Genomic DNA, 57,406 nt, shown 5'->3' with positions numbered 1-57,406 from the left:
TCAACAGGAAATCGCTGCCGGCAAACATGCGGCGTGCGTCAGTTTCGTTGAAGCCGATGCGCACACCGATCTGGCCCGGGAAGCGCAGCGCCAGCTCACGCATGGCCTGTTCTTCTTCCGGTTCGCCACGTCCGATGATCGCGATCTGCCCTCCGTTCTGCACGATGTACTCGGAGACAGCCTCGGTCAGGTCCAGGCCTTTCTGATAAACAAGGCGCGAAACCACGGCGAACAGCGGGCCAGTGGAGTCTTTAAGGCCAAACAATTGGCGAACGTGCTCGGCATTGACCGCTTTGCCTTCCCAGTCGCCGATGGCGAACGGTGCGAACAGGTGCGGGTCGGTTGCGGCGTCCCAGCTTTCATCGATGCCGTTGGGGATGCCACTGAGCAAACCTTGCTGGGTCTTGGCGGCGAGGAAACCGTCGAGACCGCAGCCGAAATCCGGGGTAGTGATTTCCTGCGCGTAGGTCGCACTGACCGTGGTGATGTGGCTCGAATAAGCCATGCCGGCCTTGAGGAACGACATCTTGCCGTAGAACTCCATGCCTTCCTGTTGCAGGGCATGGTTCGGGATGCCGAGTTCAGGGCACGAGCCCAGGCTGGTCACGCCTTGGTAAGCCAGGTTGTGGATGGTGAACAGGGTTGGCGTACGCTGACCGCGCCAGTGCATGTAAGCAGGCGCCAGGCCAGCCGGCCAATCGTGGGCGTGCACCAGGTCCGGGCACCAGTGAATTTGTGCGAGGTTGGCGGCGATGTCGGCAGCGGCCAGGCCCAGACGTGCGAAGCGGATGTGGTTGTCCGGCCAGTCGCGGCCGTTGTTGGCGCCGTAGGGCGAGCCTTCACGCTCGTAGAGTTCAGGGCAGATCAACACGTAGATCACCAGCCCGTCGGGCATGTCCATGCGCCCGATCTTGCACGGCGGCAGTGCTGCATGGCCGCCGAGTTCGCCGATGATATGGATAGGGTTTTCGCTGTGCATCACCTGCGGGTAACCGGGGATCAACACCCGGACGTCGTGCAGATGCGCCATGGCGCGGGGCAGGGCGGCGGACACGTCACCCAGGCCGCCGGTCTTCACCAGATCGGCGATTTCCGATGTCACGAACAATACTTTTTTCTTGTTGGGATTCTGACTGGCTACCGGTGTCAGTGTTTTGCTGCTCGGGACGTTGATCGACCGGCTGCCGGGAATGCTGACGGTGCTCGCTTCGCCTATCGACTGCTGAGCACGTTCTCCCTGAATGTCCAATGCCGCACTGATCATATGAATCTCCCGTGTTTTTGATCTGATTCTTGTCTCAAACAAACGATGTTCATGGCCAAATCCTGTGGCCGGGCGCAAACGCACCGCGCAGTGGGGAGCAAACGCTACCCAACACGCGCAAAGCAGAATGGGTGGAGAGGCCATTGCAAGGATTGCACCACTCGCTTCAGCCCTACCTTTGAGATGACCCGCCGGGCTCTGCAAAAGTTTCGACTTTTTTCCGAGTTTGTGACCGACAGTTTTTACCTCGCGAAAATGAGTCTAGGCCAGATCCTAGAGCGGGCCAGAGCAAATGGGTAAATTGTTCGACAATCGGTTACGCGGTGTTGCGAGGGGAGGTATGCGGAGGGAAACGCACCGACGAAGGGCAGGTTTTTTTGCCTGGAGGGGTCAAAACGGTGACCAGTCGGTCACGATTTCGTGCTAGCGAGGGAGACGAGCGCACTGTTGTGGTGCGCGCGGTTTGTTAACGTGTTGCCTTCAATGGCCTTATCGCTGGCAAGCCAGCTCCCACAGGACTGGCGGCGTACACAAATCCTGTGGGAGCTGGCTTGCCAGCGATGGCGGCGCAGAGGGCGCAGCAATGTCGAGAGGTTGATATCAATTCAGCAAGCGCACCGCACTGCCCGCCGTCCAAGCCTGAATATCCTCGATCATTTGTGAAAAGAACTGCTGATAATTCTGCCGACTCACATACCCCACATGCGGGGTTGCCAGCACATTGTCGAGTGTGCGAAACGGGTGCAGCGCTGGCAGCGGTTCCTGATCGAACACATCCAGTGCCGCGCCGCCGAGCTGTTGTTTCTGCAAGGCCTTGATCAGCGCTGCTTCATCGACAATCGGGCCGCGGGCGGTGTTCACCAACAGCGCAGTCGACTTCATCCAGGCCAATGCCTGAGCATTGACCAGCCCACGACTGCGGTCGCTGAGCACCAGATGCACGGACAGCACGTCCGCCTGTTCAAACAATTGCTGCTTGCTGACATAGGTCACGCCGGCTTGTTGCGCGCGCTCGGCCGTGAGGTTTTCGCTCCAGGCGATAACACGCATGCCAAATACCTGCCCGAACTGCGCCACCCGTTGGCCGATGCTGCCCAAACCGAGGATGCCCAGCGTCTTGCCATGCAAATCGCCGCCAAGACCTTGTTGCCACCCACCTGCGCGTAATGCATTGGCTTCATTGAGCAGGTTGCGCGTGGCGGCCATGATCAGCGCCCAGGTCAGTTCCGGCGCGGCGTGTTTGTAGCTGTCGGTGCCGCAGATCCTGATGCCCAGCGCCGCTGCGGCTTGCATGTCCAGCGCTGCGTTGCGCATACCGCCGGTCACCAACAACTTGAGATTGGGCAAACGATTGAGCAGATCTTCGTCAAAACGCGTGCGCTCGCGCATCACGCAGATCACCGAGTACTTGCCCAGGCGTTTGGCCAGCGTGGCATTGTCCGCCGGGTAATCATGTTCGAACGTCACCTCACCGACGCCATCGAGGACAGACCAGTCGACCACGTCACGCGCCACGTCCTGCCAGTCATCGATCACCGCAATCTGCAACGCCATCAGCCTTACCTCATCAATCAACGGGATTGGTTTTGTTCAGCCAGCCGAGCAGGGCCTGGTGAAACTTCGCCGGCTCTTCCATCTGCGGCGCGTGGCCCATGCCAGGGAATTCAACCAGAGTCGACTGCGGGATCAGTTTGGCGACCTGTTTACCAAGCACCTCATAGTGACCGATTTTCGCTTTCACCTCAGGTGGCGCGAGATCCTTGCCGATGGCCGTGGTGTCGGAGGTGCCGATCAGCAACAGTGTCGGCATCTTCAAGTCCTTGAACTCGTAGTACACCGGCTGGGTGAAAATCATGTCGTAGATCAGCGCCGAGTTCCACGCCACCTGGGTCTTGCCCGGGCCTTTGCTCAGGCCGGCGAGCATGTCGACCCAGCGGTCGAACTCCGGTTTCCAGCGGCCATCGTAGTAAGTCGTGCGCTCGTAGTCGCGAATGCCTTGGGCGGTAACTTTCAACTCCCGTTGGTACCACTGATCCACCGTCCGATACGGCACGCCGAGGGCTTTCCAGTCTTCCAGACCAATCGGGTTGACCAGTGCCAATTGGTCGACCTGCTCCGGGAACAGCAGCGCGTAACGCGTGGCGAGCATGCCGCCAGTGGAATGACCAAGCAGGGTGGCTTTCTGAATGCCGAGCGCTTTGAGCAATTGCTGGGTATTGGTTGCCAGTTGCTGGAAGCTGTATTGATAGTTGTCCGGTTTGCTGGAGGTGCAGAAGCCGATCTGATCTGGCGCGATCACCCGGTAACCGGCTTCGCTCAGGGCCTGGATCGAACTGTCCCAGGTGGCTGCGCAAAAATTCTTGCCGTGCATCAGCACCACGGTGCGACCGTTGGCCTTGCCGAGGGCGGCGACATCCATGTAACCCATCTGCAGGGTTTTGCCCTGAGACTGGAAATCGAAGTGTTTAAGCGTGTAGGGGTATTCGAAGCCTTGCAGCTGTGGCCCATAGGCCGGACCTTCGGCGGGGGCTGTTGCGGTTTGCGTGGCGCCATGGGCAAACAGCGGCAGGGCGGCAGTCAGGAAGAGGCCGGGCAGCCAACGGGATAACGTGACAGACATAAGGGCTAACTCCATTGAAATCGGTCGATGCTGGGACGGCAGGATTAGGGCGACATTAAACACAGGCAATGTGCGGCGATGATGGTTCAACCGATCCAGCCCAGCGTCAGCATGGCCAGCACGCCATACCGCGCGCCTTTGGCGAGGGTGACGATCAACAGGAAACGCCCGAGCGGCTCGCGCATCACCCCGGCAACCAACGTCAGCGGATCGCCAATAATCGGCAACCAGCTGAACAGCAGTGACCAATGGCCGTATCGTTCATAGTGCTTGCGTGCGGTTTCCATGTGCCTGGCGCTGACCGGAAACCAGCGTCGATCCTGAAATCGCTCAAGCCTGCAACCCAGCCACCAGTTGACCAGCGAGCCAAGCACATTGCCCACCGTCGCCACCGCCAACAATCCCCAGAGCCAGTAATGGTCGCTGACGATCAACCCGACCAGCAAGGCTTCGGATTGCAGTGGCAGCAACGTCGCGGCGCCGAAGGCGGCAAAGAACAGTCCTGTGTAAGCCGCGCCCATCAACGGGCCGGGTAGTCCGCCACTACGACGTCAGCGCCGTCCTTTTTCAGACCAATCACTTGATAAGCATCGCTCATGCCGTCCATTTCCATGCCCGGTGAGCCCATCGGCATGCCCGGTGCGGCAACACCCAGCAGATCGTCACGCTTGCTCAGGGCCAGCACTTGCTCCGCCGGGACATGGCCTTCGACAAATTTGCCGTTGATGATTGCGGTGTGGCATGAGGCAAGCCGTGGCGGCACGCCGTGTTGTTGCTTGAAGCTGCTCATGTCGGTTTCAACGTGATCTTCGACTTTGAAACCGTTGGCTTCGAGATGGCTGATCCATTTCTTGCAGCAGCCGCAATTGGCGTCGCGATGGACTTCGATGGGAATCAGGTCGGCAGCCTGGGCCAGGGAGGAGATGAACAGGGCGCTCAGGGCGACCAGACGCAGGTGGGTTCGCATGACGGACTCTCGACTCGGGTGGCGGTCAAAAAGAACGTATTTTGACCGGTTTTTCCTGCCAGGCATCAACTCAGTGTTTCAAGTTGCTACAAGGCAGGCTGGCAGGATAATCGTAGATCAACCCTGACAGCCCCATGAGCGAGAGATGACAAATCCGTAAGGTTGCACGCGATCCTGTGTAGGAGCTGCCGCAGGCTGCGATCTTTTGATCTTTTAAAAGCAACATCAAAAGATCGCAGCCTGCCGCAGCTCCTACATGAGATAGAGGTGAATCAACTGACCTTGAAGCGCCCCATGATCGCACTCACCCGGCTGTTGGCTTCCAGCAACTGGCGGGTGTTGAGTTCACTGGCCTGGCCGCTTTGAACCAGTTCATCAACCATGTGGCGAATTTGCACCATGCTGCGGTTGATCTCTTCGGTCACCGCACTTTGCTGCTCGGCGGCGGTGGCGATTTGCGTGCTGAGGCTGTTGATATGGCTGACGGAACCGGCCATTTCATCCAGCCCCGAGTTGACCCGTGCCGTGGCATCGGCCGCCGACTGGCAACTGGCCTGAGTGTTTTCCATGGCGCTGACCGACGAACTGACACCTTGGGTCAGGCGCTTCAACATCTCGTTGATTTCCGAAGTGCTGGCCTGGGTCCGGGCCGCGAGGGCGCGCACTTCATCGGCCACCACGGCGAAGCCGCGACCCTGTTCACCGGCGCGGGCCGCTTCGATGGCGGCGTTGAGGGCCAGCAGGTTGGTCTGACCGGCAATCGCACCGATCACCCCGAGAATCTCGGTGATGCGTTGAGCGTCCTGTTGCATGTTTTCGACTTTATGGGTGGCGCTGGCCACTTCATCGATCAGCGCAACCACGCTGTTGGTCGCCTCGCCCACCACCACCCGCGAACGGTCGGCGTTTTCGTTGGCGCGCTGGGTGAACGCCGCGGTTTCTGCAGCGTTCTGCGCCACGCTTTCGGCGGTCGAGCTCATCTCGGTGATGGCGGTGACGGTCTGATCGGTTTCCGAAGCATGACGCAGCAGAATCTGGCTGGTATGCGTCGACGTGCGTTGCAGGTTGTCGAGGCTCGACGCCATGGCGCCGGTGGCCTGGGTGACTTCACTGATCATGTTTTGCAGATAGGCAATAAAGGTGTTGACCGAATGACCGATGGCGCCGAGTTCGTCCTCGGCGCGGATGGTGATGCGTCGGGTCAGGTCGGCATCGCCGCTGGACAGCAGGTCGATGTTGGCTTTCAGCGCTTTCATGCGCGAAACCAGCTGACGGATCGCGTAGACCTGCAACAGCACCAACAGAATCACCAGCGGAATCTGCAACAGGCTCAGGGTGCTGAGCACGTCGTCACGCTGGGCGGTGAGCATTTTGGTCGGCAGGGCAGTGGCGAGGAACCACGGCGTGCCCTCGATCGGGCGCATGAAGAAGGTGCTGGCTTCACCGTTGTTGTCGAATTCGACGCGCTGCGCCTGATCGCGGCTTTGCAGACCCGCCTTGACCTGGCTGGCGAAGGTCGAGCTGGCAGCCAGTTCGCTGATGTTCTTCAGCACGATCGGTCCGCTGATGCGCGAACTGTTGCTGATGATTTTGCCATCGGCCTCGACGATGAGCATTTCGGCGTTGAGGTCTTTTTCCTTGCGGGCCACCAGGTCGTTGAAGAAACCCAGGGTGACGTCGATGGTCGACACGCCCCAGGCATTGCCGTTTTTCTGGATGGCCATGGCGCAGTTGGTGCGCGGCTCGGCGCTGGCGTCGTCCTTGTAGGCCGCCGCCCAGGCGCACTGCCCGCGCGGGGTGGCCATGCCGCCCTTGTACCAGGTCTGGTCGTAGTAGTTGGGTGCCGCGTCACTGTTCCAGAACGTGTTGACAGCCAGTTTGCCCGAGGCATCGCGATGCCAGAAGGTGCTGAACTTGTTGCGCCCGGCTTCACGCTGGCCGGGTAGCGGCCAGATACCACCGCCAAACACTTTCAATTCGCCGTATTGATCCACCAGGCCCGGCAATACCGTGTCGATGGCCGCGCTGTCGAGCAGCGGGATGGTCTGGGTGATGCTGCGTTGTTGCGCCTGAACCTTGTTCAACTCGCCCTGAATCTGCTCCGCGACTTCGGCAATGCGGTTGAGCACCACCTGTTCTTCGGTTTGACGCAGTTTGGGTGCGACCAGTTGGCTGATACCGACCACGGTCAGCACTGACAACAGCAGCATGAATAGAACCAGAAACAGCGTGTAGCGAGCCTGAATAGTGCGGAATGCGGGCATGGAAACCGGTCCTTGAGCTGCGATTCTTATTAGGGGCGGGAGGCGTAAACAGTGCGGGTATCACTAGGTATCGTCGTTGCCGTGAGAAGCTTTAGGTACCGGCGTGCTAAAAAGCTGAATGCCGATGACTGGTCGGTATCGAACCTGATACACAGGAATTAGCCAGCCATGGCACCGGAGTGAATTTCTACCGGTCGCGCTTCGAGGGAGGGCTTGAAAGCCAGCATCCACGGAGGTCTGCTGATTTGTATCGAGAATGTACGAGAATTGTAAGTGAGTGCACAAAAAGGGTTGGTGCCATCAGTTAGCCGGTGGATACTCCCCGGCATTCGAGTGGTTCAACAAGGATATTTCATGTTCACTTCACAGGGAGTTTTCTCATGACGATTGGCATTGTCGGCGGCTGGGAAAGCAAGGCTGGCGTCATGGTGCGTAATACTGGCGCGAAGAAACAGGTGGCACAGAGCGTCAAGGTGCAGCAGATGCTGACCATGGTCGGTAACGATCCCAACGCTTTGAATACAGCCGAGATGGACAAGCAAGGCCTGCGCAAAAACATCAAGGGCTTTGATCCCGCGAACGTCTCGGTAAAACAGATGGGTAATCTGGCCGCGATGCTGCGTAGCCGAGGGCTGATCTCCGAAATCACGTCCTTCACCTTGCTGAATGCTGGTGACAAGTTCGATCGTTTCGGCGTGACCAAAGACATTGATGTCAAATTCAACGCACTGGAGTATTTCGCGACTCAGCTTGATGCGATCCAGAGCAATGGTCTCAATGGCAATGCCTACGGCAAAAATCTGATCCCCGAATTCAAGAAAGCCATTTACGTCCTGCAAAACCTGAAAACCTATGGGGAAGGCAACGCGCCGCTTCCCGATAAAGACGGCATCAAAGCCAGGGCTTGAGCCGCCAGACAATGACCCGCTCAAGGTGAACGGGTCATTCGCAAGATCGCGGTACGCTCAAGTCACAGCGCTATCTTGCTCAGGTGAGGTGCGACTTGCTGTTGTGCCTGATCGTGTAACTGCTGCATCTGCGGGCAGTGCAACTCAAGTTTTCCCAGCCGGTAACCCCGGTGAAACAGCGCCAGCCATCCTCCCTCCTTACCCTCGACGGGGGCCAGCCCGGTAAAGACAAATCCGATTGCAGCCAGTCTGTTCAGGTCGCAGGTAAATTGCCGTGACAATCCGAGCCGGATCGACACCAGCCATTGCTGCGGCAATCCCCTTAGCTGCTCGAGCAGATCGGGCCGCAGGGCCTTGAGCAGGATGTCGTAACGATTGGTGTGTTGTTCCAGCTGAATCGCGGGACCACGCCAGTGAAATCGTTGCTCTTGCGTGCCGAATACATCACATAAATGTTCCATGAAACTGCGGTAAGCAGACGGCCAGGCCTGCCTTGGCAACGGGCGTTGATACCCGTCGATGATGCGACATCCCAGGACAATCGATTCCGGCGTTGAGCTACCAAACGGCGAGGGCACGTAGTCCGGCAACAGCGCGGTGTTATGAAAACCGAGGTTGGCGGCCATACGTTGCGTGTACGTGTGGTGAGTGACCTGTTTGATGGACACGTCGTGGCAGCCCAGTGCTTGCGCGTGAGTCAGCAGTTGCTGGCTCAGACGTGTGGCAATGTTTTGTCCCCGGGCATCAGGATGGACGGCGCTCAATGCCAGTTCGGCCGTGCGGGCGCCTGTGTGGCGAAACAGGGTGGCGTGTCCGCGTATCTGCCCGTCGACCTCGGCGACCAGCGAGTGCCAGCGCTGGTGGGCGTGGTTCTGGTTGATCATCTGCGGCAGATAAACGTGCGGTTGCACATAAAGATCGCCGTACACCTCGCGGAACAACTGGCTGACCGCCGTGGCATCGCTGGCGCGATAATTACGCAGAATCGGCGGTTCCATCCGGACCCTCCTGATCCTTGTGTTCATAACGACGCAGGTCCAGCACGCGCAGGCATTTGCCCGAACGGGGATGTCGTGGCAGATCCTCATGCGTGCAGCACTGGATGTGCAGTTCCAGCAAATGATTCGTCCGTAATTGCGTGATCAACGGATAAAGCTCAAACATTGAGGTTTCCAGTTGCCGATTGACGTCGGCGCGGTCGGGAGACTGTGCAGTTGGCACCCATTTGAGCGTCAGCACGTCCTTGAGCGCGACCTGTTCAATCACCAGTTGCCAGTCGTCACAGGCAGCGTCGCGGCGTATCAGCTCGGCGATTTCCTTGGGGACCAGCGACAAAATGCCCACTCGGACTCGTTGGCTGCTGGCGCTGCGGCCCTTGATCGCGAATTTTCGCTGCGCAGTGCCGAGCGGTTCTCGCCAACAGGCGCGGTCGCCTACCGGGTATCGAATCAGCGGCATCAAACGCCGGTGGGGACTGGTCAGAACGAGCAAACCCACTTCATCGCAAGACTCGATCACCTCTCCCGTGTATTCGTCGATGATCTCCAGGATGGCGTGACTTTCATGCATTCGATGCTCGCCCTCGGCGCAGTCGCGCTGACTGCTGCCGATGAAACCGGCGTCGACGCTGGCGTAGCCGATGGAGGCGATGCGCGCGTTGGGAAACGTCAGTTTGAGAAGCTGGCGCTGTGAATCAAACAGACTTTCGCCGCCGTAGAGCAGCGTGTCGACAACCGGCAAGGTTTGCTTGCGACGTTCAAGCCAGGCGGCAAAGGTCAACAGATGTGCCGGCAAGCCTGCAAGCACGTTGATCCGATGCTGCTGGATGGACTGCGCCAATACCTGCGAATCGATGTCGCCGGTGAACGGGAACTCGGTGATGTCCACACGCACATGTGCCAATGAATCGTGAATGAACAGGAAGCTGGCATACAGGTCGCCAGCAAAAAACAGATTGGCGACCCGGTCTCCCGGGTTGAATTGCGCGCTGAGGGCGTTGCCGAAATCGCCGACCAGGCGCCGCCATTCATCCCGATTGTAAATAGAGAGTTTCGCGGCACTGGTGGAACCGCCGGTTCTGAATACCAGTGCCCCCTGCGCTGAGGCGGTCAATACCGGCCACAGGTCGAGGGTTTCGCTGTGACGCCAGAATTCGTCGGGATCAACGATCGGAAGCTCGGTGAGCAACGCGACTTGTCCAGGGACTTCGGCAAAGTGTTCGCGGTAATAGGGCGAGTGCTGACGAGCGAAGTTGATCAATTCGCCCACTGAGTCAGTGATGTTCACAAGGTTGACCTTTTATGGTTTCTGGCTTGACTCACGGGAAGTATCAGTTGCGCGAATCAATCATTAACGGCGTCTTGCCGCTGTGCTTGTTTCGGGCGAAGTCTTTGATGGCACAGACTTCAACTTCGAGATTCAGTAACCCGCCGTGAATAATCGTTGCCAGGGTCGGGTAACTCGACAGTCGGGCCTGCACGTCAACAGGTTCGAGTTCGCTGCGCAAATGGATGCGCTCGACACCGTCGGGTGCATGATCCAGCAGCAGTTGAAACGGCACTTGCAGATGCACCGCCAGTTCACTCAATGAAATGAAGTCGGTGCCGATGCGGATCAATTTGCCGTGACGTTGCAGCAGTTCGAAGCGTGGTGTGGCCAGTCCGCAAGCACAGGCGCCGGATACCCAGCGGCCGGTGTCGCCGACGTCATAGCGCTGAACGTTTTGCGCCTCCCGGGCGATGGAGGTGAACAACAGACGGCCGACTTGATTGCCGACCACAGGCTCATCCGCGTCGAGCGCGACAATTTCCAGATGTTGGGTGTCGTTCATCAGATGAAAAATGCCATCTCCCGTACCCTGGCAGGCATGGCCGAGGGGACCGGCGTCGACACTTCCGTAAATCGCCGAGCGGATGCTGGTCACGCCGCAATTGCGCAGAAGAGCACGACTCGGTTCACTGAGATGTTCGCCACCGAGAAACACCTTGGTGATGCCGCCGTAGGCTTGCAAGCGCTCCCGTTCGTTGAGAAACAAGCGGTGCAGAGTGCTTGGCATGCCCATCAGCACCGTCACGCGCTGACTGATGATCAGCTCGGCGATGTCGCGGTAATCGTCATCGGCCGGAGCGCCCATCGGCAGGTGGGTGATGTCCAGCAACTCAAGCGCTTTGGCGAAACTCAGGAAACCGCCGTACAACCCGCCGCAGAAGAACAGGTTCATTACCCGATCCCGCGCCGGATCCAGGCCCGCCGCGAACAAGCCGTCCGCTGTTGCGCGCATCTGTCGATGGAAATCACCATAGCTATAACCGGACAGCGCGGGTGTCCCGCTGCTGCCACCGGAGCGGAAATACAACTGCGCCGCCGCGTTGAACGGCTGGCCCTTGAAACGCTCCTTGTCCATGATCGGCTGCCCGCAAAGCGTTACGGGTACAGGCGCGGGATCAAGGGTGGCGTGGCTTGGCAACAGGTTGGCGGCGACGCTCACCGACACACGTCGACTAAGCCGTTGCAACGCGTAAACGCCATCATGGGGCTCACCGTCATAGCCATCGTGAATGCCGGCCACCGGTGTGATGCGCGTCACACCGGCACGGATCAGCATTAGCGCCAATTCGCCAATCTGTGCTTCGCCGCACAGCAGCGCGCAACTTTGCAGGACATTGCGCCATGGCAGCAGAGTGTCGGTAATCAGCGAACGGGGTACCGGATGCAGCAGCAAGCTGCGAAACAGCGGGGAGGGGGCGAGCTGACGCTCGTGCGCCCAGATCACCCGCCAGCCCGGCGCGCTCCAGACATGGCCGGTTTGTTGCGCGAAACTCTGCGCCAGGCGTGCCATGTGCGTGTGCGTGGTGATTTGCGCGCCTTCCTGTGGCGTTGGCAGCAGCGCCGGCCAATTCCCGGCGCGGCGTTCGAAAGCTGCCGCCAGGCGTTCACCGATCTCGCGCAATACGAGCGGGTCGTCACTGTCCACCAGCAGCCATTGCGGGCTGGAGCAGGCCTGCTGATCCAGTCGACAGACTTCATCGGCGACGGCATCGAGGTTCTGCGCTGTGGCGGCTTCGGTCGTCAGATAGACGAAGCTGATGCGATGTCCCCAGTCGATCCACCGGCAACCCGGCGGGAGCTGCTTGCGAATGGCTTGTAAGGCGGGTTCACCCCCCCACGCCGCGACGCCATTGGCGCGTTTACACAGTTGCCCGATCTGCCCCGTGCTCACTGGCAATACCGCCACGTAACCCGCGAGTTGGCCACTCGAATCGCATTGCAACAACGCGTGCAGTAACCGTGCGGTCAGGCCTTGGTCGCTGCTGCTGGGGCGTAACCAGTTGACGTTGCCTGCCAACAGACTTTCCAGTACCGCGCAGAACGCCAGCAACGGCGCGTTGCCCGGCGTGATGTGCACCACCAGCCCGAGTGGACTCCAGCATTCGAAGCGCGATTGTCGATAGTCGATGCGACGCAATGAGCCCGGTTGGGCGCCGAGTTCGCGTTGCAATTTGATCTGCAATGCCTCGGCCGTGCAGAACTCGATCAGGGCCTGTCGATGTTCGCGATCAAGCGCGAGCGCTTGATTGTCGCCGCTCAGTTGCTCGGCAAAGCAGGTCGCGGCGCTGATCACCATGCTGCTTTGCAGCGGCGTGCTCAGATGATCCGCAAGATCTGCCTGAAGGCATTCAAGCGCAGCGTCAAGGTCGCAGGCGTCGCGTAATTGTCCGTCGATCAAGTACATATCAATAGCTCCCCAGCAGGTCGGCCGCTGCCATCGCGCAACTTCTGCCTGCGGTAGTGCCGGCGCGGCCGTGCAGTTCAAACCAGTCTGCTCAGCCCGCAGCCGCAACTTTGGCCAGGGTGCAACGTCGCCAGATCGCTCATCACCACCGCGTGCGCGGGACTGGACGAGATGTAGGGCGAGACGAATCCCAGCAGGCCTTGCTGGCCATAGGGTTGAATAGAAAAATCAGCTGGATGGCGCACGTACACCTTCGAATAGACCGGGACATGAAAACGGTGATGGGCGCATTCGATGTAAGGCACGGCATGCTCGACAGCACCGTAACCATCTCGACAACGCGAGGTTTCAATGCCCAGTTGGCGGTGGGTGCAGGCATAAAGTTGTTGCCTGGGAATCTCATGCGGGGCCTGGGTTTTCCAGCCGCCGCCGAAAAATGCCAGGGAGCCGGCCGGCAGTTTCAGATCTGGCATGCCGAGGGCCTGCATCTGTTGCAAGGTCTGCCAGAGAAACGCCGGGAAGCCGAGAATGCGCACCGGCAGACCTTCTTCGGCAAACGCCTTCAAGGCCTGGATGACGCCAAACACATCAAACCGATGACCGTCACCGGTGCTGCGCAAGGCATAGATCACACGGTTGGCGGGGGCGAAGCGGCACAGAAACTGATCGGTGAACGAGGTGCCAAGCGTGATCAGCCCTTGCGGTTCGTAACTCAGCAGCAAGTAGTTGCAGGGCGTGTCCGGGGTGTCCCAGCCGTAATGGCGGAAGATCTGCGCGACCATGAATTGCGCCGCGCCAAGGCTGCGCTCGTCATAGCGCATGCGGCTGCGCTGACCGCTGGTGCCGGAAGATGTCAGTTCCAGGGCGTCGGCGCCGGTGCTGCTGAGCAGCAGCCGTTGTTTGAAAAAATTGGCGAAGATCGGTGGCAAGCGCGACCAGTCATCAAGTGTGCCCAGGTCATGCGCACCGAGCCCGTGGGCGTTCAACCAATGTTCGTAGCCCGGTGTGTGTTGGCAATGAAAACGGCTGATCTCGGCCATGGCCCGTTCGAACAGGCCCGTGGGCACGGAATGCGGGCAATAGGGATGGGGCAACGCGCATAACGCATCGCTCGCGGGTAAATGGATCATCGATATTCCCTTATTCAGGTGCGGCGAACGCGGTCTTGGCGTCTTGCAGAAACCAGAGCAGCAACGGCAGGCACATCAAGCCTCCGAGCGCGGCCCACAGCGCGAAAAACTCAAGCCGGGTTCCGCCGCCAATGGCCGCGATTATTGAGCCGCCGATGCCCATCACGGCAATCGAAATCATGCCGACCATGGCCGAAACAAGGCCTTTGCTGTCATCCGAACAAAACAGCGCCAGCCGATACAGCGCCGCATTGCTGATGCCCAATCCAACGGCGTAAAGCGCCAGGCTGGCGACTGTCGCTGTCAGTCCCAGACCCTGCATCGCGCAGCCGATCAGCGCCAGCAGGCCCAGGCAGAAGGGCCAAAGCCCCAGTTGTATAAGGCGTGATAACGAATGCGTCACCAGCAGACGGTTGAGAATCAGATTGCCGACGATGACGGCAGAGAAAATCGGAATTTGCCACAGGCCGTACGTCAGCGGTGTCAGGCCCAGGCCCTGGATCAGCAGCAACGGCGCCAGACCGATCCAGGCAATCAGTGGCAGGCTCATCAGCCCCAGGGCCAGGCTCGCGCCGAGGAACCGCGGGTTACCGAGCAGGGCGAGGTAGCGCTGGCGAATCTGACGCATGGAAAAATCCACGCGGGCTTGCTGCTGCCCATCGCGACGGACAACCCCCACGGTCTCCGGCATACAGGCGTAAAGCCCCAGCCAGACCAGCACAGCAGCAATGCCGAGTGCCAGAAACAGCTCGCGCCATGTCAGCCATTCCAGCAGTACGCTGCCGAGCATGGGACCGAGCAGCGGCGATAGCAGCGCAATGTTGCCGAGCAGGGCCATCAGGCGCACGGCATCCGCTTCGCAGAACACCTCTTGCAGGGCCGGATAACTGACGGCCACGACAAACCCCAGCCCCATGCCCTGTATCAGGCGCAGCGCATTGAACGCTTCAATGCTGCGGGTAGCGAAAGCGGCGGCACAGGCAGCAGCGAATGCGGCGCAGCCGATCAACAGCAGTCGGCGCCGCCCCCAATGATCGGACATGGGTCCCAGCAGCCATTGCAGGCAGACGCCGCCCAGCAGATAAAGATTGAAGGCATTGGGAACATGGCGAACATCGGCCTGGAACTCTTCAGTAACGCCCAACATCGCTGGCATGATCAAGTCACTGGCCATATAGGTCAGGAGTTCAAAAGCGCTAAGCGCCAGGCAGAATCCCACCACTTGGCGTGGACCGATTCTTATCAATGTTCTCTGCATAAACATCCTTGTCAGGTAAGGCGAAGGTTGCAGAGCCTAGGTCCAGACATTGGCGTGACCTACTGGTTAGCTGAAACATCAGATTTCGAATCTTTGCGGGATATGGACTGGATCCAAAACGCTCGTAAAACCACAAGTTGCCGGGCAGGCATCCCTTGCCAAAAAAATGCCCGCGAAGGGCGCGGGCATTGTTTGTCAGTTAATTCAGCGTGTATTTTTCATGCCCGAAATCTGACACTGGCGGGGAGGCGGGGTGAAATATCCTGTCAACGATGTTGATGGTAGCCAGGGCCTCCACGGTCGTAACGATGATGGTCGTCGTGCCAGCCGCCGTGGGGAAAGATGATGCAGCCACTCAGGGTCAGCAGGGCGAGAACAGGAAGCAGCCAGGTGATTCGACGCAGCATTTGAATAATCCTCATGTTAAAGCCGTCATGAAGCCAAAAGCCTTCATCGGCTGTAACATGAGACCCCGTTTGCTGCGGCGCATCCCCGTAAGACGGTAAGTGCATGGCATGCAAGTGGACACAAACCGGATACATTCCAAAGTTTCAGGAAGCCGCAATGACCCAGAAGCAACGTTTGATTTATTCGATTCTGATCGCCGTCTCCGTACTGGCGATCATGCTCGGCCTGTCCTGGCTGCAGAACACCGGGAAGATCGATGAAAAGACCTTCCAGTACATCGCCATCGGTGTGGCGGTGATCGTCGTGGTGATCAACGGCGTAATGCGCCGCAAGGTCAAACCCTGACGGCGATCGCAGTACGTTTCACTCGGTGTCGAGAACTGCAGCAGCCTCCGGATGCAGGCTGTAGCTCTTGTCCGCGTTGAAGGTGATCACGCCTTCGGCGCTCAGGCGCTTTAGGACTTCGCGCACACTGAGGAAGGACAGCGGAATATCCAGATCCAGCAATTGGCTATGGACGCCGCGAACGCCCAGGCGACGGTCGTTTTGTGCCGCGACCAGCAGGGCGTCGATGACCTTCAGGCGAATCAGGCTGGTGCGCAGACCGAAGCTTTTAAGCAGCAGCCGGATGCGTTCGTTGCCGTGACGCTCGATGCGTTGTCCGAAGTCGCTCGCGTGGGGGCTGATGGATGCTCCTTGTGACGCCTGGCTACCGTCCGTTGGTAGTTGCGGGTTGTACATGCAATTACTCCTTTTCAGAGCCCGATCGGGAAAGGTTTTTTTGCGCTCTCTAAACAAGACGTTTCAGCTCGCCAAATCATGAAAGAAAAAATGTAGAAAATTTGTCGGGATTTCGTCTTCTGCGCGTAATCACTGCGCAAAACTGCCGCGCACCGCGCTAAATTTTTTTCGTCGACGTTCGTTTTCAGATCAGGCTCATTGCGCGTGGACGCGTGGGCGTTACCAACAGCGGATCCGTTGCCCGTCACATGTTTCGCGCGGCAAGGCAGGTCCGCTTTTCGGCATTTCGATCAGGAGCGAGCGTGATTATTTCCAGGCAGTTAACCGGACTGGCCGTTGCCGGTATGCTTTTCGGGCTGAGCCTTTCGGCCCATGCATTCAGCCCCTCCATTGATACCAGTGCCGAGATCCGTCGTACCGGTTTCGGTGTGCCGCATATCCGCGCACAAGACGAGCGAGGCCTGGGTTTCGGCATCGGTTACGCCTATGCGCAGGACAACCTGTGCCTGCTGGCCAACGAGATCGTCACGGTCAATGGTCAGCGTTCGCGTTATTTCGGGCCGGATCAGCTCACTGTCGAAGAACGTGAAAACCGTGTCAGCGATGTCTTTTTCAATTGGCTTAATACGCCGGAAGCGGTCAGCACCTTCTGGCAGGCGCAAACGGCACAGGTGCGTGATCTGGTCCAGGGTTATGCCGCGGGCTACAACCGCTATCTCGCCGAACGCCGTCAGCAGGGCCTGCCGCAACAATGTCAGGGCGAATGGGTTCGCGATATTGCCCCAGAGGATCTGGTCAAACTGACCCGTCGTCTGTTGGTCGAGGGCGGGGTTGGACAATTCGCCGAAGCCCTTGCCGGTGCCACGCCGCCACAGGCCACGGCCCGGATCGCCAACGATACGCACGCCTACCAAATGGCAGATGTCCGTCAGCAGCGCTTCGCGCTTGATCGTGGCAGCAATGCCGTGGCGGTGGGAGGCGAGCGGTCATTCAACGGTCGCGGCATGCTGTTGGCCAACCCGCACTTTCCCTGGGTTGGCGGTATGCGTTTCTATCAAATGCACCTGACCATTCCCGGCAAACTTGACGTCATGGGTGCCGCGTTACCGGGCCTGCCGATGATCAACATCGGTTTCAACCAGCATCTGGCCTGGACCCACACGGTCGATTCCTCCAAACACTTCACCCTGTATCGCCTGCAACTCGATCCGAAAGACCCGACGCGCTATCTGCTCGATGGCCAATCATTGCCGATGAGCAAGCAGACAGTGACCGTGCAGGTCAAACAGGCCGACGGGCAAGTGCTGCCGGTGGCACGCGACATCTACAGCTCGAAGTTCGGCCCGATTGTGCAGTGGCCGGGCAAGCTCGATTGGGACAATCAGTTCGCTTACAGCCTGCGTGATGCCAACCTCGACAATGATCGCGTGCTCAAGCAGTGGTATGCGATGAATCAGGCTTCCACGCTCGAGGATTTGCAGGATTCGGTGCACAAGATTCAGGGTATTCCCTGGGTCAATACGCTCGCCGCAGATGACAAGGGGCAGACGCTGTACATGAACCTGTCGGTGGTGCCGAACGTCAGCGGCGAAAAACTCGCAAAGTGCAGTGACCCGCGAATCGGCACCCAGATGATCGTGCTCGACGGCTCAAACAGCGCCTGCGCCTGGGACGTCGACCCGCAAGCCGCGCAGAAGGGCATTTTTGCTGCCAGCCAATTGCCGCAACTGCTGCGCAAGGACTTCGTCCAGCACTCCAACGATTCCGCATGGCTGGCCAACCCGGCGCAACCGCTCACCGGTTTCTCGCCGTTGATCAGTCAGGACGGCCAACCGCTGGGCTTGCGTTCGCGCTTTGCCCTCGATCGTCTGGCGAGCCTGAACAAAAAAGGCGCGCTGGGGGTCAAGGATCTGCAGCAGATGGTGATGGACGATCAAGTGTATCTGGCGACCCAGGTGGTGCCGGATCTGCTGAAGTTCTGCGCCGCTGACCTTGGCGCCGATGCGCAAGCACTGAAACCGGTGTGTGCCAGCCTGAAGGCGTGGGACGGGCGGGCCAATCTGGATTCGGGCCTGGGCCTGGTGCATTTCCAGAACATCATGCAAGCCCTGCAGCAGTCGGTGGACATCTGGCGTGTCGCCTTCGATCCGCAAGACGCGCAACACACGCCGCGTGGTCTGGCGATCGAGCAACCAGCGATGGCCAAGGCGCTTCGCGAAGCAATGCTGGCGTCGATCGATACCGTGGCCAAAATGGGCCTGAAACCGCAAACCCGTTGGGGCGACATTCAGGTGGTCAGCAGCGGCGGGCGGCAGACGCCGATCCATGGCGGGCCGGGTACGCTGGGGATCTACAACGCGATCCAGAGCGTGCCACGCGAGGATGGCAAGCTTGAGGTGGTCAGTGGCACCAGTTATCTGCAAGTCGTGACGTTCGATGAAAAGGGCCCGCACGCGCAGGGGCTCTTGGCGTTCTCGCTGTCCAGCGATCCGGCATCGAAATACTCGCGCGATCAGACTGAGGCATTCTCGAAGAAACAGTGGAGTGTGCTGCCGTTTACCGAACAGCAGATCCAGGCGGACCCGCAGTATCAGGTGCAGACCATTCACGGGACGTTGAACAAAACGGGGAAAGTCGCCGCCCAGTAAACACGGCGTTACTGGAAGCACAATTGAAGGCCGCATCCCGCAAGGGGCGCGGCCTTCAGCTTTTTGGCGGCTGTTGCGGCATCGGGTTGATCACCGGATTGCCTTCCTTGTTGCGCGTCAGGTAAACGGGCAAGACCTTGGGCAAGGAGTTGGCGAGGTTGTTCAGCTCTTTGATGTTGTAGATACCGCCCACCCGAATCGCTCCGGTGCTGTTGTCGGCGAGCATCAACGGTTTTTCCAGGTAGCGGTTGATCAGCGGCAGGGCTTCACTGAGCGGCAGATTGTCCAGCACCAGTTTGCCGCTGCGCCAGGCCAGCGAAGCATCGTCAGGGTAGGTCTGGCTGATTTGCGGCATGTAGTCGCCCGGTTTGTAACGCGCTTGCATGGAGGGCTCGAGACGCAAGCCATCGCCCGGCAATTGACGATTACTGCTGACCAGCACCGAACCTGCGATCAGGTTCACCCGCACTTGATCCTCGTACATCCAGACATTGAACCGCGTGCCGGTCACCCGAATCCTGCCTTCGCCTGCCCGCACGACAAACGGGTGCGACGTGTCGTGACTGACGGTAAAGAATGCCTCGCCTTTTTTCAGCGTGACGCGGCGTTCGTCCTTGTAGTTGCTGAAGGTCAGGTCAGTGTTGAGGTTCAGTTCGAGTTGGCTGCCGTCACTCAGCGTCACCTGACGCACATTGTCAGTGGCGGCAAAATGCTCATAACTGTTGGGCAGCAAGCCGAGATGCCAACCGGTGTAAGCCGTCAAGGGCAACGCCAGTGCGCAGACCCCGGCCGCTATCGCGTATCGGCGCCATGGGCGGGCAGGCTGAGCAACCGGCACGACAAATGCTGTATCCGGGCGCGGCAGGTGTCCGGCAACGTCCCAGATTTCCAGCATGGCTTCGTACTCGAATGCATGCAGAGGATGAGCATCGTGCCATTGCTGGAATGCGCGACGCTCTTCGTCCGTGCAGTCGGCGGCGTGCAAACGCATGCACCAATGCGCGGCGGCATCGGTGATCGCATCGTATTCGGCTTCCGAGAGAGTGTCTTGGGTCATTGACTCATCCTGATTTCGCACATTCTAACCTTGACGGGAAGTTGCCGAGAACATAAGTCATGGCATTTACCCATCAAAGTGGAACTTATTTTTCGCTCAGGCGCCCAAAAAACAGGACGCCAATGACCACTATCCATAAATGGAGTGAAAAAATGATCAAGAAGACCTTTGCTGCCCTGATTGCCACTGCAAGCCTGCTCAGCGCCGGTGCCGCGCTGGCAGACAAGCCAGGCGCAGGCTGGATCACCATCGAAAAAGCCATCGAGACCGCGAAGACCAAGGCCGGTTATGTCGAGGTCTACAAGATCGAGGCCGATAACGATGGCTATTGGGAAGGGGAAGGGCGCAAGTCTGACGGTGTCGTCTATGAGTTCCGCATCGATGGCGCATCGGGCAACATTCTGCGCGATCAGAAAGACTGATCCCGACCGTCTGAGCCAGGGCGCAGGTTTCGACCTGCGCCTTTTTTTATGTTTTTTTCAGGGTGCCGGTACCGGGTCCAGTTGCCGGCCCATCTCGCAGATCAACAGGGCAAGCGAATCGGCATTGTGCAAAATGATGTCGATCCGTGCGTCGGCTGAGATCCGGTTGTAAAAAGCGTTGCGTGCCTCATCCATGGTCGGGCTGCTGGTCAGCCTGAGTATTTCTTTGCCGATGTGTTTGCCATCGGGGCTCTTGTCCAGATCGACAAACTCCCCGGGGCGGTGGCTTTCACGCGCAAAGAGTGCCTGACGCGGCGTTTGCAGGGACAGCGCGGTGCTTCGAAAGTCTTCCAGCGCATCCCTCAGGTCTCGCCCGAAGACCGTGATGGTGTTGATCAGATCGGGAAACGGTCGCCGCGCTTCCAGTAAGGCGAAGTCTTCGGTGCCAGAGTATTGATGGGAAAATTCGTGGATCAGGGTGGCAGCCTGGGCGTGGCCTTCGATGTTGAAGGGCTCACTCAGATGCTCCTGGTAGTAGGCCAGGTTCGGGTCGAAGAAATGCTCGGTGAAATGCACCATTTTGCGCTCGTCCTTGATCAGTACAAACGCACTGACAGAGGACTTGTAGATATTGGAGCCCACCACAAACCGCTCGGTGTTCATCAGGTCATCGCTGGGGTCTACCAGCGCTTCACAGATCGGCACGATCGCCTTGTGCACCTTGCTTAACAGGTTTTTATCGACCGCAGTCACCCCGAAAAAAACCTTGAGAAAGCCATCCAGCCGGCTGCCGGGAACGTTGGCTTTAAGCTGGGCCAGATTGTGCAAACTGTTGAAAGCGTAAAAGCGGGCAATGTCGATGGCCTGCTGAATCTGCCGTGCTTTATACGGATGAAGGCGCTGAATCTCCTTCATGCCAATCGCTTCAATGTTCAACAACGCCCTGCGGTTGGCTTCAACATCATCCGCGCGCGACAGGATCGACATGACTTTGCCGTAATGCGCGGCGTTCTGATCAGGCGCCAGCAACAGGCGCGAGCCGCTCTGGACCAGGCACGGACCGGGTGCCAGATCGTTGACCATCTGCCAGACGGGTCCTGGTTGTTCTACACGGTTTACCTTGCCAGCGATCGGCGCATAGGTGCGCTTGCTGAGCAGATCCTCGTAGAGGCCGGTTTGTGGGACATGCCGCAGATCCTGCAGCGCGACATCCGTGGCTTCGAAGGGCTGCAACTCGGTGCGCAGCGGCGAGGTGGTTCTGATCTGCGACCAGCTCGGTGCAGCCTGCGCGCTGAGCGGTGCGGGGATGTCGGTGACGGGCGCGGCGCCTTCCAGCTTGAGACGCCCCAGCGAGATCATTTGCGCCGCCCCTGAAATAAAGCTTTTCAGGGCTTGCGGCCAGTGATGATCCTGCAAGCCTTCGGCGGAGTGCTTGAAGTCTTTGTAGGCCTGCCAGAGAAAAGTGAGGTAGGACACTTTACCCGGTAGCAGGCTCGCGCTCAGGCTGATACCTCGGTTGAACAGCGCTTTGGCCGTGTCCCAGTCAGCCTGGGCGTCGCGTTGCAATTGGCAGCTCAGCAATTGCGGCAGCAGTTTGAGGTTGTCAGTGAAAAACCTGTGCAGCACGTTGCCGGTGATGGGCGTGCTGGACAGGGTGAACTCACTGGTCGTGCCAGCACTTGATTGTAGAAGCGTAGCGAAGACCGACTGTTGCGCCTGGGGCAAACGGCGAATCAGCAGGTCCTGGAAACTGCCCGGTGTGTTGATGGCGGCGATGACGCTCGCCGAATCCGCGAACTCGCGCAACACCTCTTCGCCATACGGCGAATACAGGACCAATGGGCCGGTGTGGCCGCCGCCCGGACCGATCAGGTACATCCCCAACGCTTCGACAGCGACTGCGCCTGCGGTCTTGAACAATGACAGCGGAGAAACAATCGCGTGGGCGCCGTCGACGGTTTTGCGGGCGAGGCCATCCGGCATGTCGAGCACCTGACACAGATGATCGAACGCGCTGGCGGACAGCTGTTGCTGCATCTTCAGACCCTGCGCATGTTGCAGCAATTGCCAGGGTAGCTGGCGATAAAAGCGCTGTCTGCGCGCCGTGGCTTGCGCATTGCCCGGCGACAACGCGGCGGTGATCTTTGCTGCGAATATCGTGGGAATGTCCAGCGACAACAGCAATTGTCTGACAGCGCTTTGATCCAGGCCGGCCGGTAGACGCCGGGTGGTTTTCGAGGCGACCTTGAACCCGGTGCCCTGGCCGATGTTGAAATGATTCAACGCAAATTCCGTCAGCGGGCGCGCAGGGCCGGCCAATGCCAGGTTGGGGGTGATCTCGATATTCTGCGGGTCGAGCGCGCTACCCGGGAAACGGCTGTTGAGCAACGACTGCAAGCGCTGGCTGACGTACTCGGGCAGTGAAGGCAGATCGCTGAGGTAATCCTGCTGGTCAACCACGCTGTGGCGCCATTGCTCCAGCAGTTCGAGATAAAGCTGTTGCTCCTGCACCGGCGCCATGCCCATCCAGGCCGGCAGCGATTGTTGCTGGCAGATGGCGTTGGCCAGGTAGACGCTGCGCTCCAAATTGGCGTCAATCGGGGTTTTCACCACAACGTCAAAGGCAGCCTTGAGTTTCGACGCCGTCTTGATGCGCTGGCGAAGCTGATTGCAACGCGCAAGGAAATGCTCGATGCCGGACTGCACACGTTCCAGCAGCACGTTGTCCTCGATCAACCGCAGGGCACCCAGCGTGTACTCGTTGTGAAACCGACGTTGCTGGGGCAGCAGGTTTTCCAGCAGGGTCAGGCGCTCAAGCTTGTCCTTGAGCCGATGTTCCAGGGCGAGGCGGGCGGCACCGATGCTGGCGAAGACTTCCAGGCCCTGCGCGGGTGTCCACAAAACGGCGCGACCGGAGTACAGGTCATCCAGGCCGCCACGCTCGGTCAGTAAAAAGCAGTGGGCCAATGCCAACGACTGAGACACCCCGGCGCTCCTGAGGGTGATTGACCAGGCATCGGGCCGGAAACCATTGAGCGAGCGACGATCATCGCGGCTGGGCTGAGCGTTGTTGAGCACGGTGTCGACAATCGCCTGCTCCGGCGCCGTCAGCGAACCACTCATCACGCGTAGCTGCGCCTCATGGGTCACGCCGCTGACCAACACGTTGCTGAGCCTGCCTTTGAGAGTGTCGAGGTAACGGCGCTGTTCGGCTTCGGTCGCCGTCGGCTGCCCTCTGAACGTGCCCGTCAGCACGATGTTTTCCAGATCACAGGTGTCGGCAATCCTCGTCGCCTTGTGCGCCAGCACTTCGGAAGGTTGTTGCACGCCGGTCAATACCGGCCGTGTCGACCAACGCTCGCCGGCGTCGAGAGTCAACAGCCGTTCATGCAGCATGGTGCGGATATCCAGGGCCTTGTCGAACAATGAATGAATGTCGACGCCGCCATCGCTTTGGCGGAACACTTGCAAGGCGTAGGCGATGTTCTGCCGTTGCTTGGTGATAATCGCCTCGCACAGCACTTTGAAGGGCTCGCCGCCGAGGCTTTCTCCCGTCACGTTCGGGCGATTGAAACCGATGAACCGATTGCGCTCCTGCATGCTCAGCAAGCCATAGAATTCGTCCTGATGACCGCGTGCGCCGAACTTGCTCAACACGGTGTCTCGCAGGTCAGGGTAGTCCTTGAGCACCTGCAAACCGTGCGTGGGCGTGTACAGACAGGCATCGATGTGGCTGATCATCAGCGAACCGGCCAACTCGACATACTCGGGTTGGTACTCCCAGATCCGCACGTTTTCGATGGTCGGGCGACCGGCCGGTAATGCGTCGGGCTGAATCATCTGATGCAGGACGGCGAACTTGTCAGCGCTGAGGATGGCGCCTTCGCGTTTGATCATCAGGTCGGCGCGCGCCTGCTCTTGGAGCACGGCACTGAAGAACGCGTTACGCGGCGAACCTGTTTCGGCGGGCGCCTGCCAGTAGTGTTGCAATTGTTGAAAGAGCAACACCTGCAGCTTGCCCGCGACCGCATCAAGCGCCTCTTCCCATACGGCCTGGTCGCGATCGAACGGTGCACGCCCGGGATGGGAAAACTCATGCATCTGGTCAGTTGGCCAACCCTGATTACGGTAGACCATCAAGACTGCGTCACTCAGGCTGACGGAGTCGTGCCAGTGCCTGACGGACTGCGTTGGCGATGCGGCGTTAGCGCTGCCCAGCGCGGCATCGAGGTAGAAGTTGACCCGGGTCAGCGCCTGATTGATGTGAGGCAAACGGATGTTCAACAAACCGTTGAAGAGCGTTTCCAGCATCGATGTCAGCGAGGGCAGGCGTTTCAACTCGTCGAGCGTGGCCTGGGCATTGCGTTGCTGGCTCGCGAGAATCTGCGCCTTCTGATGATCGAAAATGTCGCCTTCGATGGTTTCGAACGTCAGCGTGCGTTGCCGCTGTTCGACAATGTCCCTGCGTTGGCCGAGCGCGATGAAGGCCAGAAGCAGGTCGTCCTCTTCGGCATCCTTCAGACGTTTTTCGAGCTGTTTTTTCAGCGTGGCCAGGTTTTCGTATTTTTTGATGCCGTCATAGGGCGTGTACAGGATCGCGCCCCGGTCATCAGGCGTTTCGCTGAGAATGAAACAGCCTGCCAACGTCACCGAGGGCGCCGTGCCTGCGTGAATGTGAATGCTTTGCGCGAGCATCGGCGGGGTTTGCCGGCTGCGCAGTGCCTGGGTGGCGAGTTTTACATGGCCCAGCCAGATGAAATCCTTGGCATTGAGGTTGTGCGTTTTACCCAGTTGCCTCCACTGCTCGGGAAAATTCAGGGTTTCGGGGAACAGCAGCGGGGATGCCGGCTCAGTCATCATCAGGTCTCGAAATGGCGCGTGCGGCGCGAAGAATGAAGTCCGAGACTAGGGGCGATGAAGGCGGCGCAGGTGGTAGATAGTTATCGCATGGCCAGGCGCTGAAGCTTTTGGCGGCAGGCGTCGAAGGCTTGACAGGGTACCGTTGTGGCGTGGTTAATCGGTGCGCAAGTTGTCCGTACGCTGGTGTTCCCTCCAATAACTATTCTGGAGCTTCAGATGTCTGCGCCAAACGATTGTGCAATACCTGCGGCCGCTTCCTCGATTACCGTTGAGGCGCTGACCCGGTTGCTTGAAAGCGTGTTTCTGCGCAATGGCACCAGTGCCGAAGTAGCGCGGGTGCTGGCCGCCAACTGCGCCAATGCCGAGCGTGATGGTGCTCACAGCCACGGCGTGTTCCGCATTCCCGGCTATGTTTCGACCCTGAGCAGTGGCTGGGTCAACGGCCAGGCAGTGCCCCAGGTTGAAGACGTCGCCTCGGGTTTTGTCCGGGTCGATGCCGGCAATGGCTTTGCCCAGCCTGCACTGGCGGCAGCACGAGCGCTGCTGGTGGAGAAGGCGCGTCACGCCGGAATCGCCGTGTTGGCCATTCGCAACTCTCACCATTTCGCCGCTCTGTGGCCGGATGTCGAGCCTTTCGCCGAGGAAGGGCTGGTGGCATTGAGCGTGGTCAACAGCATGACTTGCGTGGTGCCACACGGCGCTGACCGGCCCTTGTTCGGCACCAATCCGATTGCTTTTGCCGCCCCGCGCGCCGGCGCCGCACCCATCGTTTTCGACCTGGCCACCAGTGCCATCGCCCATGGCGACGTGCAGATCGCCGCGCGCAAAGGTGAAAAACTACCGCCGGGGATGGGCGTCGACAGCCTCGGCCAGCCGACTCAGGACCCCAAGGCGATTCTGGAAGGCGGGGCATTGTTGCCATTTGGCGGGCACAAGGGCTCGGCGCTATCGATGATGGTCGAATTGCTCGCAGCGGCGCTGACGGGGGGGAATTTTTCTTTCGAGTTCGACTGGTCCAACCATCCAGGGGCGAAAACACCGTGGACCGGCCAGCTATTGATCGTCATCGACCCAAGCAAGGCAGCGGGGCAGAGCTTTGCCGAGCGCAGCGAAGAACTGGTGCGTCAGATGCATGGGGCAGGGCTCAAGCGCTTGCCGGGGGACCGTCGGCATTTGCAGAGGGCGAGGTCACTGGCGCAGGGGATTGTGCTGGATGAGGCGACTTTGCTGCAGCTCAGAACGCTGGCTGGATACTGAGGTGTGGTGAGGGGACGAGTTCCCTCACCACAGGAGATTGCTTAGCGACGACCGAGCAGCAGACCCACCACCAGGCCAAAGCCGGCCGAGATGGCCACGGTTTGCCAAGGGTGGCCGCCGATGTAGCTTTCGGTGGCGTCGACCGCAGGTTTGGTGCGATCACGCACACTGGATACCGAGTCCAGCGCCTGCTGCAGCTTCACCGAGATTTGTCCGCGCAGGGTCTCCGCTTCTTCACCTACCATCGAGGCACTGCTCTTGAGTAGTTTTTCGGACTCTTCGATCAGCGCCTGGAGTTCGCTGAAGGCTTGATCCTTGATTTGATCCTGGGCGGCTTGCACGGCGGATTTGCGGGCCATTGGGTGACTCCTTGCAGTTGAATGGACAGTGATCAATGGAGTGTGACGCGGGGGCAAAAGTTGCACTGAATTTAGTCCGGAATCAAAAACCTGCGCGGGAGATTTCCGTCGAGCGTGTAAGATGTCGGCATTTTACGCCGCAGGATAAATCCCCATGAGTTTCAATCTGGCCGACAAACCCCTCGCAGAGCGCGCCGCGCTGGAAGACGAGAAATCCCGTCTGTTCGACCTCTGGCAAAGTAATCTGGGCAAGGCCAAAGGCGAAGCTGCACGGTTGTTCGGCGAGCGGGCCAAGCGCAAAGGCAAATGGGCCGAGTGGGTCCGTGCGGAACTGGACGGCATGTCACCGCCGGAGTTCGCCAACATGGTGCGCAGTGAGGTCAACCGCTTGATGGCGGCGAAGTAACGCCGCTTCAGTCGCGGTTGAAGCACGCAACAATGGCTTCGCGGACTTTCACCACCACAGGGTCGATCTGGGTACTGGTGCGCCAGCCCAGCTCGATCGGGTAACGCGGCAAGGCCAGCGGGCAGGGCAACAGCGCCAGGCCGCTGAGGGCGGCGATGCTCGCGGCAGCATGCGCCGGAATCGTCGCCACCGCCTGACTGCCCTTGAGCAGAAAAGGCAGCGCGGCAAAATGCGTGGTCGACGCACATACTCGTCGAGTCAACCCTGATGCCGCCAGCCCTTCATCGGTGATGCCGATAAAACCACCCGACGACACCAGAAGATGCTCGCGGGCAACAAACTCCTGCAGATCGATTTGTTGCTGGCCGGGCGCAAGGCTCACCGGGTCCACCAGGCACGCATAACCCCCTTCGCCCAACACCTGACGGCTGAGCAAGCGTTCGGCAAAGCCGCCGGCAGTGATCGCCAAGTCGATGCTGCGTTCCATCAGCGCGCGGGCGACGATCTGGCTGTGGGTCTGGCGGAAGATCAGCCGCAGTTTCGGTGCACTGCGGGCGATTTCCTCAATCAAGCGACGGCCGTAAGCAATTTCAAAATCGTCCGAAAGGCCAACAATGACCGAACGACCGTCGTAGTGATTGGCCGTCGGATCAACCATCGCCAGACTTTGCCTGCATTTGTTCAGCGCCTCGCTGACCACCGGTTTCAGCTGATTGGCCTTGAGCGTCGGCGCCAATCCGCGGCCGGTGCGCACAAACAATTGATCGCCGTAAACCTCACGCAGACGCCGCAATGCCGCGCTGACTGCCGATTGCGTCACGCCCAGGCGCAGGGCTGCACGGCTGGCACTGGATTCTTCATGCAGGGCTTCGAAGACTTTCAACAGGTTGAGGTCGACCGTGGCGATATTCATTTGGCTCATATCATTCAGCAGCGAACGGGGCTTTATTCATGATCCCGTGACGCCGGAGAATCAGCAACACCTGAATCGGATGGAGTGACCGCGATGCCAAAATCAATTGTTGCAGCGCTGCAAATCGGCGCATTACCCGGCGGCAAAGACGCAACCCTGGCGCAGATTCTCAGTTGGGAGGCGGCCATCATTGAATCAGGCGCGGCTTTGGTGGTGATGCCGGAAGCCTTGCTCGGTGGCTATCCGAAAGGTGAGGCCTTCGGCACGCAACTGGGTTATCGATTGCCAGAAGGTCGTGAAGCGTATGCGCGTTATTTTGCCAATGCCATTGATGTGCCGGGTGCGGAGACCGACGCGTTGGCGGCTTTGGCGGCGCGCACCGGGGCCAATCTGGTGATCGGCGTGATCGAGCGCTCGGGCAGCACGTTGTATTGCACGGTGCTGTATTTCGATCCGCAGTCCGGACTTGTCGCCAAACACCGCAAACTGATGCCCACCGGTACCGAGCGACTGATTTGGGGCAAGGGTGACGGCTCGACGCTGCCGGTGCTCGACAGCCAGGTCGGCAAGCTCGGCGCGGTGGTGTGCTGGGAGAACATGATGCCTTTGCTGCGCACGGCGATGTACGCCAAGGGCATTGAGGTCTGGTGCGCACCGACCGTGGATGAGCGCGAGATGTGGCAGGTGAGCATGCGCCACATCGCTCATGAGGGGCGCTGTTTTGTGGTCAGCGCCTGTCAGGTGCAGGCGTCGCCGAATGAGCTGGGGGTAGAGATCGCCAATTGGCCGAAGGATCGTCCATTGATTGCCGGTGGCAGCGTGATCGTCGGGCCGATGGGTGATGTGCTGGCGGGGCCGTTACGGGGCGCGGCAGGGCTGCTGACGGCTGAAATCGATACGGATGACCTGATACGGGCGCGCTATGACTACGACGTGGTCGGCCATTATGCGCGGCCGGATGTGTTCGAGTTGAGCGTTGATGAGCGCGCCAAACCGGGCGTGCGGTTCAATACATAACCCTTGTGGCAAAGCCTGGCCTGGGTCGTATCTGGATCCCGACAGGACAACAACCGGGATCCTGGATTGCGCAGGCCTGGCAAGGTCAGTGGGTTGCTCAGCGAGGCTGACGCATTTTTACCAGGTCGCGGCGCTGGCCTTGGGCAGGCTGAGCTTGCCGCTGTCGACAAAACGCATGGTGCCGAACAGTCCGCCGGCGAGTTTGCCGCGCAGTACGTAGGGCAGGTTGTCGAGGGTTTGCGTCTGGCTCAGGCCGAGGGTCTGGCGCAACACCGAGAACGCGGAAACGCTGACCGGGACGCTGACCACGGTTTCAGAAAACCGCGCGATCGTCCCGCTCTGGTCGCTGACGCCCGAGGCCAGCGAATGGCCGTTGACCTCGAGATCGAGGGCGATGCCGTTGTAATCGATAGCGGTTTCGTTGGGGTTCTGTACGCGCAGTTTGATTGCGAAACGCACTTCCAGATCCTGGCTGGTCAGCGGTTCGATCCCGACCACGTTGATGTTGACCGGGTCACGATTGGGAAACAGCGCGCAGGCACTGAGCGATAGCAAAAGTAGCGACAGGATCAAAGCGTGCAAGCGGCGCATAAACAGTCTCTCAACAAAAAAGGGCTGAGCCGCTACCGGATCAGCCCTTTTTTATTCAGAGCGCAGCGTTAGCGGTTCAACTGTGCGACAGCCGCAGGCGAGCCAGGTTCACCCTTGGCCGGGACATCCGGGTTTTCCATGACTTGCAGGATAGAGGCTTCCGGATCGAAGTCGTCCTCCTCAAGTTCGATGAATTCTTCCGGCAGGAAGATGTTCAGCACGATAGCGCACAACGCGCCCACGGTGATCGGCGATTCGAAGATGTTGCGCAGCGCCTGGGGCAGTTCGCGCAGGACTTCCGGCACGGCGGCGATGCCCAGGCCCATGCCCAGGGAAATGGCCACGATCAGCATGTTGCGCCGGTGCAGGCCAGCCTCGGCGAGGATCTTGATCCCGGCCACGGCCACGGTGCCGAACATCACCAGTTCGGCGCCGCCGAGCACGGGTTTGGGCATCAGTTGCAACACCGCACCAATCATCGGGAACAGCCCCAGCAACACCAGCAGCCCGGCAATGAAGAAGGCGACGTAACGGCTGGCTACGCCGGTGAGCTGAATCACACCGTTGTTCTGCGCGAAAGTCACCATCGGCATGCTGTTGAACACCGCAGCCATTGCCGAGTTGAGACCATCGGCGAGCAAACCGGACTTGATCCGGCGGATGTACAACGGGCCTTTGACCGGTTGCCGGGAAATCATCGAGTTGGCAGTCAGGTCACCGGCAGCCTCCAGCGGCGAGACGAGGAAAATCACCGCGATGGGCACAAACGCCACCCAGTCGAAATTGAAACCGTACTTGAACGGCACCGGTACGCTGACCACCGGCACGTCGGGCAGATTGGCAAAGTCCACGGTGCCCATCAACCACGCAACGACGTAGCCGAGGGTCAGGCCGATAACAATCGCACCCAGGCGCAGGAACGGCACATCGACTCGGTTCAGCACAACAATGGTGCCGAGCACCAGCGCCGCCAGAAACAAATGGCTGGCGCCGCCCAAGTCCGCTGCGCCGAAACCGCCGGCGATGTCGGTCATTGCCACTTTGATCAGCGACAGGCCCATCAGCGTGATGATCGTGCCAGTGACCACCGGGGTAATCAGCATGCGCAGTTTGCCGATGAACTGGCTCAGCGCCACTTCAATGAACGCAGCGAAAAAGCACACGCCAAAGATCGTCGAGAGGATTTCATCGGTGCCGCCACCGCGGGCCTTGACCATAAACCCGGCACTGAGAATCACGCTGATAAAGGAAAAACTTGTTCCTTGCAGGCACAGCAAGCCAGAGCCCACCGGGCCGAAACGCTTGGCCTGAACGAACGTGCCCAGGCCCGAGACGAACAGCGCCATGCTGATCAGGTAAGGGATTTCGCTTTGCAGACCGAGGGCGCCGCCCATGATCAGGGTCGGGGTGATGATGCCGACGAAACTCGCCAACACGTGTTGCAGCGCTGCAAACACAGTGGCGGTCAGGTGCGGGCGGTCGTTGAGGCCGTAGATCAGATCGTTGTTGCGCAGGGCTTTTTCGGAGGCGGTCATGATGATTTGCGCGCCGTGAGGCGGGGCCGGGTCAGAAAATGGAGGCGCAGGATGCCGGAAGAGAGCGGCGAGGGCAACGCAATAAAACTGCCTGAAAGGTCAGGTTTTATTGGGTGTGGAAGGTTTGAACACAGCCTCGATCCTGTAGGCGCTGCCGAAGGCTGCGATCTTTTGACTTTGCTTGTTCATAACACAAGCCAGATCAAAAGATCGCAGCCTCGTTTCACTCGACAGCTCCTACAGGGAGTTGGGGTGACTTAAAGGCGTGGCATACTGCCGCGCATGACTTTCGACTCTCCGCTAAGCGCCTGGCAGCATGCCATCGAGCACAAGGGTTTCATCCAGGATGAAGCTCAGGAACAGGCCGTATGGGCGCTGCAAAAATGCCACGAAGCCTTGCACGCCGGCGCTCGCTCGGTCAGCGGCGTGTACTTGTGGGGCCCCGTCGGGCGCGGCAAGACGTGGCTGATGGATCAGTTCTATCAAAGCTTGCGAGTGCCGGCGCGGCGGCAACACTTTCATCATTTCATGGGCTGGGTGCACCAGCGTTCGTTCCAGTTGACCGGCATCGCCGATCCGCTGCGTGCGCTGGCCAAGGAGCTGGCGAGCGAAGTGCGGGTGTTGTGCTTCGACGAACTGTTCGTCAACGACATAGGCGATGCGATCATTCTCGGGCGCCTGTTCCAGGTGATGTTCGACGAAGGCGTGGTTGTGGTCTGTACCTCCAACCTGCCGCCGGATGGTTTGTACGCCGATGGCTTCAATCGCGATCGCTTTGTCCCGGCGATTGCCGCGATCAAGGCGCATATGCAGGTGGTCCCGGTGAATGGCGCCGAGGATCATCGGCTGCATCCGGGCGCGATCCACCAGCGCTACTTTATCGCCAATGCCGGAAGCACCAGTGCGCTGGGCGGGGTCTTTGACGCGTTGACGGCCGGGCAATCGGCCAGCGCTGAACCGGTAACGGTCGGCCATCGAGTGCTCAACGTGGTGCAGGCCAGTCCGACTGTGCTCTGGTGTCGTTACGCCGACCTGTGCGAGCAACCGTTCGCCGCCATGGATTTCATCGCGCTGTGCGACAACTACCGGGCTATTCTGTTGAGCGAGGTGCCGAACCTCAGCGCACAGAAGCGCGAAGGACGCATCGCTCGCGGCACCGAGGACGGCAGCGCGCAAGTGGTGGCGGGGGATCGTGAGTTGCCGCAGTTATCGGTGCACGACGATGGCGTGCGGCGTTTTATTGCCTTGGTCGACGAGTGCTACGACCGCAAGGTGCCGCTGTACATCGAGGCACACGTGGCGATGGAGGCGCTCTACACCGAGGGCTATCTGCAGTTCCCGTTCCGCCGCACCCTCAGTCGCTTGCAGGAAATGCAATTGCAACGCTTTGCCGAGGTTTGAAAGAAGAGGGCGCCCACATGAACCAGCCGCTGTCCCATCATCTATTGACCATGGCGTATCAAAACGCCTGGGCCAATCACCGACTGGCCAAGGCCTGGACGCAACTCGACGACAGCGACCTGTCGGCCCCTCGGGTGAGTTTTTTTCCGAGCCTGCGGCTGACCCTCAACCATATCCTCACCTGTGACTGGTTCTACGTGGATGCGCTGGAGCGCGAACTGCGCGGGGACGAACCGCATCCTGACTGCTACGTGTTTTTCAATGCCGCCGAACCCTTTACCGACCCACTTTTATTGCGTGAGGAACAGGCCCATGTCGATCGTCGGCTGATCGCTTATTGCGAACAACTGCGCGATGCCGATCTGGGCCGGCTCGTCACCATCGCCCGCGAGAAACCTCAGCACGACAGCCGCTTGCGCATGCTTTCACACCTGTTTGAGCATCAGATTCATCACCGTGGGCAGGTGCACGCGATGCTCAGCGACACCGCCGTGAAACCGCCGCAACTGGACGAGTTTTTCTGTGTCGGTGAGGCTGGATTGCGCGCCGGGGATTTTGCTGAACTGGGCTGGACCGAAGAGTTGATCTGGGGTCGTTGAACGATCTCGTGATCTTTTGCTTTTCTTGCAGGTTGTCTGCCGGGCCGCGCTCGCGCTAAGGTCAACACAGCCTTTCAGCAAGCACTTTGCGCGCTGGGGCTTTTGCGTTCGGGGATGGAAATGGATTCCGCAGAAATTCTTGTGCTTCAGGCCAGTTACACCAATCCAGTGCACGCCGAGGCCATTGGCGTTGTACTCAATCACTATGCAGAAGATCCCATGGGCGGCGAGCAGCCGATCGACCCTGAGTTGCTGCGACGACTGCCCGAAGAGCTGGCGCGCCGGCCGCACGCCTTCAGTGTGCTGGCGTTTGTCGGCGGTGAACCGGCAGGGTTGGTGAACTGCTTTGAGGGGTTTTCCACGTTCGCATGCAAACCCTTGGTCAACGTCCACGATGTGGCGGTGATGAGCAAGTTTCGCGGTTTGGGGTTGAGCCAGAAAATGCTCCGCAAGGTCGAGGAAATCTCCCGTCAGCGCGGCTGCTGCAAGATCACTCTCGAAGTACTGGAAGGCAACGCCGTGGCGCAGAACGCCTACAGCAAATTCGGCTTTGCGCCCGGCATGTTCAACCCTGATCACGGGCGCATGCTGTTCTGGATCAAGGATCTTCAGGCATAAAAAAAGGCGCCCGAAAAGGGGCGCCTAACTGTCTTCCCCCTGGCCGGAGCACAGCCGTGGGAGGTTCATCGGTTGCTCTGTAAAAACTCAGTCGCGGTAGGACTCGGTCACTTGCGCCGTCTGATCGGCGGGAACCCGAATCTCTTTCGCGTTGGCGTCGTTCGCCTGTTCGCTTTGCGCGTGATGGACCGGGAAATTGTCGAAGTAATGACGCATGCGTTCGGCGCCGCCTTCAGCGAAAGCGCTGGCGGAACCAAGGGCGAGTAGCCCGGCAAGCATTGCGGTGGTGATTTTCATGGTGCCTCCTACTGAACAAGTCGGAGCCGTTCGTCCATGAAGCAGATCTCGGAGGCAATTGTGTGCGGAGCGAATTAACTCGGGGTTAACACCCTTTGACGGCGTGCCATACCTGTAGCGAGTACGCTTGTTCCTGCACTACAGGTGATAGGTGCATAAAAGAAAGTCAGAGCTTCCAGTCCAGGCTCACCGTCACTGTGCGCGGATCGCCCCAATACACGCCATTGTAGAAACCGACGTTTTCGTAGTACTTCTTGTCGAAGAGGTTGTCGACGTTCAGCGAGGCCGAGAGGTTTTTGTCGATGGCATAGCGCGACATCAGCTTGACCACGGTGTAGGCGCCCTGGTGAATCTTGGTATTTTCGGTGATGAATTCGCCCTCGGCATCCCGGCCGATCGGGCGATTCGAATCGCCGAAAATACGGCTCTGCCAATTGACCGCACCGCCGACGGTCAACGCCTGCCATTCGCCCGGCAAACGGTACGCCGTGGAAACCCGCAGCATGTTCAGCGGCTGGTCTTCATTGGTGCGTTGTTGCTCACCGTTGGCCGAATGGGTGTAGGTGTAGCCGGCGGTCATGTTCCAGCCGTTGCTGATTTCGCCCGAAACCTCGGCTTCGAAACCGCTGACCTTGTTGCCTTTACCACCGGACTTGTAAAACTGTTCGCGCGTGACGGGATCTGGCGGCACCGAGTTGTCGACCTCGGCAACGTTGTCCTGCTTGCTCCAGAACAGCGCCGTGGCGACGTTGAGTCGCTCTTCCAGCAAACTGCCCTTGAGGCCCACTTCGTAGTTGCTGCCGACGACCGGATCGAGGTAGTTGCGGCTGCTGTCGCGATTATTCTGCGGTTTGAAAATATCGGTGTAGCTGACGTAAGCGGTGTACTCCGGCGTCAGGTCGTAGAGCAGGCCGGCGTAGGGTGTCCAGACGTCATTTTGTTGCTGACGGGTTGTTTCAACGCGGGTCAATTGCAGGTTTTTGTCATAGTAGTGATCGGAATTTTCACCTTCCCAACTGCCGTAACGGCTGCCAATCACGGCGTGCAACTGGTCGGTCAGACTCAGGCGCGTGGCGATATAGCCAGCCTTCTGCCGCGTGCTGCCCCTTGAGCCGGTCAGCCCGGTGACGGTGTCGGGAAACTTGCCGATGCTACCCATGTACTTCCAGTCGCGGATCGTACCGTAGTCGTCCGGTACGGGACCGTTGACGGTTTTCGGGGAGTAGGAGCGGTGTTCTGCTTCGCCATAGCCGAACATCATTTCGTGCTCACGACCGAACAACGAATAGGGGCCGGAGAGATTGAAGTCATAGACGTCCATTTTCTGCGTGCCGACCATGTGCGATGTGTAAGCAATCATGCCGCTGCGGTCCGCCTCGGGAAAGCCTGCGCCGCCGTAGTAGACCTTGCCGTCGATATCGCTTTGGCGATGGGTGTAGGCCGCTTTCAGGTGCCAGCCACCTGCCAGTGCCTGATCAAGGGTGGCGAAGGCGGTTTTGTCCTTGAGCGGCCACGAACTCCAGGAAGTCGCCATATTGGTCGAGCGGCCGAGCCCGGCCTTGTCGCCGTCGGCGTTCCAGTAAGGCACGGTGCCCCAGGCTGAACCTTGCACCTGTTTGTCCTGATAGTCATAACCCACAGCGAGCACCGTGGAATCGGTCAGGTCAGCCTCAAGAATTCCGTAGCCGACTTCCCGTTGCAGGGCGTACTTGTCGCGAAACGACTGGCTGTCGCGATAAGCCAGCACCGTACGCCCGCGCAAACGGCCATCGAAGGCCAGCGGGCCGCCGACATCGACGTAACTGTAGTAATCGTCGTAGCTGCCACCGCTGACCCCGGCCAGCGCCTGAAGCTGGGCCGTCGGCCGTTTGCGCACCATGTTGATGGTCGCCGACGGATCGCCCGCACCCGTTGTCAGGCCAGTGGCACCGCGCACGACTTCTATTCGGTCGTAGATGATGGTGTCGGCGTCAGACTTCATGCGATCGAACGTGTTGAGCATCCCGTCGATCTGGAAGTTGTTGATCGAATAACCCCGGGAGGAATAGCTGACCCGATCCGAGTCAAGGTGCTGGACCACCACGCCAGTGGTCTGGCTCATGGCTTCGGACAATGTACCGAGCTTGAAATCATCCATCTGCTGGCGGGTGACCACCGACACCGACTGCGGCGTTTCCTTGATCGACAGGTTCATCCGCGTAGCGGTGCTCATGGCGCCGGTGGTGTAAGCGTGGGTGTTTTCGGTGCTGCTGCCAAGGCCTTGCGCGGAGATGTTTGTCGATTCCAGTTCCAGCGCCGGGGCGGTGGGCTCCGGTGCTTTTTCGGCGTCGGATTCAGCCAGCAGATCGGTACTCAGGGCGGCTCCACAGAGGCCGAGGGTAAGGGTCATGGAACGGGTGATGGGCGCGAACATCGCAGCCGACTCCTTGTCTTCGAGGGGAAAAAATCCGTTTGTTCAGAGACGAAGCGCGGAACTGCGATTTAGTATCAAACGCGAAATAGTTTCATTTGAAAATGTTGCAGGCATGAAAAAGGGGCCGGTTTCGGCCCCTTTGCGATGTCACTGTTGTACGACTTTCGGTTCTGAGCCCACGACGGGCTTGGGCTTCATCAGGCTGAAATCGATCAGCGCCCGTTGTTCACGTTGATACGGATCGCCGATCAGCAGTGGACGAACCTGGAAGCTGTCGCTGACCACGCTTTTGCTGCGGTCCAGTTCATCGAAGCTCAAACCGGCCAGGTCTGCCCACGTGTGGATCAGATGCGAGCTGCTGTACGGTCGCTGCAAGTCACCGACCAGGTTCCAGTCATGGTTTTCGCGCCATTTCGGCGAGGCCCACGCCATGAACGGAATGGTGTACATCGGCGCGGTCGGTTTGTTTTCGTTGCGGCCCAGGGTGCTGTGGCCCACCGAGTCGAACACGTCTTCGCCGTGGTCCGAAAGATACAAAAGGAAGCCATTCGGATCGGATTTGGCGTAATCCTTGATCAGGCTCGACACGACAAAGTCGTTGTACAGCACGGCGTTGTCATAGCTGTTGTAGGTCGGTACCTGATCGTCACGCACACCCGGCGGAACACCGTTGCGATCCTTGAACTTGTCGAAGGTCGACGGATAACGGTATTGGTAGCTCATGTGCGTGCCGAGCAAATGCACGACGATCAACTTGCGCGGCGCCGCATCGGCCAGCGCCTTGTTGAACGGCTCGATCACGTCGCCGTCGTACTGGGCAGCGTTCTGGTTGCGGTTGTTGTTCAGGTACACCTGCTCGTCGGCCTGTTCGGAGAAGGTTGTGAGCATGGTGTTGCGCTTGGTCATGGTCTGCTGGTTGGTGATCCAGAAGGTCTTGTAACCCGCCTGTTTCATCATGCTGACCAACGATGGCGTGGACAGGTAGAGGTCCGGGTTTTCTTCGTCAGCGAAAGTCAGTACCTGCTGCAACGCCTCGATGGTGTACGGACGAGGTGTCACGACGTTGTCGAAAATCGCCAGTTGATCCTTGAGTTTGTCCAGTTCCGGCGTGGTGTTGCGCGGGTAGCCGTACAGGCTCATGCGCTGACGGTTGGTCGATTCGCCGATTACCAGCACAAGCGTTGACGGCTGATCGGCGCCGGCAGCCTTGAGGTTATGCAGCGGCGGGATCTTGCTGGCGCTGTCCAGCATGCCCTGCATATCTTCCAGGGTGTCGAGATAACGGTGGTAAGCCACTGCCATTTGCCATGGCACCGCCGGCTCGATACGGGTTTCGAACTTCTCGAAGCCTTCAGCGAAGTTGCCCATGCGCAGCGTTTGCTTGATCAGCGGATAACCGACGACAGCGATCACGATAGCCGCGGCAGCGACCATTGCGCGGCCACGGGGCATGTACACCGGACGCAAGCGAGTCCACAGGAACCAGGCGAATGCGGTATGCGCCAGGAACGCCGCCACCATCCACCAGGCAAAGTACTGAGTCATGTACTCGCCGGCTTCAGACACGTTCGACTCGAACATGATGAAGATGACGCTCTGGGAGAATTCCTGCTGATAAATGAAGAAGTAACCCAGACTGGCCATCGAACAGGCCCACAGCACGACGCCGATCAGGCCGGCGAGCAGTTTTGTGCGTTTGGGGAACAACAGCATCGGTGCCAGCCAGATCGCGCTCATCACGAACGCTTGGCGAAACCCCGTGAAGCCGGAGGTGCCCGTTACCTGAATCAGCAGTTGGGTAATGCCGGAGAAGTACCAGAAGAACACAAACAGCCAGAGAACACCGGCCCAATCGAAACCTGCCGCAGTCGTTTTGCTGCGTTTGAACAATGCCATTCGGCGCTCCAGCTCACTCGTTACAACTACCGCCGGAACATCCATGAAACCGACGAACGGACGCCGCACGCGCAGGTACGGCCAGAATGCGGCGCAGTATCACGAAGGGATTGTGAAAGTTTTGTTAATCGGCGCGCTTGTCTGTGCTTAAGCGGCCAGAGGTGCATCGTGTCGGGAACAGCGTCGGCTGCTCCCGAAAACAGCGGGGAAGATCAGGCGTGCGGGTGACGCTGGACAACCGGCAGTGGTTTGGGCTGAGCGCCCTGGGTCAGCGCGCGCAGTTGCGCCAACTCCTGCTTCAATTGGTCGCGCTCGTCTTTCAACTGACGCAATTCATCGCGACGAATCGTGACGTACAGGGTTTGTGGCGGCATTGCTGTGTGTACTGTGCCCATTGCTCACCTCGCAAATGGTGTGTCTCAACTGTAAATAGCCCTCGTTTTGAGGTGCTGACCTACTATCGGCAGCAATTTTGTTTTCTTTTGCCGCTGAATGGAACTTTTTTATTTTTCATGGTCGGTGTGTCTTCGACAGGTTTGAGGGCGTTATCAGTCTGGATCGGGCACAATGCCCGGAAACTTCATCCCGGTGCTCTGGACTAACCTCCATTAGTCGCGTTGGGCTATACCTTTTGACACACATTATTTGTAGTAAGGAGCATCAGCACATGCAACTCGGGATTATTGGACTGGGCCGTATGGGCGGCAACATTGCGCGGCGTCTGATGCTCAACGGTCACACCACCGTTGTTTTCGACCGCAATACCGCTTTCATCGATAACCTGGTCGCCGAGGGCTCCACGGGCGTTGCCGATTTGCCGGCACTGGTTGCAGGCCTGGCCAAACCACGGGCCGTGTGGGTCATGCTGCCGGCCGGCGCGCCGACCGAAGACACCATCGAAACGCTGAGCAACCTGCTGGAAGCTGGCGACACCATTATCGACGGTGGCAACACCAACTATAAGGATGACATCCGCCGCGCCAGAACCCTGGCCGAGAAGGGCCTGCACTACATCGACGTCGGCACCTCCGGTGGCGTCTGGGGCCTGGAGCGCGGTTACTGCATGATGATCGGCGGCGATGCCGAGACCGTAAAACGTCTCGACCCGCTGTTTGCCGCATTGGCGCCGGGCATGGGCGATATTCCGCGCACCAAGGACCGCAAGTCCGATGACCCGCGTGCCGAGCACGGTTACATCCACGCCGGTCCCGCCGGTGCCGGGCATTTTGTGAAGATGATTCACAACGGCATCGAGTACGGAATGATGGCGGCCTTCGCCGAAGGTTTCGACATCCTCAAGACCAAATCCAGCGAGCGTCTGCCGGAAGATCAGCGTTTTGATCTCAACGTGGCTGACATCGCTGAAGTCTGGCGTCGTGGCAGCGTGGTGTCGTCCTGGTTGCTCGACCTGACTGCCGACGCCTTGGCCAGCGACCCGAAACTCGACGGTTTCTCCGGCTCGGTGGCAGACAGTGGCGAAGGTCAATGGACCATCGAAGCCGCCATGGAACAAGCGGTGCCGGTACCGGTGCTGTCGAACTCGCTGTTCTCGCGCTACCGCTCACGCGGTCAGGGCACTTTTGGCGACAAGATTCTTTCGGCCCAGCGCTTCGGCTTCGGCGGCCACGTAGAGACTGCGAAAAAATGACCCATACGATCCGCAGAAAATCCAAGGCAGAACCCGCACCACCGACCACGCTGTTCCTGTTCGGTGCCCACGGTGACCTGGTCAAGCGCTTGCTCATGCCCGCGCTGTACAACCTGAGTCGCGACGGCCTGCTTGATGAGGGTCTGCGGATCGTCGGCGTTGATCACAACGCCATTACCGATGAAGCCTTCGCGCAAAAACTCGAAGACTTCATTCGCACCGAAGTGGCGGCGAAGGTCGGCAAGGGCGATCAGATGCTTGATCCGGCCTTGTGGGCCAAGCTCGCCAAAGGTATCAGCTACGTCCAGGGCGACTTCCTGGACGACAGCACTTATTCCGCGCTGGCGGCGAAAATCGCCGACAGCGGCACCGGCAATGCGGTGTTTTATCTGGCCACCGCGCCACGTTTCTTCAGCGAAGTGGTGCGCCGTCTCGGCAGCGCCGGTTTGCTCGAGGAAACCCCCGATGCGTTCAGAAGGGTGGTGATCGAGAAGCCGTTCGGCTCCGATCTGCAAACTGCCGAAGCACTGAATGCCTGTTTGCTCAAGGTGATGTCCGAGAAGCAGATCTATCGGATCGACCATTACCTGGGCAAGGAAACCGTGCAGAACATTCTGGTCAGCCGGTTCTCCAACAGCCTGTTCGAAGCATTCTGGAACAATCACTACATCGACCACGTACAGATCACCGCCGCGGAAACCGTTGGCGTTGAAACCCGTGGCAGTTTTTACGAACACACCGGCGCGCTGCGTGACATGGTGCCTAATCACCTGTTCCAGTTGCTGGCGATGGTGGCCATGGAACCTCCGGCGGCGTTCGGCGCCGATGCGGTGCGGGGCGAGAAGGCCAAGGTGGTCGGCGCCATTCGCCCATGGACCGTGGAAGAAGCGCGGGCCAACTCGGTACGCGGGCAGTACAGCGCCGGCGAAGTGGGCGGTAAACCACTGGCCGGTTATCGCGAAGAGGCCAACGTTGCACCCGACAGCAGCACCGAAACCTACGTCGCGCTCAAGGTGATGATCGACAATTGGCGCTGGGTCGGCGTGCCGTTCTACCTGCGCACCGGCAAGCGCATGAGCGTGCGCGACACCGAAATCGTTATCTGCTTCAAACCGGCGCCTTATGCGCAGTTTCGCGACACCGAAGTGGACGAGTTACAGCCGACCTACCTGCGCATCCAGATCCAGCCGAACGAAGGCATGTGGTTCGATCTGCTGGCCAAACGTCCCGGTCCGGCGTTGAACATGGCCAACATCGAGTTGGGATTCGCTTACAAGGATTTCTTCGAGATGCAGCCGTCGACCGGCTACGAAACACTCATCTACGACTGCCTGACTGGCGATCAGACGCTGTTCCAGCGCGCCGACAACATCGAGAATGGCTGGCGCGCCGTGCAGCCGTTCCTCGACGCCTGGCAGCAGGATGCGAGAGTGCAAAGCTATGCCGCCGGTGAAGATGGCCCGCAGGCTGCCGAAGATCTACTGACTCGCGATGGCCGCGTCTGGCATGGTCTGGGATGAGCGAGCCTGTCCGTTTTTTGCTGAGCGATATGGACGGCACGCTGTTGTTGCCCGATCACAGTCTGAGCCAGCGCACCATCGACGCTGTCCGGTCGTTGCGCGAGGCGGGCGTGCTGTTCAGCCTCGCCACGGGGCGTCCACCCAAAGCCATGCTGCAGCAGATCGAAGCCTTGGGCGTCGACCTGCCGACGGCGGCGTTCAATGGCGGCACCATCGTCAATCCGGACGGCAGTCTGCTGGTGGCGCATTACCTGCCGGCGACGACCGCACTGATTGCACTGGCGACGTTCGCCGATCAACCTGATGTTGAAGTCTGGGTGTTCAGCGGCGGTGACTGGCTGCTCAAAGACCCGAACGGGCCGATGGTGCCGCGCGAGCAGCATGGCCTCGGTTATCCGCCGGTGGTGGTGGAGAGTTTTGAGCCGTATCTGGAGCGCATCGACAAGATCGTTGCGACCAGTAACAACACCGAGTTTCTGATCGAGCTGGAAGCGCGTCTGTTGCCCAAGGTCAACGGTATGGCGCAAGTCTCGCGTTCACAACCGGTGTACCTCGACGTCACGGCGATGGAGGCGAACAAGGGCACGGCACTGGCGACACTGGCTGCGCATCTGGGTGTGTCTCTTGCGCAGACAGCGGCAATTGGCGATGGCGGCAATGATCCGGCGATGTTTCATTGCGCGGGGTTGTCGATTGCCATGGGCCAGGCGGAAGAGGCGGTGCAGCGTCAGGCTGACGTGGTGACGGCGCCGAACACCGAGGACGGCGTGGCCCAGGCGATCGAGAAATACATCCTTGCTCGCTGACTCAACCGGATCCCGATGTGGGAGCGAGCCTGCTCGCGAAAACGGTGTGTCAATCAACGAATCCGTTGTCCGACTCTCCCTCTTCGCGAGCAGGCTCGCTCCCACAGGTTTATTCGGTGTTGATCAGAGCCAGTAACTGACGGCATACCAGCCCAGCAGGCCCATCACCACGGTGTAAGGCACCGCCATCCATACCATCCGCCCGTAAGACAAGCGCACCAGCGGCGCAATCGCCGACGTCAGCAGGAACAGAAACGCGGCCTGACCATTTGGCGTCGCCACACTTGGCAGGTTGGTGCCGGTGTTGATCGCAATCGCCAGCGTCTCGAAATGCTCGCGGCTCATTTGGCCGGCGAGGAATGCCTGCTTCACTTCGGTGATGTAGATGGTTGCGACAAACACGTTGTCGCTGATGGCCGACAACAGGCCGTTGGCCATAAACAACATGCCCGGTTGTTGATCTACCGGCAGCGTCAGTACCCACGTAATCAGCGGCACAAACAGGTGTTGATCGTGAATCACTGCCACCACGGCAAAAAACACCACCAGCAATGCAGTGAACGGCATGGCGTCCTTGAAGGCACTGCCCAGACGATGCTCGTCGGTGATCCCGGTAAATGTGGTGATCAGTACAATCACCATCAAACCGATCAGGCCGACCTCTGCCACGTGAAAGGCCAGGCAGCCAATCAGGATCAGCGCGGCGGCGCCTTGCACCAGTAGCGCAGCGCGTTGACGCGCGGTACGTTCGGCGTTGTCTTCGGCGGCGTAGTTGGCCAGTACGGCGCGCACGTTGTCCGGCAGCAGGGTGCCGTAACCGAACCAGCGCAGTTTCTCCAGCAACACGCAGGTCACCAGGCCCGCAGCCAATACCGGCAGGGACACCGGCGCGACTTTCAGGAAGAACTCCGCAAAATGCCAGCCCATTTCATGGCCGATCAGCAGGTTCTGCGGCTCGCCCACCAGCGTACAGACGCCGCCAAGCGCTGTACCGACCGCGCCGTGCATCAACAGGCTGCGCAGAAACGAGCGAAATTGTTCCAGGTCGTCATAGTGCAGGGTCGGCAGGTGTTGGTCGTTGCCGAATTCGCTGTCTTTGCGCGGATCCTTGCCCGAAGCCACCCGATGGTAGACCGAGTAAAAGCCTACGGCTGCACTGATGATCACTGCGGTTACGGTCAGGGCATCGAGGAACGCCGAGAGAAACGCCGACAAAAAGCAGAACATCAGCGACAGTATCGCTTTGGAGCGCACGCCCAACAGCAGTCGCGAAAACAGATATAGCAGCAGGTCTTTCATGAAGTAGATGCCGGCGACCATGAACATCAACAGCAGAATCACCGGGAAGTTGTGCACCAGCTCATCGTAGAGCGCCTGCGGCGTGGTCATCTTCAGCAGCAGGGCTTCGATCAACAGCAAACCACCGGGCATCAGCGGATAGCACTTGAGGGCCATGGCCAGGGTGAAAATGAACTCGATCACCAACAGCCAGCTCGCCGCGACTGGGCCGACGGTGAACAGCACGAGTGCATTGAGGATCAGGAAGCCGACGATGGTCGCCTTGTACCAACGAGGCGAGTGCCCGAGAAAGTTGTGCGCGAGCGCCTGGGCGATTGAACCGGACATCGGTTGCTCCTTGTATTCAGAAGCGCGCAAGTTGCCGGATGTTTCAGCCGAGTTCAAGTTCTAACTGCCTGAAACACGCCCCGGCAGCGCCTAAAGGGGCGTAATCGTGTCAGGGGAAATTCATTGATTAAGATACCGCGCAACCATCGCCCGGTAGTTGCCATCCAGCGAATAGCCGCCGACCAAGATTGAACCGTCTGTTTGCACGGCCAGTGAGTTGGCCGTGTCGAGGCTGCGGCCAAGGCGTGTGCGTAGCCAGCCGCGGCCATGACCGAAGCTTGGGTCGAGGCCGCCATCGGTGCGATAACGAGCGACGATGAAGTCTGCCTCGACACCGCCAAGGGTTGCTCCCACCGCAATCATCCGACCGTCTGCCATGCGCTGCGCGGCGCTCCACTGGCAGCCGCTGGGTCCGATTTCGAGCAGTTGCGGCTGGCCATTGTTGATGTGCGAATCCGGGCGACCATTGGGGTGCAGGGTGAGCGCCAGGCAGCGGATCGGGTCGCGACTGCTGCCGAAACAGTGCAGCGATTCGGTGGACTCAATGATCTGACTGACCAGTGCACTTTTGCCTTGGGCGGTAAACGCCATGAAACCATCCACCGCGAAGCTTTCATCAAGACAACCCTCGGGCAGGTACCGCGCCAACAGACCTTGCTGCGGAAAGTCGATCGATCCGCCGACCACGATCCGCCCGTCGGCCTGCAACAACAGACTGCTGAGCCAGGTATTGAGCAGCAAATGGCGGATCATCACGAAGCCGCGACCGTTGAAAGTCTCATCCAGGCAACCATCGGGTTTGAGACGAATCAGCATGCCGGCGTGATCGGCGAGTTCGAAATGATGGTTGGCGATCAGCAGAATATGCCCGTCGTCCTGAACCGCGAAGTCGCAGGCTTCGGCGCCGGGTACACCGGGAGGGAGCCAGGTATCGCGGGTGCCCATGGACAAGTCGCCCGGCAGACGCACGACTTGCCGGCCATTGTCGCCGAACGTTTGATCCGGATTGCCTTGCGCATCGAACAAGGCCAGGGCGGGCAAAGTGCGATGGCTGTTTTCATAGTGCAAACCGGCCAGCAGGATGCGCCCATCGGCAAGCGCCTGGACTTTGCCGGCCATCGCTTCGAAACCATGGGTAAACGTGTCAATCACGCTGCCCTGATTGCCAAAGGACAAATCCGCAGAACCATCTGCGAGCAACCGCGCGAGGCCGAAACGGCTGCCTTCGGCAACGCCGACTTTCGCCGCCACCAGAATCCGCCCCTGCGCATCGAGCGCGACATCCTCGGTCAGGCTGGACAAACTGCCGGCGAAATACACCTGAGCAACGCCGCCGTGGGCAAAGGTCTGGTCAAGTTGTCCCGCGTCATTCAATAACGCTGGGAGCGCAAAGGCGTTCAGTGTGGACATGCACGCATCTCCTTGCGAGTTGACCAACACCGAAAACCGGCTGGTAACTGCATGAGCGGAACATTCAAAACCTGAACTGAGGGAAGTACAACTGTAAGAACTAACAGGTGGAGGGTCGCACTGTGCCAGAACAGTGTCTTTTTGAACCAATTGCAAGCGTGCCAAGCAATTACGCTGGAGCGCATTGCCGAAAGTTGTACAAAAGTATCGAGGACTAATCAGAAACAGCAACTAACAAGAGGAGGGCGGATGACCAGCAAGTCATCCGCATCACCCGGTTATCAGTGTGGCATCGACCAGGATTGCAGCGCGTAACCTTCTTCGCTCAGTTCCGCACGCGCCTGCTGCAGCAGTTGCTCAAGTTGTGCTGGATCGGAGTAGGCACTGCTGGGAATCTGTTTGCGACCGATGTGGGAATTGGTGCGGTCGATAACGGTCAGGCTCAGTTCGCCATTGCCGTCTTGCGGTGCCCAGGCCACGCACTGGAAAGGTTTGAAGGCGTGGTTGGCAATCAAAAGTGCTTCGTTGATACGGAGCGGGGCGGTCATGGGGTCTTCTCTCTATAGTGCCCAATCAGTGATTTGCCGTCGGTTGGGCTGACCGTTCGGCTGGTTACTTGTACTGATGCACGCAACCGGGGAGCAGGTCACACTCTTGGCAAAGAAATTTCGACTTTCTTTCATATACCCGGTTTTAAGTCAGTTTTGAAAGCTTGGCGAAGCTTGTTCACGGCGAGTCAAAAACAGACATAAGTCGATAGCTCGCTAACAACTAACGTTCTTATAACGAGTTTGGTTGTACACCTATAAGCAAACGATACAAGGCGCTGTCAAAATCTTGCTAGTGTTACAGCCAGGTCTGCCAAATGACTGTTTTTTCAACCTTTTCCTAAAATTTGGCGCCAAGGAACAGTCATGAGCGAAGCGCCTGCGTTACGACGTTTATTGGTGGTCGATCCGTGCGACGACTGCCATCGCCTGTTACCGGGTTTACGCGCGGTAGGGTGGGATGTCGACAGTTGTACCCTGGAAAACGCTGCCGACCGCAGCTGTGATGTCGGGCTCTTGCGTTTGCAGCCTTTTCATCTGGAGCGACCCGAAGCCGTTAAAGAGCTGATCAGCCGCAGCGGCACCGAGTGGATCGCCGTGCTCAATCAGGAAGTTCTGCGATTGCAGAACGTTGGCGACTTCGTTTGCGAATGGTTTTTCGATTTTCATACCTTGCCGTTCGACGTGTCACGGGTGCAGGTCACCCTCGGCCGAGCCTTCGGCATGGCGCGGCTGCGCGGGCAGGGCACGATCCACGTCGATCAGCCAGAACATGAACTGCTCGGCGACAGCAAACCGATCCGCGAACTGCGCAAGTTGCTGAGCAAACTGGCGCCCACTGAATCGCCGGTGTTGATCCGTGGCGAAAGCGGCACCGGCAAGGAGCTGGTTGCGCGCACGCTGCATCGCCAATCCCAACGCCACAGCAAGCCATTTGTGGCGATCAATTGTGGGGCGATTCCCGAGCATTTGATTCAGTCTGAGCTGTTTGGCCACGAAAAAGGTGCGTTTACCGGCGCTCATCAACGCAAGGTCGGGCGCATTGAAGCGGCCAACGGCGGTACGTTGTTTCTGGATGAAATTGGTGATCTGCCGCTGGAATTACAAGCCAATCTGCTGCGGTTTCTGCAGGAGAAGCACATTGAACGAGTGGGTGGCAGTCAGCCTATTGCGGTGGATGTACGCGTGCTGGCGGCGACCCACGTCGACCTTGAGGCGGCAATCGAGAAGAAGCGCTTTCGGGAAGACCTGTATTACCGGCTCAACGTGCTGCAAGTCGTCACCGCGCCGTTGCGCGAACGGCATGGGGATCTGTCGATGCTGGCCAACCACTTCTCGCATTTCTACAGCCACGAAACTGGCCGCCGTCCGCGCAGCTTCAGCGAAGATGCGTTGATTGCCATGGGCAAGCACGACTGGCCGGGCAATGTGCGTGAATTGGCCAACCGCGTGCGTCGCGGCCTGGTTTTGGCCGAAGGCCGGCAGATCGAAGCGCGGGATCTGGGGCTGATCAGCCAGCATTCGATTGCCACGCCCATGGGCACCCTGGAAGACTACAAGACCCGCGCCGAACGCCAGGCCCTGTGCGACGTCTTGAACCGGCACAGCGATAACCTCAGCGTTGCGGCCAAAGTGCTCGGCGTTTCCCGGCCGACGTTTTATCGGCTGCTGCACAAGCATCAGATTCGTTAGATCGCTCAAAAGCAAAAGATCGCAGCCTGCGGCAGCTCCTACATTAGATCTATGTAGGAGCTGCCGCAGGCTGCGATCTTTGCTGTTGCTTTAGAAGTAGTACGGGAATTTCAGGCTGAAGGAAAAGTCCGGCGCATCCTCGGTAATGCCGATGGACAAGTTGGGCACGATGGTCAGGTTGTCGGTGGCCGCAATGGTCATGCCGACGTTGAAATAACCGGCGTTGGCGTCGCTGGACACCACCGATTCCCAATCCCCGCCATCCTGCTTCAGTTTGCTCTTGCGCTGCACCAGGTCGGATACCGAGAACGACATACTCATCTTCTCGTTCAGTGCGAAGGCAATACCCGCGCCGATCTGGAAGCTGTCGCCAATCTTCACCTTGCCCGGGTTTTTCTGGTTGACGGTGGAGCTGATATCGTCGAACGACTCCTCGAGGTTGTGCGTATAGGACAGGCTGCCGAACAGCACGGCCGGGTCAAACGTCTTGACCAGCGAGATGCCCGGTGTGATCGACCAGACGCCGTTACCGGTCGGCAGGGTGTCAGGTACGAACAGGTTGGAGTTGGCGTCGGTCTGGCGCAGTTTGATCCCGAACGGATCCTTGCCGGTTGGCGCCTTGACCCGCAAGGTGACGACCGCATCCGGCGTGTTGACCGACTCGTCGAGGAACTTGTACGCAATACCGAAGTTGACGTCGCCGATGGTTGGATCCTTGGTGACGGTTTCCTCGGTGGTGACGCCGGCCGCACCCTCGTTGCCGCCGCCCGACTGATACGTCGACTCGCGGTACACCACGGGCACGTTCAAATCGAACTGCCAGCGATTGTCGAAGTTGTAGCGGCCTGTCAGGTCGAACGTCCAGGTATCGGCCTTGATCCGGTCAAGGTTGATGTTGCCGAGAAAGATCGAGTCCAGTGCCAGAAAGCCGTTGAGAATCAGCTGGCGAGTGTCATAGCGCGAATAAGTGATGCCGGTTTCAACGCTGAATTTGCCACCGCCAAAAAAGCCGCTGGCCTCGTCATAGAGGTTGGATACGCTTTGCGCCGGTTGTGAATCGTCAGCCAGCGATTGCCCGTAAGAGGCGCCGCTGCCCCCGGCGGCTCCTCCTGATGCTGCGGCGGCACCGGTGCCGGTGGCGACGCGATTGCCTTTCATGTCCGACGGCGATTTCGCCAGCCGTTTTGGTGGTGGGGCAGAGGGTTGATCTTCTACCTGGCGAACCCGTTGCTCGAGTACCGCCAGGGCTTTTTGTTGTACTTCGTATCGTTGCTTCAGCTCCAGAAGTTCCTGTTTCAGGGCCTCTACATCCGCGTTAGGAGCCGCTTGCAGCATCGCGGCAGGGATAAGAGTGCTCAAACACACCGCTGCGCGCAGTGATACTGATCGATACATGAATAAGCCGTCCCTTTAAGCCCAATGATCGAGACTCAGCGTAGTTCAATATCCAATACTGCGTAGGGCACCGAGTTGGGTCAGGTTGCAGTCCAGTGCACCGGCGCTTCTGCCGTTATTGTTGAGTACGACGTTGAGTTGAGTCAGGTTGTTGACCACGTTGGCGCTGCCCAGCAATCGAGTGTTCTGCAGCAAACCGCCCTGGGCGACTTGTTGCAGGGCAGTCCCCTGATTACCGCTGGCTTGAATGGCCATTTGAACGCCGCCGCCAGTGGCCGAAACCGCGACACTGCCCGCAGCGTTGCTGCCACTGATGGTTTGTCCGGCGACCAGCGCCTGGCCTTGAGAAGGAACCAGTGCTGGCGCCTGGCTGGCCTCTCTGACGTTGATTGCAACATTGTTGTTGGCGGTATTGCTGTCGCCGGCGGCGCGTACGCTTTGCGTCACGCCCTGACTGCTGTTGAGTCCCGCGCCACCGATAACGGTGCCCGTACCCAGCACAGGGACGCTGCCGTTGCCGGTCTCTTTGATGGTCGAGACGTAGAATTCCGGTTTTACCGTCGCGGCCTGAATCTGCATTGAGGTCGCGGCCCCGATCAAGTCACCGCTGGCGTTGCGCCAGGTACTGCTCATGACAATGCCGAAGCTGATAATTCGCCCCGGCATGACATAACGACCACGCAGCTCGGCGAGCTCATGGTCCTTGATTTCGATAGGTGTGAATCCTGCATTGGCATAGCCTGAAGCACTCGCCGCCAGGCAGGCGGCGGCCAGCCAGTATGAGGTTTTCATTTGCTGCTCCCGGGACATCCAGTCCCATTTCTATAATCGGCGATTAAAAGAAGTCGCTCTGTATGAACCCGAAATCCATCAATTCAGCATCTTTGACAGGGTTGAAGCCATCCAGCTGGTTCTTGGCCGTCAACGGTACCGGTGGACTGCGCAAGGCGTTGGCCTTGTCGTAGCCGGGGCCGACGATGGCGAAGACAATGCCGTTCCAACCTTTGACAAAGTCATCGTGTTTGTAGCGCTTATGTCCCAGGACAGGGTCTCCGATGTACACCCACTCCTTGTCTGCACGCTGCAACACAACGAAATGCTTGTAGCCGCGAATATCTATCAGTACCACCACCGGAATCGTCACCGCTTCGAGCTTCTCGGGCGGTATCCGGTAGCCTCTGGCACGCATGCCGATGCTTTCCACGTAGCGCTTCATGTCGAGCATGGAGAAACCTTGAGTACGAACAAGGTCATGGTCTGCATTGACCAGCATGCCTTTGATGATGTGCTCTTCATCGACGTCGAGCCAATAAGCCTGGCGTAACACCGTGGCCAGTGCGGCAGCGCCGCAGCTGAAATCGGTTTTCTGTTCGACGATGTCGGCAAACTTGCGCTCACGAATGCTTTGCACATCCTTGTAGACCAGTACGCCGCCCGGCAGGGCAGCCACAGGCATCTGCGCAGCCTGAGTCAGGCCACACAGGCAAAGCAAAGCGAAAAGGGCCGTTTTACGCATGATCGATACGCCTTTGCGGACTGAGGAAAAGCCCCGTTTCCGGGGCTTTCGTTTCGATCGCGATTACAGGCAGGCTCTGCAACCTGCGGCGATGGACAGCGAGTTGCTTTGTTGGTTGCCCACACCCGCCGAGACGTTGGCTCCGCCGTTGCCGGAGAAGTTGTTCATCGAGTTGGTCATGTTGGCATTGTTGACCACTGGCGCTTTCCAGCCGTCTTTGGTCATGACTTGCTGAGTGGTTACGCCAGCGAGGCCAAAGGTACCCACGGCTTCGAACTTGGCTTTCTGATCATCGTTGCCGCCGTGGCCGCCGCCACGATTGCCCCAACCGCCGTGATCATTATCGTCTTCGATGGTTGCAGTGCCTTTTGCCTTGAACACGCCGGCAGCGGCATAGGTGCCGGTGAGGGTGTCGGTTTTGTAGGCCTGCACGCCTTTGTTATCTACAACCAGGCCAGTGGAAGACTGGTTGGCAGAAGCAGCAGCCTGAGCTACGCGGCCACCGGATACGGCGATCGCCAGGTTGTTTTTCTGCTGGTTGAAGTTGCCGGCAGTGACGTTGATACCGATGTTGCCGGAACCATTGTTGCCTGCGTTGTTGAGATTGGCGTTGTTGAAGGTGGACGAGTTTTTCACATAGTTGTTGTTGTTGACTTGAGTGGCACTCGAGGCAGCAACAGCGTTGCCGAAGATGAAGCTTTCGTCAGCGGTGGCCAGCGCGGCAGCGTTGTCCTGCTGGTTGCCGTCGCCGGCTGCAACGTTGGCGCCCATGTTGCCGTTTGAACCGTTGAGCGAATCACTGGCATTAGCGTTGTTCAGAGTGCCCTGGTTTTTCACCACGTTGCCGTCGCTGTCTTGCACGTCAAGCACAGCGGCACCGGCGCCTGCGGTGATTTGCAGCAGTTGTTCCAGGGTTGGGCCTTTAGGCTGGTTATTACCATGCCCGTTGCCGTGCCCATTACCACGATCGTCATCACGACCGCCTGCCTGTGCTGCGATTGCCATCACTGCTGCAAGTGCGAAAACCAGTGGTTTGAGAGCCATTGTAGGTTTCATGGTGTTTCTCCATCGTGCTTATTAGTTGGTTAAGTGTTGGTACTTTTCTAATTGCACTGCTTTTTATTTGGGTCAGTCTGCGACCCGGATGCTCAGGGTGTTAGCCATACGGTTCCCCACCCCGGCACTCTGGTTCACCTGGATTACCCCGCGGCTGCCGGTGAAGGCCTGATCACTTGTCGTGACCTGGCGACTGCCGATTGAGGTACCAGTTGCTCCTGAGCTCGGTAACAACGCCACGTTCTGTTGCGAAAGGGCGCTATCGTCAATGCTCTGCGGGGCAGCACTGATGCTGACGCGCGTCACATTGGCCATCTGGTTGTTGGCCCCGGCGCCCTGGTTGACACCCAGAATTCCGTTGCCATTACTGAAAGAGTTGCCGCCGATGTTGGCGCTGGCATTCATTGAGCGATCGGCAGGTGTGTCGATCCTCTGAATGACGCGGGTGGTGGCTTGAGATTCGGTACCAATGGCGATCGCCTTGGTATTGGCTTGTTGCATCTGGTCACCGGCGGCCTGGTTGACGTTAAAATTGCCGCGGTATTGCATGCCTGAATCCTGAATGTTTGCGCTGTTGACTGAGTTCGGGTCTGCCATGGCGCTGGTGCAACCGAGCACGGCGAGGAGAAGGAGAGTGCGATTCATCTCATTGGCCTCCGGCCATGCGGGTCAGGGGGGCCATGCCAGTGCTCATGGCACGGTTGACGGTATTGGAGATCGAGCCGCCGGCACCGCCGCCGGTGCCAGTTCTCATGCCCGGCAAGCCGTTGGTGTTGGTCAGCGTGTTCATCCCCGGCAGGTTCGAGGCAGGCGTGTTCATGTTGCCGCGTATCGAAGAACCACTGGCGACCCCGGCGAAGTCACCGTCACTGAGTTCAGTGCTGCTCAGGGTCTGATTGATTCGAGCGGAGGGGTTGGCGTTGACGGTCGTCGGGTAGGGGTCTTTGCCGCCATTGCGACCGATAGGGATAGGCTGAACATCGCGATTCAGGACGATCACGCCATTGCCTTCGGCCTGAACGTTGAAACTGATAAATGCGCTAGCCGCTGATCCGATCAGCAGAAGGCAGGTCATGCTCTTTTGGATATTCCCCACGGCTGCAATTCCTTCTTCAGTGGGCTGCCCTTGTCAGCGTTGTGAAGGAGATAGCGAAAGCTGTGCCGCTTTTGAATTGTTGTTGTTTTCCAGTGAGTTATCAGTAAAACGCGCAGCGCCGATGCACAGTGTGTTTCAGCGTTGAAACACACGCAGTCTCGCCAGTCTGTCTATTGGCTGAGCAAAGCTCTGGAACAAGGGTTTGCGGGGATGTGTATCAGTGGCGTAACAAGTGCCATGACAAAGCGATGAATAGCGTTGAAACGGCCACTCTGCACGCGGGCGAGTGTTTCAGGAATGGACAGTCTTCCCCCAAAACAGGGTGAAACAGTGGGGCTGGTGCCCCGTCAGTCGGCCAACAGGCGGGCAACGGCAGCAAAGGCCTGGACCTGTCGCTCGGCCCAGTCGCCCTGAATGATCTGGCACGGTTGCCGATGCTGTTGCAGCCAATTGTGCGTTGCCTGAAAGAAAGCCAGGCGCTGATCCAGATCCGGTTGGCAGCGCTGACCGTCATCGGTCCAGTCAATCCGCTCCGGCGAAAGGAGCAGGTGCAAGTCGTAATGGCGCGCCAGCAACTCGCCTTCCAGCCAGTCCGGGCACGCGCCAAACAGGGTCTGGCTCCAGAGAATATTGCTCAACAAGTGGGTGTCGAGAATCAGCAGCGCCGGTTGTTGCGCCCGTGCCTGATCTTCCCATTGCAGTTGTCCGCGGGCGATCTCTGGGATGTCGGCCAGGCAGGTGTCACGCGGATTCTGCTCGATAAACCAGCGCACGTACTCGTCCACCCGCAAACCCCCAAACTGTTGCTCAAGGCCTGCCGCCAGCCAGCTCTTGCCGGTGGATTCCGGGCCGGTCAGCACTACGACCTTCATGTGCGCAGTGCCGGGTCGGCGCGCCATTCACGAAAGCCCTGAATGGCAATCACGGTGAACAGCGCGTACAGGCCGGCGGTGAGGTAAAGCCCCTTATAAAGGAACAGGCCGACAAAAATCACGTCGAGCACGAACCACAGCGCCCAGCATTGCAGGCGTTTCTGCGCCATCCACAACTGCGCAACCAGGCTGAAACCGGTGAGCGCCGCGTCCAGCCACGGTTGCGCCGCGTCAGTCCAGTGCGCCATGGCCGCACCCAGCAAAACACTGCCGACAGCGCCGACACCCAGGCCAAGAACTATCGAGCGCGCATCCAGGCGCGTGACCTGACGCCCGTCATGCATCGTCCCGGCGCGCGTCCATTGCCACCAGCCATAAACTTGCAGGGCGGCGTAGATCACTTGCAGCAACATGTCCGAATACAGCTTCACTTCAAAGAAGATCCAGCTATAGAGCAGCACCATGACCAGCCCGATCGGCCAGCACCACGGATTCTGTTTGACCGTCAGCCACACGGCGATGACACCGAGAGCGGCGGCAAACAGTTCAAGCCCGGACATGTGGGTTCCTTGAGGGGAGTTGAAAGAGGTGGCGGATTGTACTGTATTCGCCAGAACACTGAAGGACCCGGTGGGAGCGAGCTTGCTGGCGAGTGTGTCGGCCCACTCACACTGATGCTGAATGTTGCGCCCCCATCGCTGGCAAGCCAGCTCCCACATGGATTTATGTTGTGCTCAAGCTTTGTGGCACTCCGCCAAAGCCTGCCAGCTCACACAGGGATTTCTGTTGTGCTGACACAGAAACCTGTGGGAGCTGGCTTGCCAGCGACAGCGGTGGGGCAGGCGACAGCTCCCAACCGACAAGCCGCTATCGCGAGCAAGCGCGCCCCACAGGTTATGTACTAAACGCGGAACTGACGCAGCAGGCCGTTGAGTTGTTCGCTCAACTGGCCAAGTCTTACGCTCGCCGCACTTGACTGTTCTGCCGCCATGGCCGTGCTGTGAGAAAGCCCCGCCGCCTGGGTAACGTTCTGGTTGATGTCCTCGACCACATGCGCCTGTTGCAGCGTGGCGCTGGCAATCGACGCGTTCAGGCCACTGAGGTTGCGCAACGCCTGGCCGATGGCATTCAGGCTCGCACCCGCCAGCCCGGCCTGTTCAATGGTCAGTTGCGACGCCTTGCTGCTGTCACCGATGACCTTCACCGCCGCCTCGGAGTGATTTTGCAGGCGTTCGATCATCGACTGGATTTCCGCTGTCGACTTCTGCGTACGCTGCGCCAGCAAGCGCACTTCATCCGCCACCACGGCGAATCCACGACCCTGTTCGCCGGCCCGTGCCGCTTCGATCGCTGCGTTGAGGGCGAGCAGGTTGGTTTGCTCGGCAATCGAGCGAATCACCTCCAGCACGCTGCCGATCTGGGTACTTTCGGTGGCCAAGGTGCGAATCACCTCGACCGCTTGGTCAATGGTGCCCGAGAGCTTGTCGATCTGTTGCAGGCTGCCGTCGATATTGATCTGGCCCTGTTGCGCCTGAGCCTCGGCATCACGCATTTCAGTGGCCGCATGCTCGGCGTTTTTCGCCACGTCCTGCACGCCGTAAGTCACCTCGTTGATCGCGGTGGCCACCAACTCCATTTGTTGCGATTGTTGCTGGCTACGTTGCTGGGCTTGCGAGGCATCGTTGCCCAGTTCGCTGGACGATTGACCGAGCGCGCTGGCCGACACCTGCAACTCACCGATCACCCGGCGCAATTTGGCGGTAAACGCATTGAAGTGGTGAGCCAGTTCGGTCACTTCGTCCTTGCCGTGGGTATCGAGGCTGCGGGTCAGGTCACTTTCGCCGCTGGCAATGTTGGCCATGGCGTTCACGGTTTCCTGCAAGGGGCGCACGATGCTGCGCGCGATCAGGATCACCAGCAGAGCCATGATCACGGCAATCGCCAGACCGATAACGGTGGCCTTGATCACCTGGGCCTGGAATTCGGCCTGCACGTCGTCAACGTAAACCCCGGAACCAAGCACCCAGCCCCACGGCTCGAACAGTTTCACGTAAGAGGTTTTCGCCACCGGCTCACTCGCGCCGGGTTTGGGCCAGCGGTAGTCGACCATGCCGGCGCCTTTGGACCGGGCAATCGCGACCATCTCGTTGAACACCGCAAAGCCGTCCGGATCGCGGATGGCCGAAAGATTCTGGCCTTCGAGCTTGGGATTGGTCGGGTGCATGACCATCACAGGGGTCAGGTCGTTGATCCAGAAATAATCGCTCTGATCGTACCGCAGGCCACGGATGGCAGTGACGGCCTGTTTCTGCGCGGCTTCTTTAGTCAGCGTGCCGGCGGTTTCCAGGTCATGGTAATAGGTCAGCAGGCCGCTGGCGGTCTGAACCACGTGCTGGGTTTTCTGGGCTTTGGCGTGATACAGGTCGTCGTGGATCTGCTTGAGCATCAACACGCCCAAGGTCAGCAACATGACCACCGCCACAATCAAGATGAGCCACAAGCGTCGGCTGATCGACACACTGCGCAAGCTGTTCATAACGCTGTCACTCCCGATTCTTTTTCTTGTAATTGATGACCGCCAGCATCCAGTCACAATTTCGTGAGCGGGCATACGCGACCCAAGTCGTATAACGCGGCAGCGCTATTAAGGCTTGTCTGTTAGGATTTCGGCCCCGTGCGTGAAAACCTGAATCGAAGTTGATATTTCACGGAATTTTGACCCGTTTGTAGGGATCCTGCGCGCGCGGAATCGGTCCAGCAGCAACCAGCTACGCTGATCGCAGTGAACGTAAAAAATACTATCGGGGCATGCCGGCGTGCATCGCTCTTTGGGGGATTGATGGATCTTTGGACCGCCTTGCAGGCATTGATACTAGGAGTTGTAGAAGGGCTGACGGAGTTTTTGCCCATTTCCAGTACCGGACACCAGATCATTGTTGCCGACTTGCTCAACTTCGGCGGCGAACGGGCCATGGCGTTCAACATCATTATTCAGCTGGGCGCGATTCTCGCCGTGGTCTGGGAATTCCGCCGCAAGATTATCGACGTCGTCATCGGCTTGCCGACCCAGCCAAGTGCGCGACGCTTTACGGCTAACCTGCTGATCGCGTTCTTGCCTGCCGTGGTGTTGGGGGTGATTTTTGCCGACCTGATCCACGAATACCTGTTCAACCCGATCACTGTTGCGGCGGCGTTGGTGGTGGGCGGGGTAATCATGTTGTGGGCCGAAAAGCGTCAGCATGAAGTGCATGCCGAAACGGTCGATGAGATTCGCTGGAGCGACGCCCTTAAAATCGGCTTCGCCCAATGCCTGGCAATGATTCCCGGCACTTCGCGCTCCGGCTCGACGATCATTGGCGGCCTGCTGTTCGGCCTGTCGCGCAAAACCGCCACCGAGTTCTCGTTCTTCCTCGCCATGCCGACCATGGTCGGTGCCGCGGTGTACTCGGGCTACAAGTATCGCGATCTGTTTGTGCCGGCGGATTTCCCGGTGTTTGCCATTGGTTTCGTCACCGCGTTTATCTTCGCGATGATCGCCGTGCGCGGTCTGCTCAAGTTCATCGGCAGCCATAGCTATGCGGCATTCGCCTGGTATCGGATTGTATTCGGGCTGGTGATTCTGGCGACGTGGCAGTTCGGC

General features: G+C 59.1%; 49 protein-coding genes and 1 pseudogene (2 of these 50 only partly in view). 15 read left to right on the top strand and 35 right to left on the bottom strand.

Features of this window, described 5'->3' with window-relative positions:
* The 6 genes from glgA to IEQ42_RS11440 form a co-directional block, all read right to left on the bottom strand.
* A protein-coding gene (gene glgA / locus IEQ42_RS11465) for a glycogen synthase GlgA (RefSeq protein WP_210703598.1) crosses the window boundary here: on the bottom strand, window positions 1-1,264 show its 5' portion. 323 nt of this gene lie to the left of the window's left edge; only the first 1,264 of its 1,587 coding nucleotides appear in the window; it begins with the start codon at window positions 1,262-1,264; its stop codon lies off the left edge, out of view.
* 600 nt (window positions 1,265-1,864) lie between these two features.
* Window positions 1,865-2,818: a D-2-hydroxyacid dehydrogenase family protein gene (locus IEQ42_RS11460; RefSeq protein WP_210703597.1), complete on the bottom strand. Its 954-nt coding sequence runs from the start codon at window positions 2,816-2,818 to the stop codon at window positions 1,865-1,867.
* Window positions 2,819-2,831: 13 nt separating this feature from the next.
* Window positions 2,832-3,884, bottom strand: a complete 1,053-nt coding sequence (locus tag IEQ42_RS11455; RefSeq protein WP_210703596.1) for an alpha/beta fold hydrolase — start codon at window positions 3,882-3,884, stop codon at window positions 2,832-2,834.
* A gap of 86 nt (window positions 3,885-3,970) precedes the next feature.
* Window positions 3,971-4,405: a YqaA family protein gene (locus IEQ42_RS11450; RefSeq protein ID WP_210703595.1), complete on the bottom strand. Its 435-nt coding sequence runs from the start codon at window positions 4,403-4,405 to the stop codon at window positions 3,971-3,973.
* Window positions 4,405-4,851 carry a DUF411 domain-containing protein gene (locus tag IEQ42_RS11445; RefSeq protein ID WP_150596301.1) on the bottom strand — a complete coding sequence of 149 codons (447 nt, stop codon included), beginning with the start codon at window positions 4,849-4,851 and terminating at the stop codon, window positions 4,405-4,407. Before IEQ42_RS11445 ends, IEQ42_RS11450 begins: the two co-directional genes overlap by 1 nt.
* 272 nt (window positions 4,852-5,123) lie before the next feature.
* Complete coding sequence (locus tag IEQ42_RS11440) at window positions 5,124-7,115, bottom strand: methyl-accepting chemotaxis protein (RefSeq protein ID WP_210703594.1); 1,992 nt, start codon at window positions 7,113-7,115, stop codon at window positions 5,124-5,126.
* Window positions 7,116-7,495: 380 nt separating this feature from the next.
* Between IEQ42_RS11440 and IEQ42_RS11435 the strand changes: the two genes are divergently transcribed.
* Window positions 7,496-8,023 (top strand): hypothetical protein, encoded by a 528-nt coding sequence (locus IEQ42_RS11435; protein WP_210703593.1) that lies wholly within the window; start codon window positions 7,496-7,498, stop codon window positions 8,021-8,023.
* A 62-nt stretch (window positions 8,024-8,085) separates the two neighbouring features.
* Here IEQ42_RS11435 and IEQ42_RS11430 read toward each other — a convergent pair whose 3' ends face one another.
* The 6 genes and pseudogenes from IEQ42_RS11430 to IEQ42_RS11405 all read right to left on the bottom strand — a co-directional run bounded on the left by IEQ42_RS11430 (window position 8,086) and on the right by IEQ42_RS11405 (window position 15,550).
* Window positions 8,086-9,021 carry a GNAT family N-acetyltransferase gene (locus tag IEQ42_RS11430; RefSeq protein ID WP_210703592.1) on the bottom strand — a complete coding sequence of 312 codons (936 nt, stop codon included), beginning with the start codon at window positions 9,019-9,021 and terminating at the stop codon, window positions 8,086-8,088.
* Complete coding sequence (locus IEQ42_RS11425; RefSeq protein ID WP_210703591.1) at window positions 8,999-10,309, bottom strand: phenylacetate--CoA ligase family protein; 1,311 nt, start codon at window positions 10,307-10,309, stop codon at window positions 8,999-9,001. The genes IEQ42_RS11430 and IEQ42_RS11425 overlap by 23 nt, the downstream gene beginning before the upstream one ends.
* A gap of 43 nt (window positions 10,310-10,352) precedes the next feature.
* Window positions 10,353-12,755, bottom strand: coding sequence for an acyl-CoA reductase (locus IEQ42_RS11420; RefSeq protein WP_210703590.1), 2,403 nt, complete (start codon window positions 12,753-12,755; stop codon window positions 10,353-10,355).
* A 1-nt stretch (window position 12,756) separates the two neighbouring features.
* Window positions 12,757-13,885, bottom strand: a pseudogene (locus tag IEQ42_RS11415) (LuxE/PaaK family acyltransferase).
* A gap of 10 nt (window positions 13,886-13,895) precedes the next feature.
* The gene (locus tag IEQ42_RS11410) at window positions 13,896-15,143 is read right to left on the bottom strand and encodes an MFS transporter (protein ID WP_210703589.1); all 1,248 of its coding nucleotides are present in this window, start codon (window positions 15,141-15,143) and stop codon (window positions 13,896-13,898) included.
* A gap of 266 nt (window positions 15,144-15,409) precedes the next feature.
* Window positions 15,410-15,550, bottom strand: coding sequence for a hypothetical protein (locus IEQ42_RS11405; protein ID WP_210703588.1), 141 nt, complete (start codon window positions 15,548-15,550; stop codon window positions 15,410-15,412).
* A 157-nt stretch (window positions 15,551-15,707) separates the two neighbouring features.
* Here IEQ42_RS11405 and IEQ42_RS11400 point away from each other — a divergent pair, with 157 nt between their 5' ends.
* A complete protein-coding gene (locus tag IEQ42_RS11400) occupies window positions 15,708-15,896 on the top strand; it encodes a hypothetical protein (protein ID WP_042559024.1) in 189 nt (62 codons plus the stop codon).
* A gap of 18 nt (window positions 15,897-15,914) precedes the next feature.
* Here the strand turns inward: IEQ42_RS11400 and IEQ42_RS11395 are convergent, their stop codons facing one another.
* Window positions 15,915-16,292 carry a fe2+ zn2+ uptake regulation protein gene (locus IEQ42_RS11395; RefSeq protein ID WP_210703587.1) on the bottom strand — a complete coding sequence of 126 codons (378 nt, stop codon included), beginning with the start codon at window positions 16,290-16,292 and terminating at the stop codon, window positions 15,915-15,917.
* Window positions 16,293-16,594: 302 nt separating this feature from the next.
* On the opposite strand from IEQ42_RS11395, the gene pvdQ reads away from it, so the two are divergent.
* The gene (pvdQ, locus tag IEQ42_RS11390; protein ID WP_210703586.1) at window positions 16,595-18,940 is read left to right on the top strand and encodes a bifunctional acylase PvdQ; all 2,346 of its coding nucleotides are present in this window, start codon (window positions 16,595-16,597) and stop codon (window positions 18,938-18,940) included.
* A gap of 55 nt (window positions 18,941-18,995) precedes the next feature.
* Here pvdQ and IEQ42_RS11385 read toward each other — a convergent pair whose 3' ends face one another.
* Window positions 18,996-19,997, bottom strand: coding sequence for a FecR family protein (locus IEQ42_RS11385; protein WP_210703585.1), 1,002 nt, complete (start codon window positions 19,995-19,997; stop codon window positions 18,996-18,998).
* A gap of 152 nt (window positions 19,998-20,149) precedes the next feature.
* Between IEQ42_RS11385 and IEQ42_RS11380 the strand changes: the two genes are divergently transcribed.
* A complete protein-coding gene (locus IEQ42_RS11380) occupies window positions 20,150-20,419 on the top strand; it encodes a PepSY domain-containing protein (protein WP_210703584.1) in 270 nt (89 codons plus the stop codon).
* Between the two features lie 57 nt (window positions 20,420-20,476).
* Here IEQ42_RS11380 and IEQ42_RS11375 read toward each other — a convergent pair whose 3' ends face one another.
* A complete protein-coding gene (locus IEQ42_RS11375) occupies window positions 20,477-25,276 on the bottom strand; it encodes a dermonecrotic toxin domain-containing protein (protein ID WP_210703583.1) in 4,800 nt (1,599 codons plus the stop codon).
* 219 nt (window positions 25,277-25,495) lie between these two features.
* Here IEQ42_RS11375 and IEQ42_RS11370 point away from each other — a divergent pair, with 219 nt between their 5' ends.
* Window positions 25,496-26,536 carry an Ldh family oxidoreductase gene (locus tag IEQ42_RS11370; protein ID WP_042559029.1) on the top strand — a complete coding sequence of 347 codons (1,041 nt, stop codon included), beginning with the start codon at window positions 25,496-25,498 and terminating at the stop codon, window positions 26,534-26,536.
* Between the two features lie 41 nt (window positions 26,537-26,577).
* Here IEQ42_RS11370 and IEQ42_RS11365 read toward each other — a convergent pair whose 3' ends face one another.
* Window positions 26,578-26,895: an ElaB/YgaM/YqjD family protein gene (locus IEQ42_RS11365; protein ID WP_210703582.1), complete on the bottom strand. Its 318-nt coding sequence runs from the start codon at window positions 26,893-26,895 to the stop codon at window positions 26,578-26,580.
* Between the two features lie 154 nt (window positions 26,896-27,049).
* Between IEQ42_RS11365 and IEQ42_RS11360 the strand changes: the two genes are divergently transcribed.
* Entirely contained in the window at window positions 27,050-27,301 is a 252-nt protein-coding gene (locus IEQ42_RS11360) for a hypothetical protein (protein WP_042559031.1), read from the top strand.
* Window positions 27,302-27,308: 7 nt separating this feature from the next.
* Here IEQ42_RS11360 and IEQ42_RS11355 read toward each other — a convergent pair whose 3' ends face one another.
* Window positions 27,309-28,223, bottom strand: a complete 915-nt coding sequence (locus IEQ42_RS11355) for a LysR family transcriptional regulator (protein WP_210703581.1) — start codon at window positions 28,221-28,223, stop codon at window positions 27,309-27,311.
* Between the two features lie 84 nt (window positions 28,224-28,307).
* On the opposite strand from IEQ42_RS11355, the gene IEQ42_RS11350 reads away from it, so the two are divergent.
* On the top strand, window positions 28,308-29,231 hold the full coding sequence (locus tag IEQ42_RS11350) for a carbon-nitrogen hydrolase family protein (protein ID WP_210703580.1): 924 nt from the start codon (window positions 28,308-28,310) through the stop codon (window positions 29,229-29,231).
* A gap of 117 nt (window positions 29,232-29,348) precedes the next feature.
* Here the strand turns inward: IEQ42_RS11350 and IEQ42_RS11345 are convergent, their stop codons facing one another.
* Complete coding sequence (locus IEQ42_RS11345; RefSeq protein ID WP_210703579.1) at window positions 29,349-29,822, bottom strand: LEA/WHy family protein; 474 nt, start codon at window positions 29,820-29,822, stop codon at window positions 29,349-29,351.
* Window positions 29,823-29,890: 68 nt separating this feature from the next.
* The gene (locus tag IEQ42_RS11340) at window positions 29,891-31,357 is read right to left on the bottom strand and encodes a nucleobase:cation symporter-2 family protein (protein WP_210703578.1); all 1,467 of its coding nucleotides are present in this window, start codon (window positions 31,355-31,357) and stop codon (window positions 29,891-29,893) included.
* A 282-nt stretch (window positions 31,358-31,639) separates the two neighbouring features.
* Here IEQ42_RS11340 and zapE point away from each other — a divergent pair, with 282 nt between their 5' ends.
* From zapE to IEQ42_RS11325, 3 genes are all read left to right on the top strand, one after another.
* Window positions 31,640-32,758, top strand: a complete 1,119-nt coding sequence (gene zapE / locus IEQ42_RS11335; protein ID WP_210703577.1) for a cell division protein ZapE — start codon at window positions 31,640-31,642, stop codon at window positions 32,756-32,758.
* Window positions 32,759-32,775: 17 nt separating this feature from the next.
* A complete protein-coding gene (locus tag IEQ42_RS11330) occupies window positions 32,776-33,357 on the top strand; it encodes a DinB family protein (RefSeq protein ID WP_210703576.1) in 582 nt (193 codons plus the stop codon).
* 120 nt (window positions 33,358-33,477) lie between these two features.
* Window positions 33,478-33,975: a GNAT family N-acetyltransferase gene (locus IEQ42_RS11325; RefSeq protein ID WP_115148045.1), complete on the top strand. Its 498-nt coding sequence runs from the start codon at window positions 33,478-33,480 to the stop codon at window positions 33,973-33,975.
* A gap of 87 nt (window positions 33,976-34,062) precedes the next feature.
* Here the strand turns inward: IEQ42_RS11325 and IEQ42_RS11320 are convergent, their stop codons facing one another.
* From IEQ42_RS11320 to IEQ42_RS11305, 4 genes are all read right to left on the bottom strand, one after another.
* Window positions 34,063-34,272 (bottom strand): hypothetical protein, encoded by a 210-nt coding sequence (locus IEQ42_RS11320; protein ID WP_047300989.1) that lies wholly within the window; start codon window positions 34,270-34,272, stop codon window positions 34,063-34,065.
* 166 nt (window positions 34,273-34,438) lie between these two features.
* The gene (locus IEQ42_RS11315; protein ID WP_210703575.1) at window positions 34,439-36,685 is read right to left on the bottom strand and encodes a TonB-dependent siderophore receptor; all 2,247 of its coding nucleotides are present in this window, start codon (window positions 36,683-36,685) and stop codon (window positions 34,439-34,441) included.
* 147 nt (window positions 36,686-36,832) lie between these two features.
* Window positions 36,833-38,581, bottom strand: a complete 1,749-nt coding sequence (locus tag IEQ42_RS11310; protein WP_210703574.1) for a phosphoethanolamine transferase CptA — start codon at window positions 38,579-38,581, stop codon at window positions 36,833-36,835.
* Between the two features lie 212 nt (window positions 38,582-38,793).
* Entirely contained in the window at window positions 38,794-38,976 is a 183-nt protein-coding gene (locus IEQ42_RS11305; protein WP_064391122.1) for a DUF6026 family protein, read from the bottom strand.
* Between the two features lie 272 nt (window positions 38,977-39,248).
* Between IEQ42_RS11305 and gnd the strand changes: the two genes are divergently transcribed.
* From gnd to IEQ42_RS11290, 3 genes are read left to right on the top strand one after another with little or no spacing between them, the layout of a single operon-like run.
* Window positions 39,249-40,229, top strand: a complete 981-nt coding sequence (gene gnd, locus IEQ42_RS11300) for a phosphogluconate dehydrogenase (NAD(+)-dependent, decarboxylating) (protein ID WP_042559043.1) — start codon at window positions 39,249-39,251, stop codon at window positions 40,227-40,229.
* On the top strand, window positions 40,226-41,749 hold the full coding sequence (gene zwf / locus IEQ42_RS11295) for a glucose-6-phosphate dehydrogenase (protein WP_210703573.1): 1,524 nt from the start codon (window positions 40,226-40,228) through the stop codon (window positions 41,747-41,749). The genes gnd and zwf overlap by 4 nt, the downstream gene beginning before the upstream one ends.
* Entirely contained in the window at window positions 41,746-42,555 is an 810-nt protein-coding gene (locus IEQ42_RS11290; protein WP_210703572.1) for an HAD family hydrolase, read from the top strand. Before zwf ends, IEQ42_RS11290 begins: the two co-directional genes overlap by 4 nt.
* A 123-nt stretch (window positions 42,556-42,678) precedes the next feature.
* Here IEQ42_RS11290 and nhaB read toward each other — a convergent pair whose 3' ends face one another.
* From nhaB to IEQ42_RS11275, 3 genes are all read right to left on the bottom strand, one after another.
* On the bottom strand, window positions 42,679-44,181 hold the full coding sequence (gene nhaB / locus IEQ42_RS11285) for a sodium/proton antiporter NhaB (RefSeq protein WP_210703571.1): 1,503 nt from the start codon (window positions 44,179-44,181) through the stop codon (window positions 42,679-42,681).
* Window positions 44,182-44,301: 120 nt separating this feature from the next.
* Window positions 44,302-45,591, bottom strand: a complete 1,290-nt coding sequence (locus tag IEQ42_RS11280; protein ID WP_210703570.1) for a delta-60 repeat domain-containing protein — start codon at window positions 45,589-45,591, stop codon at window positions 44,302-44,304.
* Between the two features lie 281 nt (window positions 45,592-45,872).
* Entirely contained in the window at window positions 45,873-46,139 is a 267-nt protein-coding gene (locus IEQ42_RS11275) for a hypothetical protein (RefSeq protein ID WP_042559048.1), read from the bottom strand.
* Window positions 46,140-46,505: 366 nt separating this feature from the next.
* On the opposite strand from IEQ42_RS11275, the gene IEQ42_RS11270 reads away from it, so the two are divergent.
* Window positions 46,506-47,831, top strand: a complete 1,326-nt coding sequence (locus tag IEQ42_RS11270) for a sigma-54 dependent transcriptional regulator (RefSeq protein ID WP_210703569.1) — start codon at window positions 46,506-46,508, stop codon at window positions 47,829-47,831.
* Between the two features lie 90 nt (window positions 47,832-47,921).
* On the opposite strand, the gene IEQ42_RS11265 is transcribed toward IEQ42_RS11270, so the two are convergent.
* The 9 genes from IEQ42_RS11265 to IEQ42_RS11225 all read right to left on the bottom strand — a co-directional run bounded on the left by IEQ42_RS11265 (window position 47,922) and on the right by IEQ42_RS11225 (window position 56,302).
* Window positions 47,922-49,226 (bottom strand): hypothetical protein, encoded by a 1,305-nt coding sequence (locus IEQ42_RS11265; protein ID WP_210703568.1) that lies wholly within the window; start codon window positions 49,224-49,226, stop codon window positions 47,922-47,924.
* Window positions 49,227-49,271: 45 nt separating this feature from the next.
* Complete coding sequence (locus IEQ42_RS11260) at window positions 49,272-50,018, bottom strand: hypothetical protein (protein WP_210703567.1); 747 nt, start codon at window positions 50,016-50,018, stop codon at window positions 49,272-49,274.
* 43 nt (window positions 50,019-50,061) lie between these two features.
* Window positions 50,062-50,742, bottom strand: coding sequence for a C39 family peptidase (locus tag IEQ42_RS11255; protein WP_210703566.1), 681 nt, complete (start codon window positions 50,740-50,742; stop codon window positions 50,062-50,064).
* A gap of 63 nt (window positions 50,743-50,805) precedes the next feature.
* A complete protein-coding gene (locus IEQ42_RS11250; RefSeq protein WP_210703565.1) occupies window positions 50,806-51,798 on the bottom strand; it encodes a heme utilization protein in 993 nt (330 codons plus the stop codon).
* Between the two features lie 72 nt (window positions 51,799-51,870).
* Window positions 51,871-52,443 carry an adhesin gene (locus tag IEQ42_RS11245; RefSeq protein WP_115148039.1) on the bottom strand — a complete coding sequence of 191 codons (573 nt, stop codon included), beginning with the start codon at window positions 52,441-52,443 and terminating at the stop codon, window positions 51,871-51,873.
* A gap of 1 nt (window position 52,444) precedes the next feature.
* Complete coding sequence (locus IEQ42_RS11240; RefSeq protein ID WP_200614358.1) at window positions 52,445-52,894, bottom strand: hypothetical protein; 450 nt, start codon at window positions 52,892-52,894, stop codon at window positions 52,445-52,447.
* Window positions 52,895-53,241: 347 nt separating this feature from the next.
* A complete protein-coding gene (locus tag IEQ42_RS11235) occupies window positions 53,242-53,766 on the bottom strand; it encodes an AAA family ATPase (protein ID WP_210703696.1) in 525 nt (174 codons plus the stop codon).
* A complete protein-coding gene (pnuC, locus tag IEQ42_RS11230) occupies window positions 53,763-54,326 on the bottom strand; it encodes a nicotinamide riboside transporter PnuC (protein ID WP_210703564.1) in 564 nt (187 codons plus the stop codon). The genes IEQ42_RS11235 and pnuC overlap by 4 nt, the downstream gene beginning before the upstream one ends.
* A 341-nt stretch (window positions 54,327-54,667) precedes the next feature.
* Window positions 54,668-56,302: a methyl-accepting chemotaxis protein gene (locus IEQ42_RS11225; protein WP_210703563.1), complete on the bottom strand. Its 1,635-nt coding sequence runs from the start codon at window positions 56,300-56,302 to the stop codon at window positions 54,668-54,670.
* Window positions 56,303-56,605: 303 nt separating this feature from the next.
* Between IEQ42_RS11225 and IEQ42_RS11220 the strand changes: the two genes are divergently transcribed.
* Window positions 56,606-57,406, top strand: partial view of an undecaprenyl-diphosphate phosphatase gene (locus IEQ42_RS11220; protein ID WP_042559059.1) — the 5' portion only. The gene runs 30 nt beyond the window's last position; the window shows 801 of its 831 coding nt (coding positions 1-801); it begins with the start codon at window positions 56,606-56,608; its stop codon lies off the right edge, out of view.

This window comes from Pseudomonas iridis (assembly GCF_017980685.1).
GTDB lineage: Bacteria > Pseudomonadota > Gammaproteobacteria > Pseudomonadales > Pseudomonadaceae > Aquipseudomonas > Aquipseudomonas iridis.
The sequence above is the reverse complement of the archived record's forward strand: the minus strand, read 5'-3'. Positions and strand labels throughout refer to the sequence as shown.

Excerpts from the sequence above, each read along its gene's own strand:
- IEQ42_RS11445 (WP_150596301.1), bottom strand. The coding sequence starts at position 4,851 with ATGCGAACCCACCTGCGTCTGGTCGCCCTGAGCGCCCTGTTCATCTCC.
- IEQ42_RS11245 (WP_115148039.1), bottom strand. The coding sequence starts at position 52,443 with ATGAATCGCACTCTCCTTCTCCTCGCCGTGCTCGGTTGCACCAGCGCC.
- IEQ42_RS11410 (WP_210703589.1), bottom strand. The coding sequence starts at position 15,143 with ATGCAGAGAACATTGATAAGAATCGGTCCACGCCAAGTGGTGGGATTC.
- IEQ42_RS11460 (WP_210703597.1), bottom strand. The coding sequence starts at position 2,818 with ATGGCGTTGCAGATTGCGGTGATCGATGACTGGCAGGACGTGGCGCGT.
- IEQ42_RS11305 (WP_064391122.1), bottom strand. The coding sequence starts at position 38,976 with ATGGGCACAGTACACACAGCAATGCCGCCACAAACCCTGTACGTCACG.
- IEQ42_RS11290 (WP_210703572.1), top strand. The coding sequence starts at position 41,746 with ATGAGCGAGCCTGTCCGTTTTTTGCTGAGCGATATGGACGGCACGCTG.
- IEQ42_RS11225 (WP_210703563.1), bottom strand. The coding sequence starts at position 56,302 with ATGAACAGCTTGCGCAGTGTGTCGATCAGCCGACGCTTGTGGCTCATC.
- IEQ42_RS11440 (WP_210703594.1), bottom strand. The coding sequence starts at position 7,115 with ATGCCCGCATTCCGCACTATTCAGGCTCGCTACACGCTGTTTCTGGTT.
- IEQ42_RS11275 (WP_042559048.1), bottom strand. The coding sequence starts at position 46,139 with ATGACCGCCCCGCTCCGTATCAACGAAGCACTTTTGATTGCCAACCAC.
- IEQ42_RS11350 (WP_210703580.1), top strand. The coding sequence starts at position 28,308 with ATGCCAAAATCAATTGTTGCAGCGCTGCAAATCGGCGCATTACCCGGC.
- gnd (WP_042559043.1), top strand. The coding sequence starts at position 39,249 with ATGCAACTCGGGATTATTGGACTGGGCCGTATGGGCGGCAACATTGCG.
- IEQ42_RS11365 (WP_210703582.1), bottom strand. The coding sequence starts at position 26,895 with ATGGCCCGCAAATCCGCCGTGCAAGCCGCCCAGGATCAAATCAAGGAT.
- IEQ42_RS11435 (WP_210703593.1), top strand. The coding sequence starts at position 7,496 with ATGACGATTGGCATTGTCGGCGGCTGGGAAAGCAAGGCTGGCGTCATG.
- zapE (WP_210703577.1), top strand. The coding sequence starts at position 31,640 with ATGACTTTCGACTCTCCGCTAAGCGCCTGGCAGCATGCCATCGAGCAC.
- IEQ42_RS11385 (WP_210703585.1), bottom strand. The coding sequence starts at position 19,997 with ATGACCCAAGACACTCTCTCGGAAGCCGAATACGATGCGATCACCGAT.
- IEQ42_RS11265 (WP_210703568.1), bottom strand. The coding sequence starts at position 49,226 with ATGTATCGATCAGTATCACTGCGCGCAGCGGTGTGTTTGAGCACTCTT.
- IEQ42_RS11405 (WP_210703588.1), bottom strand. The coding sequence starts at position 15,550 with ATGCTGCGTCGAATCACCTGGCTGCTTCCTGTTCTCGCCCTGCTGACC.
- IEQ42_RS11345 (WP_210703579.1), bottom strand. The coding sequence starts at position 29,822 with ATGCGCCGCTTGCACGCTTTGATCCTGTCGCTACTTTTGCTATCGCTC.
- pnuC (WP_210703564.1), bottom strand. The coding sequence starts at position 54,326 with ATGTCCGGGCTTGAACTGTTTGCCGCCGCTCTCGGTGTCATCGCCGTG.
- IEQ42_RS11320 (WP_047300989.1), bottom strand. The coding sequence starts at position 34,272 with ATGAAAATCACCACCGCAATGCTTGCCGGGCTACTCGCCCTTGGTTCC.
- IEQ42_RS11370 (WP_042559029.1), top strand. The coding sequence starts at position 25,496 with ATGTCTGCGCCAAACGATTGTGCAATACCTGCGGCCGCTTCCTCGATT.
- IEQ42_RS11420 (WP_210703590.1), bottom strand. The coding sequence starts at position 12,755 with ATGTACTTGATCGACGGACAATTACGCGACGCCTGCGACCTTGACGCT.
- IEQ42_RS11325 (WP_115148045.1), top strand. The coding sequence starts at position 33,478 with ATGGATTCCGCAGAAATTCTTGTGCTTCAGGCCAGTTACACCAATCCA.
- IEQ42_RS11340 (WP_210703578.1), bottom strand. The coding sequence starts at position 31,357 with ATGACCGCCTCCGAAAAAGCCCTGCGCAACAACGATCTGATCTACGGC.
- nhaB (WP_210703571.1), bottom strand. The coding sequence starts at position 44,181 with ATGTCCGGTTCAATCGCCCAGGCGCTCGCGCACAACTTTCTCGGGCAC.
- IEQ42_RS11430 (WP_210703592.1), bottom strand. The coding sequence starts at position 9,021 with ATGGAACCGCCGATTCTGCGTAATTATCGCGCCAGCGATGCCACGGCG.
- IEQ42_RS11315 (WP_210703575.1), bottom strand. The coding sequence starts at position 36,685 with ATGTTCGCGCCCATCACCCGTTCCATGACCCTTACCCTCGGCCTCTGT.
- IEQ42_RS11270 (WP_210703569.1), top strand. The coding sequence starts at position 46,506 with ATGAGCGAAGCGCCTGCGTTACGACGTTTATTGGTGGTCGATCCGTGC.
- IEQ42_RS11360 (WP_042559031.1), top strand. The coding sequence starts at position 27,050 with ATGAGTTTCAATCTGGCCGACAAACCCCTCGCAGAGCGCGCCGCGCTG.
- IEQ42_RS11355 (WP_210703581.1), bottom strand. The coding sequence starts at position 28,223 with ATGAGCCAAATGAATATCGCCACGGTCGACCTCAACCTGTTGAAAGTC.
- IEQ42_RS11255 (WP_210703566.1), bottom strand. The coding sequence starts at position 50,742 with ATGCGTAAAACGGCCCTTTTCGCTTTGCTTTGCCTGTGTGGCCTGACT.
- IEQ42_RS11400 (WP_042559024.1), top strand. The coding sequence starts at position 15,708 with ATGACCCAGAAGCAACGTTTGATTTATTCGATTCTGATCGCCGTCTCC.
- IEQ42_RS11310 (WP_210703574.1), bottom strand. The coding sequence starts at position 38,581 with ATGGCATTGTTCAAACGCAGCAAAACGACTGCGGCAGGTTTCGATTGG.
- IEQ42_RS11260 (WP_210703567.1), bottom strand. The coding sequence starts at position 50,018 with ATGAAAACCTCATACTGGCTGGCCGCCGCCTGCCTGGCGGCGAGTGCT.
- zwf (WP_210703573.1), top strand. The coding sequence starts at position 40,226 with ATGACCCATACGATCCGCAGAAAATCCAAGGCAGAACCCGCACCACCG.
- IEQ42_RS11380 (WP_210703584.1), top strand. The coding sequence starts at position 20,150 with ATGATCAAGAAGACCTTTGCTGCCCTGATTGCCACTGCAAGCCTGCTC.
- IEQ42_RS11250 (WP_210703565.1), bottom strand. The coding sequence starts at position 51,798 with ATGAAACCTACAATGGCTCTCAAACCACTGGTTTTCGCACTTGCAGCA.
- IEQ42_RS11395 (WP_210703587.1), bottom strand. The coding sequence starts at position 16,292 with ATGTACAACCCGCAACTACCAACGGACGGTAGCCAGGCGTCACAAGGA.
- IEQ42_RS11235 (WP_210703696.1), bottom strand. The coding sequence starts at position 53,766 with ATGAAGGTCGTAGTGCTGACCGGCCCGGAATCCACCGGCAAGAGCTGG.
- IEQ42_RS11280 (WP_210703570.1), bottom strand. The coding sequence starts at position 45,591 with ATGTCCACACTGAACGCCTTTGCGCTCCCAGCGTTATTGAATGACGCG.
- IEQ42_RS11375 (WP_210703583.1), bottom strand. The coding sequence starts at position 25,276 with ATGACTGAGCCGGCATCCCCGCTGCTGTTCCCCGAAACCCTGAATTTT.
- IEQ42_RS11330 (WP_210703576.1), top strand. The coding sequence starts at position 32,776 with ATGAACCAGCCGCTGTCCCATCATCTATTGACCATGGCGTATCAAAAC.
- IEQ42_RS11455 (WP_210703596.1), bottom strand. The coding sequence starts at position 3,884 with ATGTCTGTCACGTTATCCCGTTGGCTGCCCGGCCTCTTCCTGACTGCC.
- IEQ42_RS11450 (WP_210703595.1), bottom strand. The coding sequence starts at position 4,405 with ATGGGCGCGGCTTACACAGGACTGTTCTTTGCCGCCTTCGGCGCCGCG.